General features: G+C 67.1%; 44 protein-coding genes and 1 riboswitch. Of the genes, 23 read left to right on the top strand and 21 right to left on the bottom strand.

Going from position 1 to position 48,007, the window contains the following annotated elements:
- The 3 genes from VFP86_15735 to VFP86_15725 all read left to right on the top strand — a co-directional run.
- Positions 1-1,112: amidohydrolase (locus VFP86_15735; protein HET9001091.1), on the top strand; the 1,112-nt coding region annotated here is incomplete at its 5' end.
- A gap of 61 nt (positions 1,113-1,173) precedes the next feature.
- Positions 1,174-2,571 (top strand): DUF1800 domain-containing protein, encoded by a 1,398-nt coding sequence (locus VFP86_15730; GenBank protein ID HET9001090.1) that lies wholly within the window; start codon positions 1,174-1,176, stop codon positions 2,569-2,571.
- Positions 2,572-2,584: 13 nt separating this feature from the next.
- Complete coding sequence (locus VFP86_15725; GenBank protein ID HET9001089.1) at positions 2,585-3,874, top strand: DUF1501 domain-containing protein; 1,290 nt, start codon at positions 2,585-2,587, stop codon at positions 3,872-3,874.
- A gap of 82 nt (positions 3,875-3,956) precedes the next feature.
- Here the strand turns inward: VFP86_15725 and VFP86_15720 are convergent, their stop codons facing one another.
- Positions 3,957-4,460, bottom strand: a complete 504-nt coding sequence (locus tag VFP86_15720; protein ID HET9001088.1) for a hypothetical protein — start codon at positions 4,458-4,460, stop codon at positions 3,957-3,959.
- Between the two features lie 235 nt (positions 4,461-4,695).
- On the opposite strand from VFP86_15720, the gene VFP86_15715 reads away from it, so the two are divergent.
- Positions 4,696-5,274: a hypothetical protein gene (locus VFP86_15715; protein ID HET9001087.1), complete on the top strand. Its 579-nt coding sequence runs from the start codon at positions 4,696-4,698 to the stop codon at positions 5,272-5,274.
- A gap of 204 nt (positions 5,275-5,478) precedes the next feature.
- Positions 5,479-6,579 (top strand): M20/M25/M40 family metallo-hydrolase, encoded by a 1,101-nt coding sequence (locus tag VFP86_15710; GenBank protein ID HET9001086.1) that lies wholly within the window; start codon positions 5,479-5,481, stop codon positions 6,577-6,579.
- Here VFP86_15710 and paaD read toward each other — a convergent pair.
- The 5 genes from paaD to VFP86_15685 form a co-directional block, all read right to left on the bottom strand.
- Positions 6,576-7,070, bottom strand: coding sequence for a 1,2-phenylacetyl-CoA epoxidase subunit PaaD (gene paaD / locus VFP86_15705; protein ID HET9001085.1), 495 nt, complete (start codon positions 7,068-7,070; stop codon positions 6,576-6,578). The two genes, VFP86_15710 and paaD, sit on opposite strands and share 4 nt — an antisense overlap.
- Positions 7,064-7,840 carry a 1,2-phenylacetyl-CoA epoxidase subunit PaaC gene (gene paaC, locus VFP86_15700; GenBank protein HET9001084.1) on the bottom strand — a complete coding sequence of 259 codons (777 nt, stop codon included), beginning with the start codon at positions 7,838-7,840 and terminating at the stop codon, positions 7,064-7,066. The genes paaD and paaC overlap by 7 nt, the downstream gene beginning before the upstream one ends.
- Complete coding sequence (locus VFP86_15695; GenBank protein HET9001083.1) at positions 7,841-8,185, bottom strand: 1,2-phenylacetyl-CoA epoxidase subunit B; 345 nt, start codon at positions 8,183-8,185, stop codon at positions 7,841-7,843.
- Complete coding sequence (gene paaA, locus VFP86_15690) at positions 8,182-9,120, bottom strand: 1,2-phenylacetyl-CoA epoxidase subunit PaaA (protein ID HET9001082.1); 939 nt, start codon at positions 9,118-9,120, stop codon at positions 8,182-8,184. Before paaA ends, VFP86_15695 begins: the two co-directional genes overlap by 4 nt.
- A 120-nt stretch (positions 9,121-9,240) precedes the next feature.
- Positions 9,241-9,801, bottom strand: coding sequence for a thioredoxin family protein (locus tag VFP86_15685; GenBank protein HET9001081.1), 561 nt, complete (start codon positions 9,799-9,801; stop codon positions 9,241-9,243).
- A gap of 37 nt (positions 9,802-9,838) precedes the next feature.
- Here VFP86_15685 and VFP86_15680 point away from each other — a divergent pair, with 37 nt between their 5' ends.
- On the top strand, positions 9,839-11,050 hold the full coding sequence (locus tag VFP86_15680) for a mandelate racemase/muconate lactonizing enzyme family protein (GenBank protein HET9001080.1): 1,212 nt from the start codon (positions 9,839-9,841) through the stop codon (positions 11,048-11,050).
- On the opposite strand, the gene VFP86_15675 is transcribed toward VFP86_15680, so the two are convergent.
- Positions 11,051-11,404, bottom strand: coding sequence for a DUF971 domain-containing protein (locus VFP86_15675; GenBank protein HET9001079.1), 354 nt, complete (start codon positions 11,402-11,404; stop codon positions 11,051-11,053).
- 9 nt (positions 11,405-11,413) lie between these two features.
- Positions 11,414-11,626 (bottom strand): CDGSH iron-sulfur domain-containing protein, encoded by a 213-nt coding sequence (locus tag VFP86_15670; protein HET9001078.1) that lies wholly within the window; start codon positions 11,624-11,626, stop codon positions 11,414-11,416.
- A 160-nt stretch (positions 11,627-11,786) separates the two neighbouring features.
- On the opposite strand from VFP86_15670, the gene VFP86_15665 reads away from it, so the two are divergent.
- The gene (locus VFP86_15665; protein HET9001077.1) at positions 11,787-12,266 is read left to right on the top strand and encodes a (2Fe-2S)-binding protein; all 480 of its coding nucleotides are present in this window, start codon (positions 11,787-11,789) and stop codon (positions 12,264-12,266) included.
- A 3-nt stretch (positions 12,267-12,269) separates the two neighbouring features.
- Positions 12,270-14,573, top strand: coding sequence for a xanthine dehydrogenase family protein molybdopterin-binding subunit (locus VFP86_15660; protein ID HET9001076.1), 2,304 nt, complete (start codon positions 12,270-12,272; stop codon positions 14,571-14,573).
- A gap of 4 nt (positions 14,574-14,577) precedes the next feature.
- Here the strand turns inward: VFP86_15660 and VFP86_15655 are convergent, their stop codons facing one another.
- Positions 14,578-16,509 (bottom strand): O-antigen ligase family protein, encoded by a 1,932-nt coding sequence (locus VFP86_15655; GenBank protein ID HET9001075.1) that lies wholly within the window; start codon positions 16,507-16,509, stop codon positions 14,578-14,580.
- Positions 16,510-16,519: 10 nt separating this feature from the next.
- A complete protein-coding gene (locus VFP86_15650; GenBank protein HET9001074.1) occupies positions 16,520-17,284 on the bottom strand; it encodes a glucose 1-dehydrogenase in 765 nt (254 codons plus the stop codon).
- A 138-nt stretch (positions 17,285-17,422) separates the two neighbouring features.
- Here VFP86_15650 and VFP86_15645 point away from each other — a divergent pair, with 138 nt between their 5' ends.
- From VFP86_15645 to nagZ, 5 genes are all read left to right on the top strand, one after another.
- Entirely contained in the window at positions 17,423-18,682 is a 1,260-nt protein-coding gene (locus tag VFP86_15645; protein ID HET9001073.1) for a sugar ABC transporter substrate-binding protein, read from the top strand.
- Positions 18,664-19,575, top strand: coding sequence for a sugar ABC transporter permease (locus tag VFP86_15640; GenBank protein HET9001072.1), 912 nt, complete (start codon positions 18,664-18,666; stop codon positions 19,573-19,575). Before VFP86_15645 ends, VFP86_15640 begins: the two co-directional genes overlap by 19 nt.
- An 85-nt stretch (positions 19,576-19,660) precedes the next feature.
- Positions 19,661-20,446: a carbohydrate ABC transporter permease gene (locus VFP86_15635; GenBank protein ID HET9001071.1), complete on the top strand. Its 786-nt coding sequence runs from the start codon at positions 19,661-19,663 to the stop codon at positions 20,444-20,446.
- A 7-nt stretch (positions 20,447-20,453) separates the two neighbouring features.
- Positions 20,454-21,926 carry a DUF4127 family protein gene (locus VFP86_15630; protein HET9001070.1) on the top strand — a complete coding sequence of 491 codons (1,473 nt, stop codon included), beginning with the start codon at positions 20,454-20,456 and terminating at the stop codon, positions 21,924-21,926.
- Positions 21,927-21,978: 52 nt separating this feature from the next.
- Positions 21,979-23,511 (top strand): beta-N-acetylhexosaminidase, encoded by a 1,533-nt coding sequence (gene nagZ, locus VFP86_15625; protein HET9001069.1) that lies wholly within the window; start codon positions 21,979-21,981, stop codon positions 23,509-23,511.
- On the opposite strand, the gene gmd is transcribed toward nagZ, so the two are convergent.
- Positions 23,508-24,590, bottom strand: coding sequence for a GDP-mannose 4,6-dehydratase (gmd, locus tag VFP86_15620; GenBank protein HET9001068.1), 1,083 nt, complete (start codon positions 24,588-24,590; stop codon positions 23,508-23,510). The two genes, nagZ and gmd, sit on opposite strands and share 4 nt — an antisense overlap.
- A 284-nt stretch (positions 24,591-24,874) precedes the next feature.
- On the opposite strand from gmd, the gene VFP86_15615 reads away from it, so the two are divergent.
- From VFP86_15615 to VFP86_15580, 8 genes are all read left to right on the top strand, one after another.
- The gene (locus tag VFP86_15615; GenBank protein ID HET9001067.1) at positions 24,875-26,773 is read left to right on the top strand and encodes an ATPase, T2SS/T4P/T4SS family; all 1,899 of its coding nucleotides are present in this window, start codon (positions 24,875-24,877) and stop codon (positions 26,771-26,773) included.
- Complete coding sequence (locus tag VFP86_15610; GenBank protein HET9001066.1) at positions 26,773-27,951, top strand: type II secretion system F family protein; 1,179 nt, start codon at positions 26,773-26,775, stop codon at positions 27,949-27,951. Before VFP86_15615 ends, VFP86_15610 begins: the two co-directional genes overlap by 1 nt.
- A 45-nt stretch (positions 27,952-27,996) precedes the next feature.
- Positions 27,997-28,341: a prepilin-type N-terminal cleavage/methylation domain-containing protein gene (locus VFP86_15605; GenBank protein HET9001065.1), complete on the top strand. Its 345-nt coding sequence runs from the start codon at positions 27,997-27,999 to the stop codon at positions 28,339-28,341.
- A gap of 30 nt (positions 28,342-28,371) precedes the next feature.
- Positions 28,372-28,716 (top strand): prepilin-type N-terminal cleavage/methylation domain-containing protein, encoded by a 345-nt coding sequence (locus tag VFP86_15600; protein ID HET9001064.1) that lies wholly within the window; start codon positions 28,372-28,374, stop codon positions 28,714-28,716.
- An 86-nt stretch (positions 28,717-28,802) separates the two neighbouring features.
- A complete protein-coding gene (locus VFP86_15595; GenBank protein ID HET9001063.1) occupies positions 28,803-29,237 on the top strand; it encodes a GspH/FimT family protein in 435 nt (144 codons plus the stop codon).
- Positions 29,234-29,641 (top strand): prepilin-type N-terminal cleavage/methylation domain-containing protein, encoded by a 408-nt coding sequence (locus VFP86_15590; GenBank protein HET9001062.1) that lies wholly within the window; start codon positions 29,234-29,236, stop codon positions 29,639-29,641. The genes VFP86_15595 and VFP86_15590 overlap by 4 nt, the downstream gene beginning before the upstream one ends.
- The gene (locus VFP86_15585) at positions 29,616-31,118 is read left to right on the top strand and encodes a hypothetical protein (GenBank protein HET9001061.1); all 1,503 of its coding nucleotides are present in this window, start codon (positions 29,616-29,618) and stop codon (positions 31,116-31,118) included. Before VFP86_15590 ends, VFP86_15585 begins: the two co-directional genes overlap by 26 nt.
- Positions 31,115-31,609, top strand: a complete 495-nt coding sequence (locus VFP86_15580) for a hypothetical protein (GenBank protein HET9001060.1) — start codon at positions 31,115-31,117, stop codon at positions 31,607-31,609. The genes VFP86_15585 and VFP86_15580 overlap by 4 nt, the downstream gene beginning before the upstream one ends.
- Before the next feature lie 144 nt (positions 31,610-31,753).
- On the opposite strand, the gene VFP86_15575 is transcribed toward VFP86_15580, so the two are convergent.
- The 3 genes from VFP86_15575 to VFP86_15565 all read right to left on the bottom strand — a co-directional run bounded on the left by VFP86_15575 (position 31,754) and on the right by VFP86_15565 (position 36,228).
- Positions 31,754-32,311, bottom strand: a complete 558-nt coding sequence (locus VFP86_15575) for a lipid-binding SYLF domain-containing protein (protein HET9001059.1) — start codon at positions 32,309-32,311, stop codon at positions 31,754-31,756.
- Between the two features lie 490 nt (positions 32,312-32,801).
- Positions 32,802-33,986: a ribonuclease H-like domain-containing protein gene (locus VFP86_15570; protein HET9001058.1), complete on the bottom strand. Its 1,185-nt coding sequence runs from the start codon at positions 33,984-33,986 to the stop codon at positions 32,802-32,804.
- Positions 33,973-36,228, bottom strand: coding sequence for a DEAD/DEAH box helicase (locus VFP86_15565; GenBank protein HET9001057.1), 2,256 nt, complete (start codon positions 36,226-36,228; stop codon positions 33,973-33,975). The genes VFP86_15570 and VFP86_15565 overlap by 14 nt, the downstream gene beginning before the upstream one ends.
- A 163-nt stretch (positions 36,229-36,391) precedes the next feature.
- Positions 36,392-36,477: riboswitch (cyclic di-GMP riboswitch) on the top strand.
- A 21-nt stretch (positions 36,478-36,498) separates the two neighbouring features.
- Here VFP86_15565 and VFP86_15560 point away from each other — a divergent pair.
- The gene (locus VFP86_15560) at positions 36,499-36,732 is read left to right on the top strand and encodes a hypothetical protein (GenBank protein ID HET9001056.1); all 234 of its coding nucleotides are present in this window, start codon (positions 36,499-36,501) and stop codon (positions 36,730-36,732) included.
- A gap of 99 nt (positions 36,733-36,831) precedes the next feature.
- Here VFP86_15560 and VFP86_15555 read toward each other — a convergent pair whose 3' ends face one another.
- The 3 genes from VFP86_15555 to VFP86_15545 form a co-directional block, all read right to left on the bottom strand.
- The gene (locus VFP86_15555) at positions 36,832-37,959 is read right to left on the bottom strand and encodes an alanine racemase (GenBank protein ID HET9001055.1); all 1,128 of its coding nucleotides are present in this window, start codon (positions 37,957-37,959) and stop codon (positions 36,832-36,834) included.
- Positions 37,960-37,962: 3 nt separating this feature from the next.
- Complete coding sequence (locus tag VFP86_15550; protein HET9001054.1) at positions 37,963-40,281, bottom strand: xanthine dehydrogenase family protein molybdopterin-binding subunit; 2,319 nt, start codon at positions 40,279-40,281, stop codon at positions 37,963-37,965.
- Positions 40,282-40,390: 109 nt separating this feature from the next.
- Positions 40,391-41,488 (bottom strand): ATP-binding protein, encoded by a 1,098-nt coding sequence (locus VFP86_15545; protein ID HET9001053.1) that lies wholly within the window; start codon positions 41,486-41,488, stop codon positions 40,391-40,393.
- Between the two features lie 416 nt (positions 41,489-41,904).
- Between VFP86_15545 and VFP86_15540 the strand changes: the two genes are divergently transcribed.
- Complete coding sequence (locus tag VFP86_15540; GenBank protein ID HET9001052.1) at positions 41,905-43,260, top strand: GGDEF domain-containing protein; 1,356 nt, start codon at positions 41,905-41,907, stop codon at positions 43,258-43,260.
- A gap of 3 nt (positions 43,261-43,263) precedes the next feature.
- On the opposite strand, the gene VFP86_15535 is transcribed toward VFP86_15540, so the two are convergent.
- From VFP86_15535 to VFP86_15520, 4 genes are all read right to left on the bottom strand, one after another.
- A complete protein-coding gene (locus VFP86_15535; GenBank protein HET9001051.1) occupies positions 43,264-44,055 on the bottom strand; it encodes an ABC transporter permease in 792 nt (263 codons plus the stop codon).
- Positions 44,056-44,155: 100 nt separating this feature from the next.
- Positions 44,156-45,103, bottom strand: coding sequence for an ABC transporter permease (locus tag VFP86_15530; GenBank protein HET9001050.1), 948 nt, complete (start codon positions 45,101-45,103; stop codon positions 44,156-44,158).
- Between the two features lie 37 nt (positions 45,104-45,140).
- Positions 45,141-46,754 carry an ABC transporter substrate-binding protein gene (locus VFP86_15525; GenBank protein HET9001049.1) on the bottom strand — a complete coding sequence of 538 codons (1,614 nt, stop codon included), beginning with the start codon at positions 46,752-46,754 and terminating at the stop codon, positions 45,141-45,143.
- Positions 46,755-46,783: 29 nt separating this feature from the next.
- Positions 46,784-48,007, bottom strand: a 1,224-nt coding sequence (locus tag VFP86_15520; GenBank protein ID HET9001048.1) for an ABC transporter substrate-binding protein, incomplete at its 5' end; no start/stop codon positions are given.

Below are 48,007 nucleotides of genomic sequence, written 5' to 3'. Positions count from 1 at the left end.
TGCGGATCCACGCGAACCCTGAGATCGGGTTCCAGGAGCGCCAGGCTCTGGAGTGGGTCAGCGCGGCGCTCCGGCGGCACGGCTACGACGTCGAAGCCGGGGTTGCAGACCTGCCGACGGCCATGGCCGCGAGAGCTCGGGGCGGATCTCCAGGGCCGACCGTCGGGCTGATCGCCGAGTACGACGCGCTCGCCGGCCTCGGGCATGCGTGTGGCCACAACCTGATGGCCGCGGGAATGATGGCGGCCGCCGCGGCGCTGCGGACCGTCTTGCCCGAGCTGGCCGGGGGCATCACCTACTACGGGACGCCGGCCGAAGAGGGCGGCGGTGGCAAGATCCTGATGCTCGAGCGCGATGCCTTCGCCGGTCTCGACGTGGCGCTGCAGTACCACGCCGGCGACCATTGTTCGTATGCGACGGGATGTCTCGCCGTCCAGTCGATTGAGTTCGCCTTTACCGGACGGCCGGCGCACGCCGCCGCGGCCCCGTGGAAAGGCCTGAACGCTTTGGACGCGGTGATCCTGACCTTTAACGGGGTCAGCGCGCTTCGCCAGCAGATCCATCCCGATGCTCGGATCCACGGGATCGTCACCGACGGGGGGCAGGCCGTCAACATCATCCCCGAGCGCGCGGCGATGGAGCTTGGGCTGCGATCGCCGGACGGGCGGTACGTCGAGGAGCTGATGAGCCGCGTGGAAGCCTGCGCGCAGGGTGCGGCGGCGGCCACGGGGACGACGCTGGAGGTCACGCGGGGGCAGTTCCACGACGGCATCAAGTTCAACCCGGCGCTCGCGGAGGTCGTGAAGGAGAACGCCCGCGCCCTCGGCTTCGAGATGACCGCTCGGTTCGTGGGGGCTTCCACGGACCTGGGGAACCTCGCGCAGGCGGTACCGACGCTCAGCTATGGGCTCCCGACCTGCCCTCCGGGGGTCGGCATGCACACCCGTGAGGCACTCGCGGCCGGGGCCGCGGAGATCGGGCTCACCGGGATGATGAACGATGCTCGGGTGATGGCGATGACGGCGATCGACCTGCTGGCCGTCCCGGAGCTCGTCGATCGGGTGCGGCGGGACTTTGAAGCGGGGAACTTTCCCGGAACTTCGAGCGCTTAGGGAGCGACCCCGCGTGGGGTCGGGATCGTCCTAGACACTCACGCAACGAAGGAGGTCGTTCATGCCGTCTGGCCTCGAGCCATTTTCCCCTTCCGCTCAGGATCGCTGGGACGTGGGAAAGACGGGGCACCTGCTGCGCCGCGCTGGGTTTGGACCGCTTCCCTCTGAGATCGCGCAGGCGGTGCAGGTCGGTCCCGACAGGGCGGTCGACGCCCTGTTCGCATTTCCGAGCGACGCCCCGTCTCCGCCTTCGTTTGGCGAGATCCGCCAGTCGGAGGCGCGGGTCGACGAGATGATCGCCGAGTTCATCCGGACCAAGACCAAACCGAACGATAACCCCCAACTCCGCGCCGCTTACGAAGAGGCCAATCGGGCGCACGGACGTGCACTCGTCGCGCTCACCTCTTGGTGGTTCGACCGCATGGCGAAGACGCGGGCTCCCCTTCAGGAGAAACTCACGCTGTTCTGGCATGGCCACTTCACCACATCGGCCGGCGATGTTCATGATGCCATCGCGATCTACAACCAGAACCAGCTCTTCCGGCAGTTCGCGGCAGGGAACTTCGCCCGCCTGCTGGACGGCGTTGCCCGGGATTCCGCGATGCTGCGGTACCTGAACAACGACGCGAACCGCAAGGGGCACCCGAACGAGAACTGGGCTCGCGAGCTCATGGAGCTCTTTACGATGGGGATCGGGCACTACACGGAGGCAGATATCCTCGAGTCTGCCCGGGCGTGGACCGGATGGACGCTGCGGGAGTATCGGACGTTCGAGGACCGCAGGAACTTCGCGTTGAAACCGGCGCTGCACGACGACGGTCCGAAGACGTTCCTCGGTCAGAGCGGCAACCTCGATGGCACCGACGTGATGCGGATCATCCTCGCCAACCCCGCGACTCCGCGCTGGATCGCCGGGAAACTGGCCAAGTTCTTCGTCTCCCCCACCCCGGACCCGGACCTGGTGGAGGCGATGGCCCGACAGCTCACGGCCAGCGGATACGAGATCGCGCCGGTCCTCCGCGCGATGTTCCGGTCGCAGGCGTTCTACCGGCCGGAGGTCGTCCATGCCAACATCAAGAGCCCGGTGGAGTTCGTGGTCGGTGCGGTGCGCCATCTCGGGATCGCCGATCCGGACTGGCCGCGCCTCGGGTTCCTCGCAGGCGACGCGGGCCAGCGGCTCTTCTATCCGCCGACGGTGAAGGGGTGGGACGGCGGGCAGGCCTGGATCAACGCAGCAACTGTGTTCAGCCGCGCGAACCTTGCCGGCGCGCTCCTCTCAGGGAAGTTCGGGACCCCGGACATCACGGCGCTGTCCTCCATCGAGACTATGGCCGCACAGCTCCTGCAGCGGCCGATCGCGTCCTCCCGCAAGACGGTCGTCGCGCGGGCGATCAAGAACATCGGACGAGAGGCGGGGATCCATCTCATGATGAGCCTGCCCGAGTACCAGGTCAGCTGAGGAGGCCACGACGATGCAGAACATGATGACCCGCCGCGAGTTCCTCACCAAAGGATTGACGATCGTGGCCGCCGGGGCGACCGCACCGATGTTCCTCACACGCACGGCCCTGGCGATCAACAACCCATGGGATCAAGCGCTCACCGCGCCTACAACCGGACGGCTCGACGGCCCCATCCTGGTCGTTGTCCAGATGGGTGGAGGCAACGACGGCCTCAACACCGTGGTGCCGTTCGCTCACGACGAGTACTATCGCGCGAGGCCGCACTTGGCGGTGCCCCAGCAAAGCGTCCTGCGCGTCACCGACGAGTTGGGGTTCCACCCCGGACTCAAGCCGCTCAAGGCGCTCTTCGACGACGGGCGGCTCGCCGTCGTCCAGGGGGTCGGGTACCCGAATCCGAACCGGAGTCACTTCCGGTCGATGGAGATCTGGCACACGGCCGACCCGGCCGGGACCGGGCCGCGTACGGGCTGGTTGGGGCGGTTGTTCGACAGCGAGTGTCCCAACTGCGGACCGACCGCGGGGCTCGCCATGCTCGGGGCCGAGATGCCGCTGGCGATGCAGGGAGGATCCGGGCGGGCGGTCGTGCTGGAGAGCCCGCAGGCGTTTGCGTTTCATCCGCTCGCCGGCGGCGGGGCCCAAGAGGTCGAAGCGTATCGACAGGTGATGCAGCCGGTACCGGGCGAGGAGCCCACGGTGGATTTCTTGACCCACACCGCGATGGACGCGATTCTGGCTTCCGATGACATCCGCAGGGTCGCGGGACGGTTGTCGGACACCGGGGGGCCCTATCCGCGCGACCCGTTCAGCCTCAAACTCCGGTTGGTGTCCGAGCTCATCTCGGCGGGCTCGCCGACGCGCGTCTACTACGTCGGGCTGGGCGGGTTCGATACCCATGCCGCGCAGGCCGGCCGTCACGATCGGTTGATGGAGCAGCTCGGCGCCGGCCTCGACGCGTTCGTCAAAGACCTCACGCAGAAGGGCTTGTCCGACCGCGTCCTGGTGATGACCTTCTCGGAATTCGGCCGGCGCGTCGCGGAGAACGCTTCGGCCGGGACCGACCACGGGGCGGCGGCGCCGATGTTCTTGATCGGGGCGAACGTCGCTCCGGGCGTCCATGGTCCGCATCCCAGCCTGACGGATCTTGATCAGGGCGACCTGAAGTTCCAGATGGACTTCCGCAGCGTCTATGCGACCGTTCTCGAACATTGGATGGGGATCGGCAGTCAGCAGATCTTGAGCGGCCGGTTCCCTACCCTCGAGATTCTGCGGCCGCGGGTTGGCGTGCCCCGATCGGGATAGTCTGCGTGCCGGTCACTCCCCCCCGTGACAGGTATCCCACAACCGGCCGGTTCCGTACGCGAAGGGATCGGCCGGTTGGTGTTTATCCCGGGGCGGCGTTTGCGGCGGAGACCAAGAGGTTCTGGACCGACGTGGTGAGGTCCTCGATCCCGACCGCGAGCAGCACCGCCTTCGTGCCCGCGAGGTCATGTCCGGGTGGCTCGACCAGGTACGGGGGGGAGTGCGGCGGCAGCGCCGGCACCGGTTGGAACGCTTCCTGCGCCAGTGTCGAGGTCAATCGGCGCAAGGCGTCGGCGCGCTTCACGATCTCCGGGGGGCGTTCGTCGGCGGCGATCCCAAGCGGAGGACCCGACGGGACGACGCTGGGCAGGGCCGATCGGATGCGCTCGAGCCTCTGCTCGATCCCGGTGAGGACGTCGCGCACCTCGTCGGCATGGGACCGCCCCAGGCCGGCGCGCGGATAGCCGGGCCGCGGCTGGGCCAGCGGCTCCTGTTGGGAGAGGTGGCGAAGCCGCCCGGCGTCGGCACGAAGGGCGGCGACGTCCTGCCACACCACGGTCCAGGGATCGCGCTGCTGCTCAGGCATGTGAGGCCAGATATTCCGCGCACTCTGGACGCGCGCCTCCTGCGCCCGGCCGGTCGAAGCTTTCGACCGATTTCATGTCATCTCTCCTCCGTCGCGTGAGAGATCTCACCGAGGATTGCTCGTTCGATCAGATGCCGGCATCCCCTCCGAACGGATAAATCTCTTTGGCCGTGAACGCGACCGTCTTGCGGCGCCGCGGGGCTATGCTATACTCCGCAATACCATGAAGGCGCCGATGCGGCTACGACTCGCGAGCTCCCTCTGTGGCGTGCTGCTCCTCGCCGCCTCGGTCCCGGCCTCGGCTGAGCCTACGCTGCGGAGCGTGACCGATCCGAACGGACGCTATTCCATCAGTTTTCCCACCTCGTGGGAAATCGTGTCGATGAACGCCACGCCCCTGGCCGGGGAGATCGTGTCGCAGATGGGCAAGAACCTGTTCTCGATGCTCATGGCGATCGACCCCGGCGCGTCGCGCGACGCCCCGACGGTTTTGATGGTGATGGGGATGCCGCTCGAACGGGCGCTCTCGCCCCGGACGTTTGGCATGATCACCGGCGAATCCATGGGCGAGAAGCTGGAAGGGTACGCGCTGGTCAAGGAAGGGACGGCGACGATTGCGAAACGCCCGGCGTTTTACCGGTACTTTACGATGGCCAAGCAGCAGCATGAGCTCTACAGCGTCATGGTCTACTTTACCGTGGACAAGACCGGATACATGATCTTCGGGGCCACCCCCAATCAGCCGGAGACCGTCCGCAAGTCCTTCGGGGACATCTCCCAGATTCTGGAGAGCTTCCGTCCCACCGGTAAATAGGTCTCTCGTCCTACCCCACGCAACCGGCGCCCGCAAGAATATCGCGGGCGCCGCGCGTTGTCTCAACCGTGCCTGCGCGACCCGGCTGAGAGGGATCGTCTCAGTCCCAATCGAAACGTGACGCGGTGCAAACCACTCGATAGTCCCGGCGGGATCCTCGATCCCCGTGGAACCTGTGCGAAGAGGTGATGTGGCGTGTCCGAAATGGCGGCGTATCTCGAGCGGACCCTCTGCGATCTTGTCAGCATTCGAAGCGTGACCCGCGAAGAGGCGCCGCTCGCCGCGTACATCTACGATCACCTGAAGACCGCCGGGGTGGCCGTGGAACGCGATGAGGAGGGGAACATCACCGCGGAGGTCGGCCAAGGCGACCGCCTGCTCGTCGTGAACGGACACATGGACACGGTGCCTCCGGTAGACGGCTGGAAGACCGATCCGTTCGCGGCTCGGGTGGAGGCCGGCCGGGTGTATGGACTCGGCGCGTCCGACATGAAGGCGGGCCTCGCCTGCATGATGTGGCTCGCCCAACACGTGCGTCCGCGAACCCGCACGTGGTTTGCGTTCACGAACCATGAGGAGGGGGGCTCGATCATTCCCCGGAATGGCGTGCGCCGGCTGATTGGCCGGGCGCGACCGGACTACGCGATCACCACGGAACCTTCATACGATGACGCCTCAGGCCGTCTGTCGATCGGGATCGGGTGCCAGGGGCGGGCGATCGCGGCGCTCACCGTGGTCGGGCGGAGCGGCCACTCGTCGGACTGGCGCCGAGCCGACAACGCGATCTACCGGGGGGTCGCCGTGATCGAGCGGATCGCAGCGATCGCCGAGCGCCTCAAGCCCATCGAGGTGGTGCGGGGCGTGCAGAGCGTTCCATCGCTCTCGGTCGTTGCCGCTCACGCTGGGGTGGCGGACAATATCATTCCCGACCGGCTCAGGCTGACGGTGGACCGGCGGCTCTCCGTGGGGGAGGACTACGCCACATTCGAGGCGGAGCTCCGGGAGGCCGCCCAGGGCGTCAATCACGAGCTGGAGATCAGCAAGCTGTGCCTGCCCACGCTCGCCGACCGGAACGGGCACACGCTCGCGACTGCGGTAGAGGCCCTCCAAAAGACGCAGGGGAGCGCCCCAATCCAGTTTTCCCAGGGCCGCCAGGACCTCTCGATCTTTGCCGAGCGGACCCACGACTTCTGCAACCTGGGGCCGGGATCGATCGGGCAACCGCACAAAGCGAACGAATCGGCCTCGGTGGCCGGAATGGTCGCGGCCGCCCGGGCGCTGCACGGTCTAATCGAGGCGATCTAGCGTCCGAGGTCTTCGGGATCGGCGGGCGGCTTGAATCGCTCGAAGGGATTGCGGCAGGCGCGGCAGATGTAGGTGGCCCGGCACAGGGTCGGCCCGAACAGGCTGTCCAGCGCGACTTCGCGTGATCCGCAGGTGGGGCACACCGCCGGCTCGCTGAAGCGGCACCGGGGCACCGCGAGGCCGTGCGCCTCGAGGCGTCGGCGTCCGCGCGGGGTGACTCGGTCTATCGTCCACGGTTCGTCGTAGGTGTACTCGACCGCGGCGTCCGTGACGCCCGGAAGGGCCTGAAGCGCCTCCCGCACGCGCGCCCTGATGACGTCGAGCGCTGGACACCCCGTCCAGGTCGGGACGAGACGGACCGAGATCCGGTCGCCGGCGACCTGCACATCGCGGACCAGTCCGAGGTCGGTGATGGCAATCGGGAGTTCCGGGTCCTCGACCGTCCGGAGGACATCCCAGACCGCTTCGGTGAGCGCCGCGGGGGTCACCATCGCGCCTCAGGGTCGGACCGCCGGACCTCTGTCATCTGCGCAAGGAGCCGGTCGAACTCGGGGGTGTGGGTTCCCCGACGGCCGCCCTCGCGCGCGATTGCGGATGGCACGGTGAGGCCGCAAGACTCGAGCAGGGGCCGCACGGCGGCTTCCCAGGATCCCCGATGGTCCGAGGCTGGGAGCATCCCGGCGGCCATGAGCCGCTCGTCCGCGTCGGTGCGCTCGAACAAGCCGAGCGCATCGGGCCACGCGGCGTCGATCGCGGCCTGGACTCGCGTGCGCCCCTCGGGGCTTCCTTCGGACATCCTCGCCAGCCACGTGTCGGCGAACAAGGTGTGGTACCGTTCTTCCCGGAGCAGCGCCCGCGCCAGACCCGCAACGGGCTCCTGGTTGGACGCGGCGAGCGCCCTGAGGCGCAGCGTGTCATAGCGTTCGTAGAGGGCGAGGCGCGCGATGCTCCACTCCCACCCTCCGTTTTCTCGTTCCAGGAAGATCCCGTGGCGGTACTCGGAGGCGGGGCGTGAGAAGGCGAGATGGTCGGTGTCGCGGTCCGCATCGGCGACGATCTGCGCGTACATCGCGCGGGCATGCCCGATCTCGTCCTGGGCGATGCTGCTCAATGCGACATCGCTCTCGATGTCGGGTCCGAACCCCGTCCACTCCGAATGGCGGTGGCCGATGACAAGCTCGTCGTCGGCGGCTCGAAGGAGCCACTCCCGGAAAGCCGTATGCACATCGGCGTCCGCGATCACCCCCGGCGGGCCGATCATCTACTGATCCTCATCCCGGTGCGACAGCCGCCAGGCGCTCCGGTAGACTTGTTGTTGTTTGCGGTACGAGCCGCCGAAGCGGTAGCTCTTGTCGAGCGCGGGGTCAAACATCTCGGCGGCATCGGCCGTCGTCGCGTGGATCTCGTCGGCGCGGACGACCCACAGGCTCACGCAGGGATCGCGGCGGGCGTAGTTCTCCTTGGCCAAGACCAGCGCCATCTCCGCGTCGGGCGCGTGCACGTCGCCGACGTGGATGTGCGGATCGCGTGTCCGCGATTGGAGGAACACGGCCCAGACATCACGGGGCGCGTCGAGGCGCTGTTCCCACGATCCGGCGGCCTTCACGCAGCCGCCCCGTGCGCGACCGCGTCTCGCACCCACGCGTGCTGGCGGTAGAACGCCTGCCTGAGCGCGAGCCGCTCGGCGCTCTTCGGCCCGTTGTTGCGGCCGACCCGCTTGAGCTCCTCCCAATCCGGCTCGGTGTAGACATATCGCTGTTCGGGTTCCACCATCCGGAGGGCGGGATCGGGGACGTCGAGGCCGTACTCGAGGATGATCGGGACAAACCGGCGCAGGAACTGCTGGCGCAGCTCCTCGTTTGACTTGACCTTGATCCGCCACGCGAGCATCTTCTCGCTGTGCGGCGAGATCCGGTCGGGCATGCCAAAGAAGTGAATGATCGGAGTCCACCAGCGGTTGAGGGCGTCTTGAAGCATCGCCCGCTGGCGCGGCGTGCCTTCCGCGAGGGCCCGCCAGACGTCCAGCCCCAACTGGATGTGGAAGTCCTCTTCATAACAGATCCGCTTGAGGACGCGGGCGTAGGGCGCGTAGGAGCAAGAGCGCAGCGCCCCCTGGGTCTGCATCGCGGCGCCGTCGACGAACACCTGGATGATCGCCACATCCGCCCACGTCTCCGCCGGATAGTGGAACACGTTGTGGAACCGGGAGCGTCCCTCTACCAACTCGGCGAACATCTCCTCGCGCGACCGGCCGAGGGTTTCTGCCACACGATACAGGAGCATGGCGTGGCCGACCTCATCCTGCACTTTGGCGGTCAGGGCCATCTTCCGGGCGAGCGTGGGCGCACGGGGGATCCACTCCCGCTCGGGGAGGGCGCCCATGATTTCCGAGTTCGCGTGCATCTGAATCAGGCGGAGCGCCTCGAACCGGTACTCCGCAGGCATCCATTCTCCGGCCTCGATCTGCTCTCCGGATGCCACGCGTGTGTTGAACCGCGCAAGGAGTTCGGGATCGTCATGGGGCCCTACATTTTCCGCCATGGCCCGTCCTCTTAACAATGTGACATTTTTTCGCACAACGAGAGTTTATCGTCACATATGGTAACACACAAGGCGCCCACCCCGCAAACCAGTGCACACTCGAGCGCGGCTCTTCGGGAGTCAGTCTCCGTACTTCTCCCGGAGCCGCTTGGAGAGGCGGAGCATCAACTGAATTCGCTCGAACTGGGCGACCCATTCCGCAGTGACCGCGGAGAGGAGGGCGGGACCAGGGGGCACGATCCCGGTCGGGCACGCGGGGCCCAGCCTGTCGGCGGCCATTTGCCGGTACGTCGCGACCGTTCGGTCTCCGTACCGGCCGCACTCGTAATCGTCTTCGCTCAAGAAGATGACGGCCGGAACCCTCCTCCCGGCGTTCATGACCAGCGCGTCTTGCGCGGCCGGCTGGGCGTCCCGATCGACGAACCGCACCACGACCCGCGGGGTCTGCTCGGCGATCCGCTCGAGGATCGGGCATTGATTCACGCAGTCGCCGCACCAGGCTCCCGCAACGCACAGGACGTGCATCTCGCGGACAAACCCGGTCAGCAATTCTCGCTGGTCGCCCGTGAGGGCCACGGCGTCGTACACGCCCTGCCAGCGCTTCTGCTGGTCTGGGGTCCCATGCTTAGTCAGGAAGTCCTGGTAACTGAGTGCGTCGGCAAAGACCCTGCCCCACTCCATCCCTCGCCTCCTTTTTTTCTGGTCACGGTCTGATGAGGTGAACGCCCCGGCGGTCCCGGGGTATTTCATGCGCACCGCCGAGGAGAGGGGTCCGCGGGTCCCGAATACCGGGTCCGTGAAGATTGCCTCGATCACCGCGACGCCGCTTGCGGCCGCGCCGCCCCGGCCGGTGGAGTTTTCGATCGGCACCTTCGCCACATTTTACGCGACGCTCGTGACCGTGCGGACCGACGACGGACTGACGGGGATCGGCGAGTGCATCGTTCGTCGCGCCCCGGAGGTCGTGACCACCATCGTCGACCGCCTGCTCGCGCCCGCCCTGATCGGCCGCGACCCCTGGGATGTCGAAGGTCTCTGGGATGAGATGCTCACGTTGCTCAGGCGGTGGGGCCATTCCCGCGGGTTCGTCGTCGAAGCGATGAGCGGGATCGATATTGCCCTGTGGGATCTCCTCGCCCGCTCGGTCGGCAAACCGCTGTACAAGTTCCTGGGCGGCGCGGGGCGCGACCGTGTCCGCTATTATGTCTCGAAGGTCTACTTCGATGAGATCCCACGGATGGCGGAGGAAGCGCGGGTGCTCGTCGCGCACGGGCACGCCGCGATCAAGGTACAGGTGGGCTGGCCGGCCGCCCGCGGCGGCCACCACGCCGACGTGCGGACGGTGCGCGCGATTCGCGACGCGGTCGGCCCGGAGGTGGAGATCATGCTCGACGCCAACGGAGCGTACGACGTGGGAACGGCGATCCGCGTGGGCCGGCAACTCGAGGAGCTCAACGTCGCGTGGCTCGAGGAGCCGGTTCCGGCGGACGATGTGGACGGGTACGCGCATCTGCGCCGGTCGGTCCGGGTGCCGTTGGCCGCGGGCGAAACCGAGTTCGGGCTGTTTGGGTTTCGGGATCTCATCTCCCGTGGCTGTGTGGATGTGCTCCAACCCGAGGTCGCCCGGATCGGCGGCATCACCGCGGCGCGCCGGTTGTGGGCGATGGCCCACGCGCACAACCTGCTCTACGCGCCCCATACGGGCTTCAGCGGTGGGATCGCCCACCTGGCGTCCCTGCACCTCGCCGCCGCCGCGCCGAACTTCTACACGTACGAGTACATGGGGACCGCGTACATTCAGAACCCGCTTCGGGACATCTTCACGGCGCCGTTCCCGTCGCCCACCGAAGGGCAGATCCCCCTCCCCCAGGGCGCGGGCCTCGGGCTCGATCTGGATCCGGAGGCCGTCCGGCGGTACGCGCTGCGCTGATCAGGACCGCGACCGGCCCGAGGCGCCCCCTGCCCGGGTCCGCGCGCAGATCTCGCACTCGCAGATCTCGCGCAGGAACTTATAGGTGTAGATCCCGGTCAAGTGGCCATCCGACCACGTAAACCTGAGCGCGTACGCCCCGACCCGCCCGACCTCTTTCGGGTGAATCTCGTCGGAGACCGTCGATGGATCGAGCCGGCCTTCGCCCGTCCACTCGTCCACGCACAGCGCGCACGGACACCGCTCCCGCAGCGTCCGAAAGGCGTGACGGCTGCGATGCCCGTCATCCCACACCATCACCAGGTGCCCGGGAAGCTCCTGCGTGATCTCAACCGGCGTGGGCGTCCGTGCCATCGACCGGAGCTATCCGCCCTTGACGGCCCGATTCGCGGCCGCGAACCCGATCTTGCTGTGGGTCCCGTCGCAGAACGGCTTCGACACCGATCCTCCGCACCGGCACAGCGCGACGGTTTCCTTCTTTACTTCATACGTCGTCCCATCCGTGTCGATGATCTTCACGGGACCCTTCACGAGATATGGTCCGTTGTCGAGCGGGGTGATCGTCACATCGGCCATCGCAGCCTCCTTTTTTCTGATCTCCGGAATCACCAACCAGGCTTGAGCCGTTCCCCTGGCGTAACGTCTCGTAGGGAACGCCGATTCCGCTCCGGAGGACCCGCGGGACGAGGAGCCGAATCCTGAACGTCGTCCCCACACACTTGGTTCGGAGGATGCCGTGAACTCACCGCACCGGATTCAGTGCGTCATCAATGGTCGGGCGCACGAGCTCGCCTCCCCGCCCCGCCGCACGTTGTTGCAAGTGCTCCGCGACGATCTCCACCTGACCGGCACCAAGGAAGGATGCAGCATTGGCACATGCGGCGCCTGCACCGTGCTGGTCGACGGACGCGCCGTGCTGTCGTGTCTCTTCCTGGGAGTCCAGGCCGACGGGCGGACCGTCGAGACTATCGAGGCGGCGGCCCAGGATTCGGATCCGCTTCTCGCCGCGTTCATCGAGCACGACGCATTTCAGTGTGGGTTCTGCACCCCGGGACAGATCATGGCGCTCCGCGGTCTCTTCCGCCGGCATCCGCAGGCCTCCGCGGAGGAGATCCGGCGGGCCGTGGACGGGAACGTCTGCCGGTGCGGCGCGCAACTCCGCATTCAGGCCGCGGCCCTGGCCGCGCGCGAGACCGGCCGCCGGAAGGATGGATGACCGATGCCGCGGATCGTCAAGCAAAAGATCGAGTTTGAGGGCCGCATCGAGGAGCGCGACGTCGTCATCGAAGGGGACGATCTCCCCGTTTGGCCGGCCGACGAGCGCTTCACCGTCGTGGGAACGCCGGTGCTCCGGGTGGACGGCCGTGATCGGGTGGGGGGCCGGGCTTCCTTCACCACCGATCTCCAGCCCGCGGGCATGCTCCACGGCGTGATGCTGCGCAGTCCGCACGCGCACGCGCGCATCACCCGGATCGAGACGCGTCAGGCCGAGCGCGCACCCGGCGTGCGCGCCGTGCTGTGCCACACGAACGCGCCCAAGATCAAGTGGTGGAACGGCATGAGCTGGATATTCGACCCGGAGCTCCGGTACGTCGGGGACGAGGTGGCGGTGGTCGTCGCCGACGATGCCGATGCCGCGCGCGACGCGGTCGACCTCCTCGAGGTGGAGTACGAGGTCCTTCCCCACGTCGTGGACGCGGAAGCCGCTCTCCGGCCGGGGGCGGTCCAGGTCCATCCCGGCGGGAACATCCTCGGGGGGGCGCCCGAGCGGTACGAGCGCGGAGACGTGGATCAGGGACTGGCGCAGGCGGAGGTGACGGTGGAGCTCACCGCGCGCACCCCCGACCAGCTCCACCACAGTATGGAGACCCATGGGTCGGTGGTCGACTGGTCAGCCGACCGCTTGACCGTGTGGGACTCCACCCAGCACATCTTCGGGGTGCGCCGCCAGGTCGCCGCAGCGCTTGGGGTGGCGATGGATAGAGTCCGGGTGCTGAGCCCATTTATGGGCGGCGGGTTTGGCAGCAAGAACAACGCCGGGAAGTACACGGTGATCGCCGCGCTCGCGTCCCGCGCGCTCGGCCGGCCCGTGCGGATCGTCTTCACGCGCATCGAGGAGAGCCAGGCGGCGGGCAAGCGGCCGAGCAGCGTCCAGCGGATTCGCTTGGGCGCGCGGCGGGACGGTACGTTGACGGCGATCGACTACTGGGGGCTGTCGAATGTGGGCGCCTACCGCGCCATCTCCACGCCCCTCTCGGGCCCTCCGAAAGAGCTGTATGCCTGCCCGAACGTGCGGACGGACACGGCCTCGGTCTACACGCATACCGGCCCGGCCGCGGCGTTCCGCGCCCCCGGATATGTCGAGGCCACGGTCGGGCTGGAGTGCGCGATGGAAGCGCTGGCCGACCGGCTCGGGATGGATCCGATGGACCTCCGGCTGCGGAACTTCGCGGAAGAGGACCAGGTGCAGCAGCGGCCGTACTCGAGCAAGTTCCTCCGCGAAGCCTACCAGCTCGGCGCGCGCTCGATCGGGTGGACGCGGCGCGCTCCCACCCCTGCGCACCCGGTGCGCGACGGACGGACGCATCGCGGGATCGGGATGGCCAGCCAGTTATGGGGCGGGGCGGGCTCGCCTCCGGCCTACGCCGAGGTGCGGCTGAACGTGGACGGGACCGCCGAGGTGCGGATCGGCACGCAGGATATCGGGACCGGTGCCAAGACGGCGCTCACCCAGATCGCCGCCGAGGTGTTGAGCCTGCCGGTCGACCGCATCACGGTGGCCCTCGGCGACACCGACTTTCCGTACAGCCCCCTCTCCGCGGGCAGCCAGACGATCTCCTCGTGCGGGCCGGCGGTCCGCATGGCCGTGGAGGAGGCGCGCCGGCACCTCATCGATGCCGCCGCCTCGGTGCTCGAAGCCGCGCCGACCGACGTCAGGCTCGCCGCCGGCCACCTCCACGTGGCCGGCGTTCCCGACCGGAAGATCTCCATCGCCGAACTCACCGCGCGGATGGGGAACTTCACCATCACCGGGCGCGGATTCCGCGGCGCGAACCCGAGCGACGTCACGATTCGCACGTGGGGCGCGCAGTTCGCTGAAGTCGAGGTCGATACCGAGACCGGCGGGGTGACCGTCCTCAAGATCGCGGCGTGCCACGACGTTGGCCGGGTGATCAACCCGCTCCAGTACACCAGCCAGATCCACGGCGGCGTGATCCAGGGACTGGGATTCGGGCTCAGCGAGGACCACGCCACCGATCCTGAGACAGGGAATGTCCTCGATTTGGGCTTCGACGCGTACGCGGTGCCGCGGCTGTCCATGCTGCCGGAGATCGATGCGCTCGCGGTCAACATCCCCGATCCGATAGCCAATAACCTCGGGGTGAAGGGCGTGGGCGAGCCACCGATCATTCCGACCGCGGCGGCGATCGCCAACGCGGTCGCGAACGCGATCGGTGTGCGCATCACCGAACTGCCGATCACGCCGTTGAGGGTGCTCCGGGCGCTCGGTCGCGTAGAATGACCCGCTAGGGAGCCATCGCGCCGACCCGGCTCAGGAGCCGGTGGGCCTGGGCTAGGTCGGTTTGGTCTTGCCTATACCACGCGCTGTGGCCTTCGTGGCGCTCGATGACGAGCATCTCGATCGGGTAGAGCCGCACGGCCTCCCGAAGTTGCTCCGCGGCCCAGCGTCTGTCTCCCATCTCCGCAAACGTCTCTCCGAGCCAGAGACGGTACCGGGGGGAGTACGGATCGAGGGCGATCGCGTCTTGGAACGCCGCGACCGCATCCGCATACCACCCTTCCGCTCGGCGGAGCCTCCCCAGTGCGGCGCGTGGATAGCCGTCCCATGGGCTCACCCGCTCGGCCTGCTCGTACAGCGCCGCCGCTTCCGCTCTGGCCGCCTGCCAGGGTCCCAGGCTGGTGTCGATTCGGCGCAGGTAGAGGTCGGCCATGAGATCCCCGAAGTACGGCAGGAGGTCGCCGTTGAGCGGATCGGCCGCGGCGGCCCGGCGGAACGCTTCCACGGCATCGGCGTATCGGCCCGCCCTGACGTCGCGGCCCGCTTCCTCGCGATAGGCCGAACTCTGCATCAGTGGTGAGAGCAGCGGAGGGATCGCTATCAGCGCGGCGGCGAGCGGCAGCGACAAGAGGCGTTTGTCGAATCGGAGCGGAGGATGTTCCAGGGTTACGTGGGCGGCAACGGCCGCGGTCAATGCCGCCACCATGACGGCGCTCGGGATGACGGTGATCGTGGAGTTGGCGAGGCTCACGACCCCCACGCCCCCGATCGACGCGGCCCACGTGCCGAGCCAGATTCGATCGCCATCACCGCCGGCCCGATACCGGCGGGCTGCCCGCCACACTCCCCAGGCCATCGCGAAGACAATGAGGCCCGCGCCGGCTAGGCCGGTTTCGGCGATCACCTGCAGGTAGTCGTTGTGGGCCGAGCCGGGGATCCTGAGCGCCGCGTAGGTGGTCATCACTCCCAGCGGTCGGAAGGGGGGATATGCGGCGTTGAACGACCCGAGCCCCGTGCCCCAGAGGCGGTGGGTCTCCCACATCCGGATCGCCGTTCGCCAGATGAACAGGCGGCTCTGGGCGGTGTCGCCTTCGTCGAGCGTGACGCTTCCGGCCCGCAGGCCCACCGACGGGAGCGCGAGCGCGGCCGCGGCGGCGATCACGGCGATGGTGAGCCAGACGGGCCACGCACGCCGGCGGACGGGCCAGAGGAGCGCCGCACCCAGGATCGCAAACGCGGCGAGGCCCGCGTACCCTCCGCGTGAGTACGTGAGCGCAAGGGCGGCGATCTCTACGCACAGCGCCGCGAGGAGAAAGAGCCGTCTCCTCCCCGCGAGATCCACTGCGAGAAGCGCGGTCGCGCCGATGCCAATGAGCAGGAAACCGGCGAGCACATTCGGATTGGTGAGGGTTCCGTGGATGCGGGTACGGATCGCTCCGGCGAAGGCGCGGCTGAGCCAGTAGACGGGCGTGGCCACACCGCCCGCGTACTGGGCCAGCCCGATGATCGATTCGCCGAGGCTCACCAGCAGGAGCCCGACGAGGAAGACCCGTGTCTTTACGCCGTCCGTCGCCGCGATCATGACGGTGAGCGCCACCACGACCACGGATGCGAGGAAGAGCACCGCGTCCCGCGTCCCGTAGAGGTCGGTCGAGGTCGCAAGCGCCAGCACTCCGAGCGCCGTGACTGCGGAGAGGCCCCACAACAGCGCACCCGGCAGGACCCGCCCGCCGAGGACCAGCCACCGCACGAGCGCGCCCGCACCAACGAGCGCCGTCATCCGTTCAAAGGCGGCCAGCGGTACCCGGCTCGGGAACCCGGTCTCCGGCAGAAAGACGAGTCCCTGGAACGCCGTATTGGCGATGAGTCCCAGGACCCCCAGCAGCACCAGCCAGTCCAGCACGTGGCCGGCGGCCGCCCTGAGACGCCGAACGGTCATTGCCCGGAGGTTATCGTGCGAGCCATCCGCCGTCGACGGCCAGGAGGTGTCCATGAACGTAGTCGGAGGCCGCCGAGGCTAGGAACACGGCTGCCCCTCCGAGGTCCTCGGGCCGCCCCCACCGCCCGGCGGGAATCCGCGTCAGGATCGCCGGATTGCGGGTCCCGTCCTCCTGCAGCGGTCGCGTCAGGTCGGTGGCGATATAGCCGGGCGCGATGGCGTTGACGTTGATGCCTCGGGGAGCCCATTCGTTGGCGAGCGCCTTAGTCAGCTGCCCCACAGCCCCCTTGCTTGCGGTGTACGGGACCACCAGGATCCCCCCTTCGAAGCTCATCAACGACGCGATATTGATGATCTTGCCCCGCTTCCGCAAGAGCATGTCTTTGGCCGCCGCCTGGCACAACCGGAACACGGCGTGGAGATTGACCTGGAGCACGCGGTGCCAGGCATCGAGGGAGACCTCGAGCGCGGGTCCCCGGGCGATCATCCCGGCGTTGTTGACGAGGATGTCCACGCGCGATGCTGCGGCCACCGCACGGGGGATGACGGTCTCGACCTGCTCTGGGTTCTCCAGATCGGCCGTCACCAGATGGCACGCTCTTCCGAGACGCGTCACGTCGGAGGCGAGGGTCTCGGCGGGGCGCCGGCTCACCGCAACGATGTCTGCGCCCGCGCCGGCGAGCGCCGCGGCCACGCCGCGGCCGATCCCGCGGCCGGCCCCGGTGACCACTGCGACGAGCCCGTCAAGGCTGAACAGGTCGCTCGAATCGCCCATCGATCGCTCCACCCCTCGGATCCGGCTCGCATCAGCGCCGGCAGTGGAGTCACTGTTTCGCATCGGCGCGCCCGGGATCCCCCCGAGGGGCTGGACCGCAGGAACGCGCCCGCCGCGCAGCGAACCCGCTAGGCAGTGTTGCAGAACAACCCCACCATACGACGCAGCCTCGCCGCCCTTTGCCTTGCGCTCCTCTCGACCTCCGGCGTTGCCGCCGCGGCCCCGCAGGCGCGCATCGAGTTCTGGACGATCTCGCTCCAGCCGTTTTTCACCAGTTACATTCAGAGCCTCATCGCGCAGTACGAGCGCGCCCATCCCGCGGTGACGATCCGGTGGATCGACGTCCCCGCCCAGGCGATCGACCAGAAACTCCTCGCGGCGGTCGCAGGCGGTGTCGCCCCGGATGTCGTCAATCTCAACACCGAGGGCACCGTGCGGATGGCCCAGGCGCATGCGCTGGTCGATATGGATGCGGCCGTGCCCGCGACCGCTCGCGCCCGGTACTTTCCCAATATCTGGAGCTCGGCGCGGTATCTCGGGAGCGTCTACGGGATCCCCTGGTACGTCGTCCCCAACATCCTCGCGTATAACCAGACCGTGTTCCGCCGCGCCGGCCTCGATCCCGCGCATCCCCCGGCGTCCGACGACGCGTTCATCCAGGCGGCGACGGCGATCAAGGAACGCACGAGGATCTACGGCTTTATGCCCAACGTAGACGGGATCCGGTTTCTGCGGGTATTCCAAGAGGATGGGCTCCCGATCCTCAGTCCGGACCGCCGGCGCGCGGTGTTCAACGGGCCAGATCACGTCCGCCTGCTGGCCCGATACGTCGCCCTGTTCAAGCGGGACGCGTTTCCCGCAGACACGCTGCAGCGCGGGTATCTCGGGGCCACCGAGCGGTACGCGGCGGGGCAGCTGGCGATGCTGACCACCGGGCCGCAGTTCCTCCTCCGCGTCCGCTCGGACAGCCCCGACGTGTACAAGGACACTCGTGTGGCCGCGTATCCGCTGGGGCGCGCTCGCGTGCTCGATCTGCCCACGATGGCGTTGGCCGTGCCGCTGCAAAGCCGGCACCGGGCGGAGGCGGTGGAGTTCGCTTTGTTCGTGACGAACGACACGAACCAGCTCGCCTTCTGCCACCTCGTGGTCATCTTCCCGTCGACCCTGGCGGCCGCGCGGGACTCGTACTTTACCCGAGGGGGGGCCACGCCCGAGGAGCAGGCACGGGCGATCGCGGCGGGCGAGCTGGGGATCGCCCGGGATCTCACGGTGGTCGTCCCCCACAGCGACGAGCTGTTCCGGGTGTTTCGCGAGACGATCGAGAGCGCGTTCTTCGGCCGGATGACCCCGCAGCAGGCGCTGGACTGGGCGGTCAAGGAGTGGAACGCCAAACTCTAGCGCGCTCTCTGCCGGCTGCGCGGACCGGCCGCCGCATCCTCACGGCGTATCTGTTCCTCCTGCCCGCGCTCCTGCTGCTCGGCGTGTTCACGTTTTATCCGGTCACGTTCGGGACCGCCTTGAGCCTGTTTGAGTATGATGTGATCACGCCCCCTCGCTTTGTCGGGCTCGCGAACTTTCGCGCGCTGTGGACCGACCGGTACTTCTGGATCGCGCTCGAGAACAGCATCAAGTACCTGGCCGTCGTCCCCGTGCTGCAGGGGTGCGCCATTGTCCTCGCGATCTGGGTGCATCGCTCGACCCGCGGTCTCGGGTGGCTGCGCGCGGCGTACTATTTGCCGGTCGTCACCTCGATCGTGGTTGTCGGGATTCTGTGGCGGTGGCTGTACGACGATGCCGGGCTGGTCAACTTCATTCTCCTGCGGCTCGGGGTGGTCGGTGCCCCCGTCCATTGGCTCGCCAGCCCCGGGATCGCCCTGTACGCGGTGATGTTTGTCACGCTCTGGAAGGGCCTGGGATATTACATGGTCATCTATCTCGCGGGGTTGGAGGCCATCCCACCCGGGTATGCCGAGGCCGCCGCGATCGACGGCGCGACCGCGGTCCAGCAGTTGCGCCACGTGACCCTGCCCCTGCTCCGCCCCAGCATCCTGCTCGCGACGACGCTGTCGGCGATCTCGGCGCTCCGGGTGTTCGAAGAGGTCTACGTCATGACGAGCGGCGGACCGGTGTATTCCACGTACACGATGTTCTACTACATGTTTGATCAGGCCTTCGGCGCGCTTCATCTGGGCTACGCCGCCGCCCTGGGGGTGGTCCTGGCCGCGGTCACCATCGGTCTGTCGGTCGCCGGTTTCCGGCTGCTCCGGGAGGGAGGGCTCTCCTATTATTGAGGCACCCCGCACTCCGCACACGGCCGAGTCGGGGGCCGCCCGGGTCCGGCGGACAAGGCGGCGGGTTGCGGCCGCGGCCCAATCCGTGGTCCTCGTGCTCATCGCGGTCGTGACGGCGTTCCCATTTGTCTGGCTCCTCGCCACCTCGCTGCGGGGGAGCGGGACCGTGTTCTCGTTTCCGCCGGTGATCATCCCGCGTCCACCGACCCTCGCCAACTACGTCGGGGTGTGGCAGACGATGCCGATCGGGCGGTTTTTCCTCAACACCGCATACATCACCGGGATGGGTATCGCGATGACCGTGGTGGTCAGCGCGCTCGCCGGATACCCGCTGGCCCGCATGCGCTTCCCCGGGCGCGATCTGATCTTCTACGCGATCGTGGGAAGCTTGATGCTGCCGCAGCACGTGGGGTTGATCCTCAACTTCGTGACCATGATGCGGCTGCATCTGATCGACACGTACGCCGCGGTCTACCTCCCGAGCGCGGCGAGCGTGTTTGGGATCTTTCTCCTCCGACAGGCGTTTCTGACCATCCCCAACGAGATCGAGGACGCCGCCCGGATCGACGGCGCGAGCGAACTCCGAGTGTGGGCGCAGATCATGCTCCCCCTCGTGTCCCCCGCCCTTGCCACCCTCGCGATCATCGAGTTCTCCGCGTACTGGAACTCGTTTCTGTGGCCGCTCATCGTGCTCAAGTCGCCCGACAAATATCCGCTCGCCGTCGGCCTCCTCTACTTGTCCGGATTGTTCGCGCACAACACCCGGTATGTGGCGGCCGGCGCGGTGGTGATGACCCTGCCGATGATCGTCGTGTTCCTCCTGCTGCAGCGGTATTTCCTGAGGGGGATCACCATCGGAGCCGTGAAGTGAGGGCCGCATGAAGGTGGCGTTCCTCCCACTCGACGACCGTCCGGTGACGCGCGGAGCGTTCCTCGCGCTCGCGGGGGCGGCCGGGATCGAGGTCGCCACTCCTCCGCGCGCGATGCTGGGTGTTCGCCGCCACCCCGCGGACGTCGAGGCGCTCTGGGGCTGGGTTGAGGGCGAGGGCGCGGACGCGGATGTGCTGATCGCCTCGGCCGAGCTCCTGATCTACGGGGGGTTGGTGCCCTCGCGCATCGGTCATGAATCCCTTGATCGATGTCTCCGGCTGGCCGCCCGGTTCGCCGACGCGAGGCGGCGGGCGCCGCACCGGCAGATCCTGGTGTCGGCCAGCAATTTGCGTCTGCCCTGCACCGCCGACGCCAGTGAGGAGCCGGAGTACTGGTCCGAGCACGGGCCGGAGATCTTCGCGTACTCGTACCACACAGATCGGTTCGCGGAGACCGGGGCCGCGGCATCGCAGGAACAGGCCGCCTCCGCGCGGGCCGCGCTCCCGCGTACGGTCCTGGCGGACGTCCTGGCCCGCCGCACAAGAAATCTCACGGTCCTCCTCGCTCTCGTCGCCCACGCCTCACGGGGAGAAGTAGACGGTCTCTTGATCGGGCAGGACGATGCCGCGGAATACGGCCTCACCCGGCGCGACCTTCGGGCGGTCGAGGCGGCGATCGTCGACCGGGGTGTTGCGCTGCGCGCGTGGGTGTCCTACGGCACCGACGAACTGGCGGTCCGGTTGCTCGCGCGGGCGCAACTGGCCGCACAGGGGCAGACCCCCCCAGTCCGGGTGGTGTACGCCTACCCGGATCACCGGGACGCGATTCCCAGATATGAGGGCCAGAGCCTCGACCGCACGCTCACTTCGCACATCCTGACGGTGGGGGCCCGACGCGTCGAACGCGGAGAGACGTTGACGCTGTTCGTTCACAACTTTCCCGGGACTCAACAGGAGGCGCCGTTTCAGGAGCCGTACGACCCGCAGGTGCTGGTCCCGTTTCTGAGCGCGATGGCCGCGGCGGCGGCCTGCGACCATCCGTTTGCGGTGGCGGACGTCCGCTACAGCAACGGAGCCGACCGGACGTTCGTCGAGCAGCTCCTTAAGGTCCCCCGAGCGGCCGCGATGCGAGCGTACGGCGGTTGGAACACGGCGAGCAACACGATCGGGATGGCGCTCGCCCAGGCGCTGCTGCCGTCTGGCCCGGACAGCCAGGTGTTCACCCTCATCCGTTTCCTCGATGACTGGGCGTATCAGGCGGACGTGCGGCAGCGGCTCGCCGCAGACGTCGTGCCGCGATATCCTGGAGCCACCCCGGCGCATCTCGGCGCTGCCCTGGACGCGTGCACCGCGGCCGCCCGCCGCTGGTTCGAGGGAGAGTTCGTCCCCGCGCTGGTGGCGTGCTTTGGGCGGCGGATCGCCGTCACGACTATCGGATTTCCGTGGGAGCGGTTGTTCGAGATCGAGGTGGCCGTGGCATGAGCCCCAGCATCGCCCCGGTCCGGCGTACTGCGGCTTCGGGTATGATCCTGGTATGAATCCGGACGCGCTGGTCGGCCAGCTGTTTACGGTTGACTTCTCCGGCCCCGAGCCGTCGGATGAGATCGAGCGCCTCATCGTGGACGGTGGAGTAGGCGGCGTGATCCTGTTCGACAAGAACGTCGAAGGACCCGGCCAGATCGCCCGCCTGACCAACGCGCTTCAACGCCTCGCCTCCGAGGCCGGCCATCCTCCCCTGCTCGTGTCGGTGGACCAGGAGGGGGGCCCGGTCGTCCGCCTGCGGGGGACCTGGTTCCCCAGCGCGATGGCGTTCGGGGCCGCAGCCGATGAGACCCTCGCCGCCCGCGCCGCCGAGGCCACGGCCCGCGAACTGCGCGCCGCGGGCATCCATCTCAACTTCGCCCCGGTCCTCGATGTCAACAGCAATCCCGCGAATCCCGTGATCGGGGTGCGCTCGTACGGAGAAGACCCTGCGCGTGTCGCTAGGCTCGGCGTCGCCGCCATCGCGGGGACGCAGTCCGCCGGGGTGCTGGCCACCGCGAAACACTTTCCCGGGCACGGAGACACCCTGCTCGACTCGCACCTGGCCCTACCGATCGTCTCCCACCGGCGGGATCGGTTGGATGCGGTCGAACTCCTGCCGTTCCGGGAGGCCGTCCACGCCGGCGTGGCCGCCGTGATGACCGCGCACGTGGTGTATCCGGCGCTCGATCCCGATCATCCCGCGACGCTCTCGGCCCGGATCATCGCGCTCCTCAGGAAGGAGTGGGGATTCGGCGGGCTCGTCGTCAGCGATTCCATGCGGATGCAGGCGATCGCCGGCCGGCACGCGCCCGGAGACGCCGCGGTGCAGGCCGTGCGCGCGGGCGTCGATGTTGTGCTCGCGCTGGGCGCAGTGGAGGCGCAGTGGGAAGCCCTCGACGCGGTGCGCGCGGCGGCCCGCGATGGCCGCATTCCCGCCGGGCGCATACGAGAGGCGGCGGAGCGCATCGGCGCCGCCAAACGCCGCCTGGGGCTCTTCGACCGCGCCCGCGTCTCCGAGGCGGATGCCGAGCGGCTGGCGGGGTGCCCGTCGCATCTCGCCCTCGCCGACCAGGTCGCCGCCGCGGCCGCGACGCTCGTTGTGACTCGGGATGGGATCATTCCGCTGCCGCCGGGGCCGGTGTACGTGGCCGCCGGCCTCGCCTCCCGAGAGACCACGGACCGCTTGGCGGGGGCCTTGCACGCTGCAGGGCGCCCGGCCACGACGGTGGCGCTCGACGGTGATGGCCGGTGGGAGGCTCGGGGCTCGGGGCGGGGCGCCATCGTCGTGCCTATCGGCGGAGCCATCGGAGAGGATCCCTCGCGCCGGGATCGGGTTCGCCAGGTGACACAGGCCGCCGCACGACAGGGGCCCACGGTCGCGGTGGCGGTCGATGTCCCCTATCCCCTGACGGCCGTCGACCCGACGTGTGCCTGCCTGGCCGTCTACGGAGCCGATCCCGCCTCACTCAAGGCGGCTGCGGATGTGCTTGCGGGGACGGTGCCCGCCCAGGGCAGGCTGCCGGTGACGGTGCGGTTCCCCTAACCCAAATCCTTCGGCGCCGACCGCTTCGCGGCGAGAATGCCAGTGTCCCACCGATCCCACCCAAAGTCGTTTTGCTCCAGGACCTTCCGGCCTGCCCCGGGGGGCTCTAGTCCGATCGCCGCAACGTCGTAGTCCACCATCACCCGCACCAATTCTTTGAAGCTGATTCTCGGCTGCCACCCGAGGACCTTTTTGGCTTTCGTGCTGTCCGCCACCAGCATCGGGACCTCGAGCGGCCGCATGTACTGCGGATCCGTCGCCACATAGTCCCGCCAGGCGAGCCCGACGTACCCGAACGCCTCCTCCAGGAAATCTCGGACGGTGTGGGTCTCGCCGGTCCCGATCACATAGTCCTGGGGTCGCTCCTGCTGGAGCATCAGCCACATCGCCTCCACGTAGTCGGGCGCATAGCCCCAGTCCCGGCTGGCGTCGAGATTCCCCAACGAGAGGCGGTGGCTTCTCCCGGCGAGGATCGATGCCAGCGCACGGGTGATCTTGCGGGTGACGAACGTCTCGCCTCGACGAGGACTCTCATGGTTGAATAGGATGCCGCTCGTGGCAAAGAGCCCATAGCTCTCTCGGTACGTCACGAGCATCCAGTGCGCGTAGACCTTGGCCGCGGCGTAAGGGCTGCGCGGCCGGAACGGTGTGTCCTCGTTTTGCGGCGCGGGGGAATTCCCAAACATCTCGCTGGTCGAGGCTTGGTAGAACCGTGTCTTGATACCGCTCCGTCGAATCGCCTCGAGCATCCTCGTCGTTCCGAGCCCCGTGATATCGCCCGTGTACTCGGGCATCTCGAAGCTGACCTTCACGTGGCTCTGCGCGGCGAGATGGTACACTTCGTCGGGTTGGACGACCCCGAGCAGATTGGCCAGCTCGCCCGGATTCCCGAGATCTCCGTTGTGGAGCACAAAATGGGCGCTCCTATTCGGATCCTGCGAGATGTGCTCGATGCGGTGGGTGTTCGACGTCGAGGCGTGGCGGATGAGGCCGTGCACCTCGTAGCCTTTGGACAGCAGGAGTTCCGCGAGATACGACCCATCCTGTCCTGTGATCCCGGTAATCAGAGCGCGCTTCATGATCACCTCGTCCAGAATGTCGATGTCGGAGTTCGCATCGTAGGTGGTTCTCATTGAGCATTTTGCCCTCCTGCGCCGTGCGCCAGCCGTCCCCCTCCCCGTCCGGACGATCGACTGTCAATCCTGCGGGGCGGGCCGTGTCCCGTGGGGAGGTCTGAAAGTCTCCCAAAATGTGCATATTTCCTATATGCACCTTCCGGATCGTGCATCGGCTGGGCCGTCTTTGGCTGGCCCTGCCTGGCCATGTCTGAGAGGAAGCGTCGTACATATCGCGGAGCGTGCGAATGGTCCTCACACCTGATCAGCCGCTTCAGCGCCGCCTGCTCGCGCTCCTTGATGACAACCTCAAGGAGGACGAGGTCACTGCGACCGGCCTGGCTACGTTGCTGTCGGCCCCGGTCTCCGAGGTCGAGGCCGAGCTGCGGGCGCTGGCCCGATTCGGAAACCTGACGCGCCGGACCAGTATGCACGGCGAGGCGCGGTACAGTGCTGCACCCCGGCGAAAGCTGCTCGGCGACATGCTCGTCGAGGCCGGCCACATGACCAACGCGCAGCTGCAGGAAGCGCTTGCCGAGCAGGCCCGCACCGCCGAACGGCTGGGCGCGATCTTGCTCGACCGGGGCTACGTCTCCAAGCAGGTCCTGGGCAAGATGCTGGAGCTGCAGCGCGGCGTTCCCTACGTCAACCTCAGCACGCGCGCGATCGACGAGCATCTGGTGCGCAGCCTCCCCGAGCGCGTGATCATGGAGCACAAAGTCGTGCCCATCGCCCGGATGGACGGCGAGATCCATTTGGCGATGCTCGACCCGAGCGATATCATGGCGATCGACACGGTGGGCAAGTATCTGGGTGGGCGGGTGCGGCCGTTTCTGATCACCGAAGGTGACTTCGGGTGGGCCGTCACCAAGTTCTTCGATGTGACCCGCAAGGTCGGCGAGAGCCTGCTGGAAGTCGCCGTCGAGCAAGCAGAGAGCGACCCGGTGGAAAACGCCGCGGTGGCGGTCGCCGACACCTACGACGCCTCCCCGGTCGTCCGCGTCGTCAACACGATCATCCGCGATGCGGTGCGCATCGGGGCCACCGATATCCACATCGAGCCCGAGGCGGACCAGACCCGTGTGCGCGTCCGGATCGATGGCTTGCTGTTGGACAAGGCCACACTCCCCCGAGCGGTCGCCGAGGGGGTGACCTCCCGCCTCAAGGTGCTGGCCGGCATGGACATCGCCGAGCGGGTCCGTCCGCAGGACGGTCGGATCCTCGTCGACATCGAAAGCCGCGAATACGATCTCCGGATCGCCACGGTCGGCACGGCCTATGGCGAGCGGGTGGCGCTGCGTTTGTTGAGCAACCGGCAGGTGCTGGTGGGTCTGGAGCGGCTGGGGCTGTTTCCCGAGCAGCAGGAGCCCCTGCAATCGCTGCTGAGCCGTCAGCATGGCATGATCTTGGTCACGGGGCCCACCGGCAGCGGGAAGACCACGACCCTATATGCGTCGATCAGTCACATCAACGATCGCGTGCGCAACATCATGACGATCGAGGATCCGATCGAGTACCGGCTGCCCGGGATCACGCAGATCCCGGTCCGGGAGAAATCCGGGATCACGTTTGGGATCGGCCTGCGCGCCCTGCTGCGGCAGGACCCTGATGTGGTGATGGTCGGGGAGATCCGCGATCCCGAAACGGCATCGATCGCCGTCCACGCAGCGCTGACCGGCCACCTGGTGCTCACCACCCTCCACACCAACAACGCGGCGGGTGCGCTGGTACGGCTCCTGGACATGGGCGTGGAGCCCTATCTCTTGACATCATCGGTGCTCGCCGTCGTGGGGCAGCGGCTGATCAGGATCCTCTGCACGGCATGCAAGGGCCAGTACCAGGCGCGAGACGCCGACCTCAGGATCCTCGGTCTCCCCATCGACACCCCCCTGAGGCTGTCCGCGGGGTCCGGGTGTGCGGAGTGCGCCAACCTGTGTTACAAGGGACGGACCGGAGCGTTTGAGCTCATGGTGATGACGGACACCGTCCGGGAACTGGTCCTCGCGCGAAAACCCGCGGGCGCGATTACGGAGGCGGCCGTTTCGGAAGGGATGCAGACGCTGCGGGGGGCCATCATCCGAAAGGTCCTGGACGGGGTGACCAGTATCGAGGAGTTGCAGCGTCTCATGATCGTGGAGGCGAGTTAGTGGCCGGGATCGATAACGCCGGGCGAATGCAGCGAAGCGTGCTTCCGCTTCGCCCCCGAGGGCGGCCGGCGGTCTCGCGGCCCGGGACGGCGATGGCTTCGACGATGCCGGGCGCCGGAGCGGCGAGGCTCGGACGGCGCAGGATCGGCCCCGCAGATGTGGCGATGCTGACGTACGACCTCTCCATGCTGCTGAACGCCGGTCTGCCGCTCATGCAGGCGCTTGAGGTGCTCGGCGATCAGGCGACCGAGCTGCAGATGCGGGACGTCCTGCACGAGCTGTCGCAAGAAATTCAGGAAGGCCGCCGGTTCTCGGAGGCGTTGGGGCGGTATCCGGAGCTCTTCTCCCCCCTCTACCGCGGCATTGTGACCAACGGCGAGGCCAGCGGGCGGCTCGACCTGGCGTTGGAGCGCCTGGCCACGTTCCTCGAGCGCGATCTCGAGTTCCGCAAGAAGATCCGGGACGTCCTCATCTACCCGGCCATGGTCCTCTCGATGGCCGCCTTCGTGTTGTGCATCTTCCTCATCTACATCATCCCGGCGTTCGAGCGCGTCTACCATCGGGCCGGGGCGTCCCTCCCCTTCCTGACGCGAGTCCTGCTGGCGTGGAGCCGGACGGCCCGTGTGGGGCTCCCCGTGACGATCTCGGCCGGTGCCCTGCTGTTCCTCCCGCAGGCGCGCCGGTGGCTCCGGCAGACGGGCGGAGCGACGGTGCAGCGAATCGTGCTCCGGCTGCCACACGCCGGGGTCCTGGCGCAGACCGCGCTCCTCGGCCGGTTCGCCCACTCGATGTCGATGATGCTCGGGAGCGGGGTTCCCCTGCTCTCCGCCCTCGAGGTCGCGGGAGCGATCGGCGGACCCCCGGAGTTCGCGTCGATGGTGGAGGGCTTGAGCCGGTCGGTGATCCAGGGGCGGCGGCTCTCGGAGGCGATGCGCGTCTCCGGATGGTTCACGCCGATGTTCCTTCGGATGGTCAGCGTCGGAGAGGAGACGGGACGGCTGGACCTCATGGTGGCGCGCGCGGCGGCGATCCTGGACCGGGAATTCGACGTGCGCATGCGCCGTTTCCTGACCCTGCTCGAACCGATTCTGATCCTGTTGGTCGGCGCCTTCGTCGGAGTGATTCTGATGGCGTTGTATCTGCCTATGTTTGGGCTGGCGCGGGGGCTGGCCCACTGACAGCCCGAGGGTGTGCGAATCCGGACAGACATGGAGGAGATCACGATGCGGAGAACATCGGGGGAGGCAGGCTTCACATTCATCGAGGTGCTGGTCGTCGTGCTGCTGCTCGGGGTGCTGGCCCTGGTCGCGTTGCCGAACTACTTTGGCACGCAGAGCGACGCGCAGACCGCGGTCCGCGCATCGAACGTGGCCGCGATCAATACGGCGGTGTCGCTCTATCAGTACCGGAACAACGGATCATGCCCGGGTCAGGCCGGACAAGAGACCTTCACGGCGTTCATGGCCGACACCGCGTATTTCCCGGACGGCGCGCCTATGGATCCGTATACGAAAGACGACTCGACGTTCATCACCAACTACAGCCCCACGACCTGTCGCACGAAATGAGCGTGCGGGGCCGCGGGAAGGAGGACGGTCATGATTCGTAGGGTATCCAGTGAGTCTGGCTTCACGTTCTTGGAGGTCCTGGCGGTCGTGCTGCTGCTGGGGATCCTGGCCCTTGTGGCGCTGCCGAACTACTTCGGGACGCAGAGCGACGCGCAGACCGCGGTCCGCTCGTCGAACGTCGCCGCGATCAACACGGCGCTGTCGCTCTACCAGTACCGAAACGGGGTCTGCCCGCCGAGCGGTCCGGACGCGTCGATCACCGCGTTCCTGGCCGACACGACCTACTTCCCAGACGGCTCGCCGGTCGATCCGTTTACAAAGGACAACTCGACCTTCATCAGCAACTACAGCTCCACCCTCTGCCGCACGAAGTAGCGGTCGGGTGGCTGCAGGATTGCGGGCCGCCTCAACGCCATCGGCCTCCGCGGGATAGCGGCCTCCGGCCGATCCAGGTGGCTGGGTTGGTCTCTCGGGGAGCGTCACTGGCCGAAGTGCTGGTCGCGGTGGGTGTACTGGCCGTGTTGTCGCTGATCGCGGTGCCGCAATTGATGGTGCCCGCGCAGGTCCCGGCCGGTCAGGCGGCGCGCGGCGTGGCCGCCGATCTGGCGCTTGCCCGCCAGCTGGCGATCGCAGGGCGGACGAGCTATGTGGTCACCTTCTCCCCCGGGGCCGGACCGTTTACCTCGTACACGGTGACGCCGCAAGGCGGAACTTCCGCACCTGATTTCCCCAAGGTCTTCCCTGTCGGGCTCACCGTGATCGGGACCCCGCAGATCACCTTCGATCCCAGCGGCGCGGCGTCGTCCGATGCCACCGTGATCCTCACGGCAGGCTCGGCCACCGCCCAGGTCCGGGTGGTTGGGGCGACCGGCTACGTGCAGGAGACCGGGCCATGAGGAGGGAGGACGGGTTCAGCCTGATCGAAGTCATCGTCGCCGCCATGATCATCGGCGTGGCACTGGTGCCGTTGATGCAGATGATGCCCGGGCTCATCGCGGACGATCAGGCGGATGAAGTGACCCTGCAGTTGGGCACGGTCGCCGTGCGAAAGATGGAAGCCCTCACCAATAGCCTTCGCACCAACACGAGCGGCGTGCCAGGAGGCGCGGCGGCATGCTCGGACCTCCCCCGGTGCCTCCTCATTTGGAGCGTGACGACAGAGACGTCGACCACCACCCGGGGCGTGGGCGCGCTCGTCGACGTCTCGGTGACCGCCTGCGTCGACCACACCGGGCACGGGGCCTGCGATGCCGGGGGCCCTCAGATCCGATACGATGCCAAAGTCACCTCGCGCCCATAGCGGCCGGTTTCCACGCAGCCGGCAGGAGGGCCTCGCGCTCGTCGAGGTGCTCGTGACCGTCCTCCTCATGGCCATGGTCGTGGGCGCCCTCCTCCCTTTGCTGACCAGCGGGCAGCAGGGGTCAGACTATGCCCGCCGGCGCCAGGTCATGATCCGCAATGGCCGCGTCGCGCTCGACCGATTGATTCGCGAGATGCGCGCGGCAGAATCGTTTCGAACCCTGGCCCCGGGACAAATCGGGTTCACGCTGTCGTGGGGCGATGGGACCGGCGCCGAGCCATCCGTCCAGTACTCGCTCAACACCGTGACCCACAACATCGAGTATCGTTGGAGCGCCAATTACGATTACCGGAGGCGGATCACCATACAGGCCCAGACCGCGCTGCCCGCGGGCTACGCCGTGGCGGTCACCCTGAACCACGCCGCCCTGGTCGCGGCCGGAAAGAGCCTGGCCGGGGGCGACGATATCCGGGTGCGGTACTGGAATGGCAGCGCCATGGTCGAGCTCGACCGGGTTCTCGATCCGATTTCGGCCTGGAACGCCGCGGCCACGACGATCTGGTTTCCCCTGCAGACGGCGATCGGCGGGTTCGGCTCCGATCCCAACTACTACCTTGACTACGGCAACCTGGCCGATGCCAACCCACCGGCGTACGGATCCAACGTGTTCCTCGATTATCAGGACGGCACCGCCCTCGACGGTTGGGCCCGCCGCGACAGCCTGCCGGGGACGGATACGACATCCGCGACCGATGGGTTCGTCTTCCAGGCGTCTCTGGGCGCCGGCCGGCGGGAGCTGACCAAGACCCTCCCCCACTCCGATGTGGAGGTGTTCTGGGGGTTCTGGGGCAACGCGACCGACAATGGGAACGGCAACCAATCCGGGGTAAGCGCCCGTCTCAGCGATTCCGGTGCGGGATACCGGCTGCTCCCCGCGGACAACAACAACAGTGCGTTTGGTCTGTATTATGGAAGCGGGTGGGGCACGACCGGGACCCTCCTCGCGAGCGTGCCGGGGTCGGTGATCCCCGGGGCAAGCTACTACGCCCGGTTCTACCTGGTCGGCTCCTCGCTTCAGGCCAAGTACTGGCCCGCCGGGACACCGGAGCCACCCACGTGGCAGCTCGCCGTCACCGACGCGCAGGCGTCGAGCGGGAACCAGTACGGCCAGGTGGACGGCTCGGCTCCTACGATGGACCATCGGCACCGAACGATGATCGTCAGGCCGCGGGTGGCCCTCGAGCCGGTCACCAGCCTGGGCAGCGAATCCTCCGGGAGCCGCTCCGACCCGCTTTCGGCGCTGGCCGGGCCGTTCAGTTCGTTGAACGTGACCTGCTTCGACGCCACGAACGCGTCCATCCCATGCTCCCCGACGGCCCCGGTGCGCGCCGTGCAGGTGGCCCTGGTCGTCATCGATCCCGACGGGGTCGTGCCGGACATCACCCTGACCGACGAAGCGTTCCGGCGCAGCCCATGAAATGGATCGAGGCGCTCCGCGACGAACGCGGGCTCGCGCTCCCAATGGCGATGTTGGTGGTGACGATTCTCTCGGCCATCACGCTGGAACTGGCGCTGACCTCGACCGCGGAATTCGGCGCGGCGCTCCCGGCCTATCGGGACGTTCGGGCCAACTACCTGGCGCAGGCGGGCATCGAGCATCAGATCTATCTACTCAAGGCCAACAAGGATGGGGGCGGGATCGGGCTGACCAACTACCCGGCGACGCCTGGACAGGAGTATTGGTACAGCACCACCCTGCAGTGCCTGCTCAACTGCGGCGTGAACTTCGAGAGCCGGCGCTGGCAGATCGTGTCGACCGGGGAGATCCATCAAGCCGGCTCGTCGACCGTGGTTCAGAACCGCAGCATCCGGGCCCTCCTCGAGATCCACTATGGGGGAAGCGGCGGGTCGTTGTTCCGGCTCCCGACCAACGTGCTCGTGCTCCGGTGGGAAGAGGTCTATCCGTAGCCTCCTGCCGCTCACTGAGTCCGGGCGCGCGCGTCCACCGGCCCGGCCTTCCGTCGTGGACACGAGCGCCTTGGCCGCTATGGTCCGGTTATCGAATACAGACGGCCACGCATCCGCCCTCGGGGGCCGGCGGGTCGGTCAGGCTTACCGCTGCAGCTCCGCGATCTTCGTTCCCTGCAGACTCAGGTTAAAGAACAACCCGGACTGGTCGTAGACAAAGCCCTCGATCGGCTGGTTTATCGTCGCGCTGTTCACGTCGCCCTGGCTTCCCACGTCCACGAGCGCGACTGCCCCATCGATGCCCCACTGCCATGATTGATCCGCCCGGGCCTTGGCTTGGAACTGCTTCAGCGCCTGGTCGTCCGTGAATGCGAGGAGGACGGACTTCGTTTCCGCGCCAAACGTGATCCCAATCGAGCCGCCGGAGATGCTGTAGTAGCCGGCGCTCCGCCCCCCGATGCGCAGCACGCCCTCGCCGTACTGGCCTCCGATCCCGATGCCCGCTTGCGTGACTCGTGGAAATATGAGATAGGCCTTCGCGTCACGGAGGAGCTCGTCGGCGCCTTTGACCGTCGACTTGAACATCGCGAGGGACTGATTCGCAGCCTCGTCGATCGCCTGCGCCGTGGCCGCGCCGGCGACCCCCGGAAGGACAAGGCTGGCCATCAAGCTGAGACCCACTGCCCAAACAGCACTCTGCATGACTCCTCCTGGTTTTTTCATCTGCGCTCCTCCAAGTTTGATTTGTATGCAAAGCCTCATGCCTGCCACAGTGTGCCAGAATCCGGGTGGTGCCCACATCGTCCGAACGGACGGTGAAGCTGCAGCCCTTTCGGACAATGCCATCGGCCACTGTGCAGAGCAATTGGACAATGGGGCGTACGGCCAGACGGACGATGCCGGCGGTGCGTCGTTGCGCCACAATGCTGGTGGAGTCCAGATCGACACGAAGGAGGAACGCGTCATGCGGTACTTAGTAACAGCCCTGCTCGTTCTGGGACTTACCATCACGGCAATGCCTCCCGTGACGTTCGCCCAAGTTAACGTTCCACTAAATAGCCCGTCCACCAATCAATACGGAACCCTGATCGTACCAACGGTGTGCCCGGTGATCGGCCCCTGCTACGAGCCACGATAACTCACACGTTCGATGGCGGCGGCCAAGACGGACACCGAAGCGCAATCGTCACGGTCAAGAAGGCGCGGCGGATCGTCGATCGAGCCGCTCGACCCGGCGCCTGAGGCGGTCTACAAACAGCGAGGAGTGGTGGGTCGCGATGCGGAGCGCCTCCTCGGCCGCCGCGCGCGCGCCTGCCGGATCCCCCGCCCGCTCTCGAGCCTTCGCGACCTCCACGAGGATGAGTGGGCGATAGTGACCGGCGTCGGAACAGGTCCGGGCCGCGTCTTCCCACAAGGCACGCGGTCGCCCGACCTCGCCGAGGACGCGGTACTGACGGACACACCGGCGCATCACCCGCCATCGATCTCGCTCCTCCACGGGACCGGCGAGGGCCCGCTCGAAGCACATCGCCGCCTGCCGGGGGTTGCCTCTGCGGGCCAGGAGCACTCCGGCGCCCTCCCAGTCGATCGGCCCTCCTGCCTCGTCGGGATCGCGCAAGACGCGCGCCACGTGGGCGTGCAGGCCGAGGAGCGCGAGCAGATCCGACCGGTTGTGTGAGAGGATCGGCTCGAGCGCCATGCGGTCGGCCGAGCGCAGGTACTGGACGTACGTCTGAGGGATCATCCATCCTGGGATGTCGTCCGGACGGGGGGCGCCTAGGATCTCCGCCTCGAGCATGCTCAGGCGGTGGGTTCCCAGGACTCGATGCCACAACCGTCGCGCTGGATGGATGAGGTCGGTGTGGAGGTCGATCGAGATGGGCCGGAGCCGTGTGAGGATGAACCGAGCCTCGAGCAGCGGGAGATCGAACCGCTGACCGTTGAAGGTCACGACGTGGCGGGCCCGGGCCAGGCTCTCTTGAATCAGCAAGAGGAACCGTCCCTCCGCGCTCAACCGCCGGAGGAGAAACTGCTCGATCGTGAATGTCGTGCCGTTGAACGACCCGAGCCCGACGAGAAACACATGCGTGCCGGTCCCACCGGCGAGACCCGTGGTCTCCGTATCCAGCCACAGGGTATCGGACAGATGGACCTGTTCCCCACGCTCCGCCAGGAGGCGGGCGCACTCCCCAAGCGCGGTGCGGCCGTGGCGATGTGTGAGGGCGAAGCGCGCCCGGATCACCTCGACCCCATCCCCCACGGACGGGGTCGAGGGACGCTGCGCGGCCGGAAGCGGCTCGCGGCGGCGAGAGGCTCCCCCCGCCAGGCGCCTGAGCCGCTCGCGAAGCGCGCCCGCGGCGGAGTCAGGCTGGGACACAGGCGCCCCGCAGAAGGTCGAGGGTGTGCTGCTTGCCCTGCGGCCCGACCTCGAGGACGGGTCCTACACAAGAGGGGCATCCTTCCGCGCACCCGCAGGTCAGTACGAGCGACTGGGCGGCGGTAAAGAGGTCGGCGCCAAGCGCGTATAGGCGCTCCGCCTGTCCGACGCCACCGGGGACTCGCTCGTACAGCGTGATCGTCGGTTCGCCGGTGTGGGGAGATTTGATCTCGGCGACCGCGCCCAGATCTCGCGGATCGGACATGAGGTACAGCGGCGCGACGTTCTCGAGCGCGTGGGCGACGCCCAACAGCGCCCCCTGGAGTTCGTCAGGTCGGATCGCGGGCGTCCGTGCCTGGGGGAACCGCCACCAGGCCGCCGTCGTGTGGAGGGTCGTCTCGGGGAGGTGGATCGGTCCATAGCCGACGTTTTCGTGCGTGGCCAAGGTGAGCTTCTTGAAGATCGTCGGCCGAAACGTTACCGCGACCTCGCCGTGAGCCGCTTCGCCCGCCCTCGCGAACTCCTCCAGCACGCGCACGTCGACCGCGATCTGCGCATCGGTGTAGTAGTCGACGTTGACCCGCCGCACGTAGGCTTTGCGCTCTTCCCAGTCGAGGCGGTCAACGTGATGTTGCTGGCCGAGGTGCAGGTAGATCGCATCGTCGTGGACGAACGCGGGGGCGGACGCCAGGTCCACCTCACCGATCACCCGGGGCCGGGGATCGGTCGTATCGATGATGACGACGTTCTCCGTGCTGGCGCTCCGCAGGCTGATCTCCTCCGCGGGGTAGGCCTCGGCGACGTAATGCCACGCATCGTCCTCGTGGTGAAGCACCCCTTCCTCCTCGAGATACGCCAGGATCTCCGGCAGCGTGTTGGGCCCAAACGTCTCGCCATCGCGGAGGGGGAGCTCGAACGCCGCGCACTTCACGTGGCTGGCGAGCACGAGCAGGTTGTCGGGATTCGTGCGGGCCTCCTCCATGGGATGATGCAAGAGATATTCCGGGTGGGTCACGATGAACTGATCCAGCGGCGCGCTGGTTCCCACGAGAATAGCGAGCGACAGATCCCCCCGCCGGCCGGCCCGTCCGATCTGCTGCCACGTGCTGGCGATCGTCCCGGGATACCCGACCAGGACGGCGGCGGAGAGTTGCCCGATGTCGATCCCAAGCTCCAGCGCGTTCGTGGCGGCCACGGCCCGGATCGCTCCGCTCCGCAGCCCCGACTCGATCCGCCGCCGTTCGCTGGGGAGATACCCGGCGCGATACCCGCAGATCGCATCGGAGGGCTGCCCTCTTCGCCGGGCGTCGGTCTGGAGATACGTCGTGAGGAGCTCGGCGCTGAGGCGTGTGCGGGCGAAGAAGATCGTTTGCACCCGCCCGGCGAGCAACTCGCCGGCCAGCGCCACCGCCTCCCGGACGGCATCGCGGCGGATGCCGAGTGCCTGGTTCACGACCGGTGGATTGTACAGCCCTACCATGCGGGGTCCCCGCGGCGCCCCGGTCCGATCGATCACCGTGACCGGGCGACCGATGAGGCGCTCCGCGTGCTCTCGGGGGTTGCCGATCGTGGCCGAGCAGCAGATGAATTGGGGCGTGCTCCCGTAAAATCGACAGATCCTCTCAAGCCGCCGAAGGACGTTGGCGAGATGCGAGCCAAACACCCCGCGATAGGTATGGAGCTCGTCGAGGACCACGTAGCGAAGATGTTCGAACAGGCGGAGCCATTTGGTGTGATGCGGGAGGATCCCGGCGTGCAGCATGTCCGGATTGGAGACCACGATGTGGCCCGCCGCGCGGATGGTGCGCCGTGCCTCGGCCGGCGTATCGCCGTCGTAGGTCGACGTTCGCAGGTCGACGCCGAGGGCGTGAACGAGGCCGTGCAGCTCGTCCACCTGATCGCTGGAGAGGGCCTTGGTCGGAAAGAGATACAGCGCGCGGGCATCGCTGTGTTTGAGAATCGCATCGATCACCGGGAGGTTGTAGCACAGGGTCTTTCCCGAGGCGGTCGGGGTGACGACGACGATGTCATCTCCGTGCGCAACCGCCCGAAACGCCTCCGCCTGGTGCGTGTAGAGCTGCCGGATCCCTCGCCCCTCGAGCGCGAGCCGAAGACGCGGATCGAGGGCCGAGGGAAAGGCCTCGTACTTGGCGGGGATCTCGGGCATCATCTGCCAGGTGGTGAACTGCGGCGCGAAGCGGGCGCGCGTGCGGAGCGCGTCCACGATCTGTTCGAGCGTCATCTTGTCCCACCACCTGTGGACACAGCGACAATCTTGCGTTTCGAACACCTGTTCGCCATGCGGATCTGAACTCCTTCGCGCCTGGGGAGAGGTTCAGCGGAACGTCCCGGGGTCTCCGTTGGGAGTTTTCGGGGCAACACAAGGGGTGCCATAAACAAACACCGCTCGTAAGTGGCAAACCCAGGGAGACCTGGGGACGCAAAGCCTCGGGACAGGCCAGGTACCTGGCAAGTCAGCCGGGCTGCCGGGCGGCGAACGGGAGGCAGTGCAATGGGTCGGGTCTGCTTCGCCAGGATTGCGGGCGTCATGGTGATGGTGGCGCTCCCCGCGTTTGGGTTCTCGTACGCGACCTTCACGTTCAGCGGGACGGGGATCCAGGGCGTCAGTGCGGACGATCACAACGGGGACGTTCAGAGCAACTGTCACACGGGGTCAAAGGGACGAGGCGCCGGAGGGAACGACAAGAGCAGCACCGCCTTCGACTGCGCCACGATGACCGAATAGAAGGATTGAAAGGTCTGCGGGCCGGACACCGCAGGCGAACACGGAGGGCCGCGCTCTGGGGTGGGTGCGGCCCCCCGGCTTTCTAGTGATCGATGTCGCTTACTGCACGCGCGCCCGCGCCGCCACCGTCCACGTACTGACGACCTGCCCTCCCTGCACGCACACCAACCGCTCGGCCAGGTTCACGGTGGGGCAGACGTGCGCGGGAATCACCTCGACAAGATCGCCGACCCGGAGCTGCCGCGCGTCCTCGGTCAACTGAACGCGGCCGTGCTCCTCCCACAGGCGATCGATCTGGCAGTCCGGGTATCCGCGGATGACCCCGTGGCTGTCCCCCCGGCTGCTGAACGGGCCGCGCTCCGCCGTCAGCACCTTGCTTCCTCCGTCGAGAACGGCCACGTCCCGCGAGGGGCGGCTGATCACCCTGGTCAGGATCGTGAGCGCACACTCCTCCGGCGTCGCGGATCCCCACCGAACCTGCATCGCATCGTTGAAGACGTAGGTGCCCGGACGGATCTCGGTCACGCCCGCCACGCGCCCTGCGCTCCGGCCGGTGGGGGTTGAGCCGACGCTGATCTCCTCGATCTCGATCCCGATCTTGCGGAGGCGGTCCGCCTCCCGGACCATGATCTCTCCCTCCTCGCGGCCGGCCGCATCCAGATCCGGCCGGTAGCCGCGGTAGGTGAAGAGCCCGGCGATCCTGAGGCCTCGGAGACGTGCCACCTGCTGCGCCAGCGCCATCAAGGCGTCGCCCGGTTGCACCCCGCACCGCCCGAGCCCGGTGTCCACCTCGAGGAGCACGTCGATCACGAGCCCCGCATCCCGGGCGGCGCGCGCGATGGGCTCCGCGCCCTCGACGCTGTCCACCCCCACGCAGATTCGCGCAGTGCGGGCCAGGGCCACGAGTCTGGGGAGTTTTGGACCTCCGATGACTTCGTAGGCGAGGAAGATATCCCGGACGCCTGCAGCGGCCATGACCTCGGCCTCGCCGATCTTGGCGAGGGTGAGCCCGACGGCCCCGGCATCCAGCTGCTTGCGCGCGATCTCGATGCATTTGTGCGTTTTGCCGTGCGGCCGCAACCGCACGCCGGCCTCCCGGGCGAACGCGGCCCAGCGGGCGATGTTCGCCTCCAAACGATCGAGGTCGACGATCAGGGCCGGGGTGTCGATCGCCTCAAGACTGCCCGGCAATGAGACGGTGCGTTCGGGTTCGAGCATCCGCGACATCGGTCACGCTCCCTTCGCGTTCGGTCCGGCCTGGCGGAGCGCGCCGGCGATGCGCTCGGGCAGAAGCGGCATATCCAAGTGGCGGATCCCGATGTGGCTGAGCGCGTCCACGACCGCGTTGACGATCGCAGGTGTCGAGCCGATCGTCGCGGCTTCGCCGATCCCTTTGGCGCCGAGCGGGTTGCGCGGGGTCGGGGTCACCGAGATCCCGCGTTCCAAATGCGGAAGCCAGTGGGCGTGGGGGATCCCGTAATCCGAGAGCGTCCCGGTCAGCAATTGCCCTTGCCCATCGTACACCACCGCCTCGAGCAGCGCTTGGCTCACGCCTTGGGCGATCCCCCCGTGAACCTGGCCATCGACCAGGAGGGGATTGATGACACGCCCGCAGTCGTCGACGGCGACATACCGGACGATCTGCACGCCTCCCGTTTCGGGATCGATCTGCACCACGCAGAGGTGGCTGCCGAAGGGGAACGTCGTCCCCTCCGACTTGAACCGGCTGGTCGCCTCGAGCCCTGGGGACTGTCCCTTCGGCAGGTGGGCGCCGTTGTAGGCGGCCTCGGCCACGTCTGCGATCGACACTTCCCGCCCCGGCGCGCCCCGGACGGACGCCCGACCGCTTGCGAGCGTCAGATCAGCGGCCGCGGCCTCGAGGAGGTTCGCAGCGATCCCCAAGATCTGCGTCCGCACCTCCTGGGCCGCGAGATACACCGCGGACCCCCCAAGCGACATGCTGCGGCTCCCGCTGGTTCCGCCGCCGTATTGGACCAAGAGGGTGTCGCCGGACACCACCGAGATCTGGTCGATCGGAATCGTGAGGATGTCGGCGACGATCTGGGCGAACCCGGTGGCGTCCCCCTGCCCATGGGGAGAGGTGCCGGTGATGACCGTGGCGGTGGCGTCTTTGTTGACGCGCACGGTGCCGAGCTCCCAGGGACCGAACCCGCAGATCTCGACATAACTGCTCAGCCCGATGCCCACGACCGCGCCGTCGCGCTGCTGCTTGGCCTGCTCGGCGCGGGCGGCCTGGTAGCCGCCCAGGCGGAGAACCTCGTCGAGCGCCTTCACGTAATCGCCGGAATCATACGTGGCCCCGCTCGCCGCCTTGAATGGGAACCTGGATGGAGGGATAAAGTTGCGGCGGCGGACCTCAGCCGGGTCCACCCCGGTCTCATCCGCGACCAGGTCCATGACCCGTTCGAGGTAGTAGGTGGCTTCCGGGCGACCGGCCCCTCGGTAGGCGCCGGTCGGGCAGGTGTTGGTGTACAGCGCGACCAGTTCGCAGTTGAGGGCGGGGATCTCGTACGGGCCCTGGATCATGAGCGGGGTCAGCGTCGGGACGATCGCCGTCGTGTACACCAGGTAGGCGCCGAGGTCGGCGAGCACCCGGCACCGCATCCCCCGGATGCGGCCGTCCCGTTCGGCGGCGACTTCCACATCGATGACCTGGCCTCGTCCGTGCGTCGTCGTGAGCAGATTTTCCTGCCGGGTCTCCATCCATTTCACCGGGCGTCGAAGCCGCCGCGCGAGTTGCGCGATCACCGCGTCCTCGGGATAGGTGTTCAGCTTCGCGCCGAAGCCTCCGCCCACATCGGGGGTGATCACTCGGATCCGGCTGGCCGGGAGCTCGAGCACCTGGCTCAGGCCATCCCGGATCGAGTGCGCCTCTTGGGTCGAGGTCCAGACGGTCAACAGCCCCTGCCCCTGGCTCCCGTCGTACATCGCCATCGTACCTCTCGGTTCTAGGGGGACCGGGGCCACCCGCTGGTTGACCATGCGTTGATGCACGACCACCGGAGCGTTCTGGAACGCCGCGGCCAGATCTCCCCGCGCGGTCGTGGTAGTAAAGGCCACGTTGGTGTCCCATCCCGCGTGCGTGAATGGGGTCCCTCGCGCCGCCTGTTCGAGATCCACCACCGCCGGCAGGGGATCGTAGTTGATCTCGACGAGGCCGGCGGCGTCGCGCGCGGCATACAGATCCTCCGCGACGACGACCGCGATCGGTTCTCCCGCGTACCGCACCTCACCAGAGGCGAGCGGGAGGTGATCCGCGGCCCGCATCCCCTCGACGGGGATGGTTGGAAGCGGGCGCTGGATCTCGCGGAGGTCGCCGGCGTCCAGGACGGCCGCGACGCCAGGGTGCGCCCGCGCGCGATGGACATCGATCTTCTTGATTCGCGCGTGTCCGTACGGGCTCCGAACAAAGACCGCGTGCAGCATGCCGGTCATGCGGAGGTCGTCGAGGTACACTCCCTCGCCCCGGATCAACTTGGGGTCTTCGATCCGCTTGACTCGGGCGCCCACGTAGTGCGAAACCGCCATGGGTTCACACCATCCTGTGCGTGAAGTGGATGCCCACGTGTTCGACCGGAGGCGGGACCCCCCCTGCCGTGATGCGGGGACGAGGGGCCGGGAGCATTACGGTGCGCGGTTAGGCGGGGTCCTCGCGGTGGCCCTGATGCGGGGGGAGCCAGGTCTCGACGATGGTGCCGCCGTCCTGCGGTGAGCGGACGTCGAACCGCCCGCCGAGTTCGTTCACGCGTGAGCGCAGAAGCCGAAGCCCCATCTTGGTGCCGTCCCCCGCCTCCGGCTCGACCGAGGCCCGGAATCCGCATCCGTCGTCGCGGAGCGTCAGCAGCATGCCGCCGTTCTGTGGATGACAGCTCACCGAGAGTTGTGTCGCCTTGCCGTGTTTCCAGGCATTGACGATGCTCTCGCTCACGACGTGTTCGGCGACCTCGAGCGTCTCCTTGGAGAACGCCCGCACCTCGTCCGGAGCGTTTTCCGGGAAGCTGAAGTGCACGCGCATGCCGGTCAACTCACCCCAGCGACCTGCCGCCCGCCGGAGATGCGTCTTGAGGGACGGGGACTCCGCGGCCGTCATCCGCTCGTGCAGCAGCGAGCGCATCGACGCGATGACCTGTCCCGTGAGCTCGATGGCTTCGTCCAATCCCTGCGCCGCCAGACCGTCTTCGGCAAACTGCCGGCGTGATTGGAGCCGGATCTTCGTGGCCGTGGCGATCTGCAGAGGTCCATCGTGCAGGTCCTGGGCGAGCCGGCGCCGCTCGTAGGCATTCGCTTCCTCGCGGAGCCACCGCAGGCACAGCCGGGAAGAGACCTTGGGGATAAAGGTCGTCAGGACGCGCAAGATCTGCGCGAGCCCGCGCTTCTTGCGCGTGGTGACGACGATCTGTGCGGCCGACGATCCGCCTAGGAGGAGATTGACCCTGACCTCGCTCCTGGATCCCTCGTGCCGGACCTTGATCCAGGACACCGGGACGAAGTCGGGCTCGTCGGCGCTCGCCTCACCATCTGGGACGGGCCCGAGCCACTGGCCGACGATCCGCCGCCAGCCCGGCGCCAGTTTGATGACGCACCGTTCTGCCTTGCTGGCGTCGAGAAACGATGATCGGAGGTCCGCGAAGAAATCGTCGAGGTCGCCGTGGACCGCTGACCTCGATGCAACCGCGCCGGCAGGGGACTTCGTTTGCCGGAGCGCGCGTACGTCGATCCCGTGCACCTTGCCCATCTCGATCAGCGACCTTCTTCGCGCGTCGATTGAGGACCAGCGACGGCGGCGTCCATACGAACCAATACGGTCGTTCTTTGGCAGTAGTTCATCCGACGGTCCAAACAGCCCGCCGAATGAGTGTACGGGTAGTGAAGAGTGTACGGGCTATGAGACCGATTGTCAACAACGTGCGCCCTGCCCACGCGTGTCCTCCGGCCCGGTCAAGGATCTATGAAAGGTTCCTCTTCAAAAGATACCCCGAACCACAGGCCGCAAGACCCGAGTGGGGCATGCGTGTTCGATGCACACATCCATTCATTCGAGGGGTGGCGCGGGATTGGTCAAAGCCCGATGATACGTGTAGAGATCGCGATCCTCTGTGCAAGGACAGCGGCAGATCGCGCCGAAAGTGCCGGTGAGCAGAATCGCCTTCGATGAGAGAATCCCCCCGGACGGTCGCGGACTTGATGACGCCGGCCCCAACCCCGGTTGCCGGATCGGCATCCGTGGGCGCCGCCATTGACCTCATCCGCGAGGGCGGGCACGCTGGGGTGCCGGTTGTCGACGGCGATCGATTGGTGGGGTTCGTCACGCCATTGCAACTGCTCCGTCAGCCGCTCTACCGGACGGTCGCCGAGGTCATGACCACCGACGTTGCGGCGGCGACTCCCGATCTTCCCCTCGGACAGGCGTACGAGCTGCTCACCCGGCAGCGCGCGGCCGCTCTCCCCGTCGTCGATCAGGGGCATCTCGTCGGTCTGATCACCCTGACCGCGGTGCTCGAGGCCAGGAGCCAGGAACGCGATCCGATGACCGGCCTGCCGTGGGCGACCGCCCTTCGAAATTGGGCCGCGGCCGCGCTCGAACGCGGCCAGGAAGTGGCGATTCTCTTCATCGATATGAACAACTTCAGGATCGTCAACAAGGCGCTCGGGCACGTGGTGGGCGACGACATCATCCGCTCCGTGGGGTATTTACTCGAGAGCCAAATCGATCCGGAGACCGATCTGCTGTGCCGGTACGCCGGCGACGAGTTTGCGATCGCGACGACACGGCGGAGCGAGGACGCGCGCGCGCTGGCTCAGCGGCTTCGGGATACGGTGAACTTGCCGGTCGAGATCCGGGGTGTAGAAGAGCGGGTCACGGCGGCGATCGGGTTCGCCGGAGGGCGTAGAATTGAGCGGCGCACTGCCTCGCATATCGCGTCGACGGTGGAGGATCTCCTGACGCTGGCGAGCCGGGGCTCCACGCTGGCAAAGGAGTCCGGGCAGGGCATTGTTCACCACAGCCGGCGGGATGAGGACCACGCCCACCCCGGGGGCGAGCCGGTCCCGCGCACGGAGGAAATACGCCTGCGTCTCGCGCTGGCGCGCGTGGACCGGGACACGCACGGGAGTACCGCGGTGGTGGAGCTGGACCTCGGTGGCCGCCCGCTGCGAGGATCTGCGTCGGCGCGAATCCACGGGCACGGCACGCCGTTTCTGGTTGCCGACGCCACCCTTCGGGCCATCGCCCAGGCGATTGGCGAGGAGCCGGGGTTTCTCCTCGACGATCTGTCGGTCACGCCGGCCGAGAAAGAGACCGTGGCGGTCGCGGTGCTGGTCGGCGCCGCCGACACCGCGGAGCGACTGGTCGGCAGCGCGAGCGCCCCCGATCCGCACGTCGCCGTCTCGCGTGCGATCTTGTCGGCGCTCAACCGTCGCTTGGGGAAGACGCTGGCCAGGATGCTCGCCCCCCGCCCGCCGGAAGACGTTCAGCCGGAATCCGACGTGCAAGTCCGGCAGAGCTAGTTCCTACATCGTCCGGATCCGCGGATCGAGCAGGTCGCGCAGGCCATCTCCCAGGAGGTTGAAGCCGAGCACGGTCAGGGCGATCGCCGCTCCCGGCAGGACGGCGATCCATGGGTCGATCAGCATGTACTGCCGTGCCGAACTCAACATCAGCCCCCAGGATGCCGTTGGGGGCTGGGTGCCCAGGCCGAGGAAGCTCAGCGCCGCCTCCGTGAGGATCGCTGTCGAGAGGGACACAGTCGTCTGGACGATCAGCGGAGCCGACACGTTCGGTAGGACATGTCGCAGCATGATCTTCCCGTTCGGGATGCCGACGGCCCGGGCCGCTTCGATGTAGGCGAGGTTGACGACTGCGAGCGTAGGTCCCCGAGCGATCCGCGCGAAGGTCGGCGCATAGACGATCCCTATGGCGATCATCGCGTTGGTGAGGCTCGGTTTGAGGATGCTGGTGATCGCGATCGCGAGCACGATCGCCGGGAGCGAGAACAGGATGTCCATCGTCCGCATCAAGATGTTGTCTACCCACCCGCCGTAGAACCCCGCAATGATCCCGGAGGTTGCCCCCAACGCCAGCGCGATGGAGACCGCGAGCACGCCGACGTAGAGCGAGACGCGCGCGCCGTAGATGAGGCGGCTGAATTCGTCGCGTCCGAGTTCGTCGGTCCCGGCCAGATGGTCGTGCCCCGGTCGAAGGAGCGGCTGCGCGGTCTGGGAGACGGGACTCTGCGGCGCGATGATCTGCGCGCCGAGCGCGAGGAGCACAACCATGACGACCAGCGCCCCGCCGATGATCACGACGGGGCTCCGCCGGAGGAGGCGTCCGAGACCGATGGATCGTCGCGCCCGCGCAGGCGCGAACGATCGGGCGGGCGACTCCTGAAGCTCGGCCTCCACCCTACTCATAACGGATGCGGGGGTCGAGGGTGGTGTAGAGCAGGTCCACGATCAGGTTGGTGACCACGAACGTGATCGCAAATAACATTACGGCGCCTTGCACGACCGGATAGTCCCGTTGGTACACGCCGTTGAGTAGCGTCCATCCCAACCCGGGCAGTCCGAAGATCTGTTCGGTGATGACCACCCCCCCGAGGAGGAACCCCATCTGAAGGCCGAGCACGGTCACGATGGGGATGAGCGCGTTGCGAAGGGCGTGCCGCAGGAGGACGGCGCGACTTCCGAGGCCCTTGGCTCGTGCCACTTTGACGTACTCCTGGCCCAGCACCTCGAGCATCGACGACCGAGTCATGCGCACGACGACGGCCGCCAGCCCGAGCGCGAGGGACAGGATCGGCAGGAACATCTGCTGCAGGTTGATCCACGGGTCCTGCCAGGGGGGGACGAAGATCAGCGCCGGAAGCCAGTGGAATGCAAACGAGGCCACGATGATCAGGACGATAGCGATCCAGAAGTTTGGGATGGAGAGTCCCAGCAGGCCCACGATCTGGACGGCGACCTTGAGCCGGGCGCTTCGGGTGATGCTGGCGAGGATGCCGAGCGGAAGTCCCACGAGCGTGACGAGCGCGACGGTGAGCGCCGCGAGTTCGACCGTCGTGGGCAGCCTCGAGACGAGCAGCCCGGCCACGGGTTGGCTCGTCCTGAACGACCAGCCGAAGTTCCCGTGGAGCATACTCCATACCCACAGCGCGTACTGCACCGGCCACGGGCGGTCCAGGCCGAAACTGTGCAGGATCTCGAGGCGCTGCGAGCGGCTCAACTGGCCTTCTGTGCCGGCGATGATGTCGATGATGTTGCCCGGAAGCAGCCGTACCAGGATAAAGATCAGCGCCGACACTCCGAGCAGGGCGGCGCCCATCCATAGCAGGCGTCGGACGAGGTAGCGCATCGACCGGAGCGCTAGGCCCCGAGAGGTCGAGCGGCGATCAGCTGCTGAGCCAGGCTTTCTTCAACAGGAAGCGGCGTCCGGTAAACGATTGCGCGTAGCCTTGGACTTTTTCCGACGTGGCCTCGATGTTGTAGGCCACGTACCACCACCAGTTGGGCGATTCCTCGAGCAGGGTTCGCTGGATCTCCACGTAGAGGCTGCGGCGTTGGTCGTGGTTGAAGATCGTCCGGGCCTGCCGCATCAGCGGTTCCAGCTTCGGGTTCGAGTACCCGCCGTAGTTCCGCTCTCCGCCCACGTGGAAATACGGGTAAATGTATCCGTCTGGGTCGGGGCGGAACGTGTTCCCCGAGGCGAAGATCTCTCCCCCTTCTTTTCCTCCGGTCCTGATCACCGTGTCGTTGTCTTTCACGAACGCTCCCCATTCCTGCTGCACGACCTGAGCATCGACGCCGAGTTTCTTCACCGCATCCTGGACCACCAGCGAGATCGCCACCAATTGCGGATACTGGGGTGAACATTTGAGCTCGATCTTGAAGCCGCCACCCGGGTACCCGGCTTCGGCCAGCAGCTTCTTGGCTCCCTCGATATCGGGCTTGGTGTAGGGCAGTGTTTTGGGGTCGAGATACCAGTCGCCGTAGCCGGTCGGGATCGGGCCCGAGGGCACTGCCGCTCCGAACTCCGCCTTTTGGATGATCTCGTTGGTGTCGACCGCCATCCGCAGGGCTTTGCGGACCCGCGAGTCGTTGAGCGGCTTCGCGGCGACGTTGATGTACTGGAGGGTCACCGTGGCGATGAGGCCTTTCAACACCTTGATCCCGGGGACGCGGGCGAGCTGCTCGGCTCCTTGGGCGTTAATGGAGGCGTACTGAACCTGCCCGGCCCGAAGCGCGCCCTCACGCGCGGTCATTTCGGGCAGGACTTTGAAGGTCATGCCGTCGAGGTACGGCAGCGGCTGGTCCCAGTAGTCGGGGTGGCGGGCGTATGTGATGTGGTCCTGGGGCACGAATTCAACCAGCTTGAACGGGCCCGTGCCGATGGCCTTGATCTTCAAGTTCTCCCGTTCCGCCAGGCCCTTCGGAACGATCCCTGAGGCCCGCATCCCGGCAAACGAGCCGAGGAGGCCGGGGTACGGGGCGCTGAGGTTCATCTGGACGGTCAACGGGTCGATGACTTTGATCTCCTCGATCGCGTTGAACCAGCTGCGCCAGGGCGAGGCGGTCTTGGGATCGAGCACGCGATCGATGCTGTACTTCACGTCCTCCGCGGTCATGGTCTGGCCGTTATGAAACTTCACGTTTGGACGCAGGTGGAAGATGTATGTCTTCCCCCCGTTGGAGAGCTCCCACTTCTGGGCCAGCATTGGCACGATTTGGTTTTTTTCATTGTAGCCGGTGAGGCTCTCGTACAGATGCTCGAACCCTTGCGCTGCGGAGAAGTTCGAGTTGGTGTGCGGGTCCAGGCTGACCGGATCCACCTCGGCGGCCGCGACAAGGGTCCCTCCTCGTTTGGGTTGGGCGGTAGTAGCCGCTTCCACCGTCTGTCCCCGCCAGGAGGGGATCAGTAGTTGCGCTGCCTCCGCCCCTCCGAGGCCGAGTCCTCCGCCGAGCGCCAGGCCGCGGGCCAAGAGCTTTCTTCGGCTTACACGGTTCATCTTCGGTCCCTCCCCTGTGTGGCTCGGCGTTACGCGAGCCAGGCCTTCTTGAGAAAGATGCGACGACCTGTAAACGACTGGGCGTATCCTTGCAATTTGCCGCTCATCGCCTCGATGTTCAACTTCGCGTACCACCACCAGTCGGGCGAATCGTCGAGGAGGGTGCGCTGGATCTCCCGGTACAGGCTCTTGCGCTGGTCGTGGTTGAAAATGGACCGCGCCTGCTGCATGAGCGGATCCAGCTTTTGGTTGTTGTACCCGCCGTCGTTGATCGTCCCTGCGGAGTGGAAATACGGGTAGATGTAACCGTCGGGGTCCGGCCGGAAGGTGTTGGCGGAGGCGAAGATTTCGCCGCCCTCCCGGCCCTTGGTCTGTGTCTCCGTATTGTGGTCCTTGACGAAGGTCCCCCACTCCTGCTGGACGACCTGGACATCGATGCCGAGCTTCTTGAGGGAGTCCTGTACAATGAGCGTCGTCGCCACGAACTCTGGATACTGCGGGGAGCACTTGATCTCGATCTTGAACCCGCCGTTCGGATACCCGGCCTCTGCAAGGAGCTTCTTCGCCCCTTCGATATCGGGCTTCTGATAGGGGAGCGTCTTCGGATCGAGGTACCAGTCTCCGTACCCCGTGGGCACCGGCCCGGAGGGCACGCCGGCGCCGAACACAGCCTTTTGGATGACCTCGTTCGTATCGACCGCCATCCGCATCGCTTTGCGGACGCGGGCGTCGTTGAGCGGTTTCTTGGACACGTTGATATAGTGGAGCGCGACCCAGGCGCTGGGCCCCTTCACCACCGTGATTCCCTGAGTGCCCTTGAGCTGTGTTTCCCCCTGTGCGGTTATGGCCGCGTATTGGACCTGGCCGGCCCGCAGCGCCGCCAGTCGTGCGTTGTCTTCTGTAAGGATCTTGAACGTCATGCCGTCGAGGTATGGCAGCGGTTTGTCCCAGTAGTCGGCGTTGCGCGCGTAGGTAATGTGGTCCTGGGGCACAAACTCGACCAACTTGAACGGCCCGGTTCCGATCGCCTTGATCTTGAGGTTCTCCCGCTCGGCAAAGCCCTTGGGGATGATCCCGGACGCACGCATGCCGGCAAAGGCTCCGAGGAGGCCCGGATACGGGTCCTTCAGGTTGATCTGGATGGTCATCGGGTCGACGATCTTGACCTCCTGGACCGAGTCGAACCAGCTGCGCCAGGGGGAGGCCGTTTTTGGATCGATCACGCGGTCGATGCTGTACTTGACGTCGTCCGC

It is taken from the genome of bacterium, from assembly GCA_035703895.1.
GTDB lineage: Bacteria > Sysuimicrobiota > Sysuimicrobiia > Sysuimicrobiales > Segetimicrobiaceae > Segetimicrobium.
The sequence above is the reverse complement of the archived record's forward strand: the minus strand, read 5'-3'. Positions and strand labels throughout refer to the sequence as shown.

What these genes read in the sequence shown, in the direction of transcription:
- VFP86_15575 (HET9001059.1), bottom strand. Translation starts at nt 32,311, where the DNA reads ATGCAGAGTGCTGTTTGGGCAGTGGGTCTCAGCTTGATGGCCAGCCTT.
- gmd (HET9001068.1), bottom strand. Translation starts at nt 24,590, where the DNA reads ATGAAGCGCGCTCTGATTACCGGGATCACAGGACAGGATGGGTCGTAT.
- nagZ (HET9001069.1), top strand. Translation starts at nt 21,979, where the DNA reads ATGAATCCGGACGCGCTGGTCGGCCAGCTGTTTACGGTTGACTTCTCC.
- VFP86_15725 (HET9001089.1), top strand. Translation starts at nt 2,585, where the DNA reads ATGCAGAACATGATGACCCGCCGCGAGTTCCTCACCAAAGGATTGACG.
- VFP86_15585 (HET9001061.1), top strand. Translation starts at nt 29,616, where the DNA reads ATGCCAAAGTCACCTCGCGCCCATAGCGGCCGGTTTCCACGCAGCCGG.
- VFP86_15715 (HET9001087.1), top strand. Translation starts at nt 4,696, where the DNA reads ATGCGGCTACGACTCGCGAGCTCCCTCTGTGGCGTGCTGCTCCTCGCC.
- VFP86_15660 (HET9001076.1), top strand. Translation starts at nt 12,270, where the DNA reads ATGCCGCGGATCGTCAAGCAAAAGATCGAGTTTGAGGGCCGCATCGAG.
- VFP86_15600 (HET9001064.1), top strand. Translation starts at nt 28,372, where the DNA reads ATGATTCGTAGGGTATCCAGTGAGTCTGGCTTCACGTTCTTGGAGGTC.
- VFP86_15580 (HET9001060.1), top strand. Translation starts at nt 31,115, where the DNA reads ATGAAATGGATCGAGGCGCTCCGCGACGAACGCGGGCTCGCGCTCCCA.
- VFP86_15670 (HET9001078.1), bottom strand. Translation starts at nt 11,626, where the DNA reads ATGGCCGATGTGACGATCACCCCGCTCGACAACGGACCATATCTCGTG.
- VFP86_15550 (HET9001054.1), bottom strand. Translation starts at nt 40,281, where the DNA reads ATGGCGGTTTCGCACTACGTGGGCGCCCGAGTCAAGCGGATCGAAGAC.
- paaC (HET9001084.1), bottom strand. Translation starts at nt 7,840, where the DNA reads ATGATCGGCCCGCCGGGGGTGATCGCGGACGCCGATGTGCATACGGCT.
- VFP86_15730 (HET9001090.1), top strand. Translation starts at nt 1,174, where the DNA reads ATGCCGTCTGGCCTCGAGCCATTTTCCCCTTCCGCTCAGGATCGCTGG.
- VFP86_15655 (HET9001075.1), bottom strand. Translation starts at nt 16,509, where the DNA reads ATGACCGTTCGGCGTCTCAGGGCGGCCGCCGGCCACGTGCTGGACTGG.
- paaD (HET9001085.1), bottom strand. Translation starts at nt 7,070, where the DNA reads ATGGTGACCCCCGCGGCGCTCACCGAAGCGGTCTGGGATGTCCTCCGG.
- VFP86_15630 (HET9001070.1), top strand. Translation starts at nt 20,454, where the DNA reads ATGAAGGTGGCGTTCCTCCCACTCGACGACCGTCCGGTGACGCGCGGA.
- VFP86_15540 (HET9001052.1), top strand. Translation starts at nt 41,905, where the DNA reads ATGAGAGAATCCCCCCGGACGGTCGCGGACTTGATGACGCCGGCCCCA.
- VFP86_15615 (HET9001067.1), top strand. Translation starts at nt 24,875, where the DNA reads ATGGTCCTCACACCTGATCAGCCGCTTCAGCGCCGCCTGCTCGCGCTC.
- VFP86_15650 (HET9001074.1), bottom strand. Translation starts at nt 17,284, where the DNA reads ATGGGCGATTCGAGCGACCTGTTCAGCCTTGACGGGCTCGTCGCAGTG.
- VFP86_15675 (HET9001079.1), bottom strand. Translation starts at nt 11,404, where the DNA reads ATGGCACGGACGCCCACGCCGGTTGAGATCACGCAGGAGCTTCCCGGG.
- VFP86_15530 (HET9001050.1), bottom strand. Translation starts at nt 45,103, where the DNA reads ATGCGCTACCTCGTCCGACGCCTGCTATGGATGGGCGCCGCCCTGCTC.
- VFP86_15685 (HET9001081.1), bottom strand. Translation starts at nt 9,801, where the DNA reads ATGGAGTGGGGCAGGGTCTTTGCCGACGCACTCAGTTACCAGGACTTC.
- VFP86_15720 (HET9001088.1), bottom strand. Translation starts at nt 4,460, where the DNA reads ATGCCTGAGCAGCAGCGCGATCCCTGGACCGTGGTGTGGCAGGACGTC.
- VFP86_15710 (HET9001086.1), top strand. Translation starts at nt 5,479, where the DNA reads ATGGCGGCGTATCTCGAGCGGACCCTCTGCGATCTTGTCAGCATTCGA.
- VFP86_15605 (HET9001065.1), top strand. Translation starts at nt 27,997, where the DNA reads ATGCGGAGAACATCGGGGGAGGCAGGCTTCACATTCATCGAGGTGCTG.
- VFP86_15545 (HET9001053.1), bottom strand. Translation starts at nt 41,488, where the DNA reads ATGGGCAAGGTGCACGGGATCGACGTACGCGCGCTCCGGCAAACGAAG.
- VFP86_15525 (HET9001049.1), bottom strand. Translation starts at nt 46,754, where the DNA reads ATGAACCGTGTAAGCCGAAGAAAGCTCTTGGCCCGCGGCCTGGCGCTC.
- VFP86_15590 (HET9001062.1), top strand. Translation starts at nt 29,234, where the DNA reads ATGAGGAGGGAGGACGGGTTCAGCCTGATCGAAGTCATCGTCGCCGCC.
- VFP86_15555 (HET9001055.1), bottom strand. Translation starts at nt 37,959, where the DNA reads ATGTCGCGGATGCTCGAACCCGAACGCACCGTCTCATTGCCGGGCAGT.
- paaA (HET9001082.1), bottom strand. Translation starts at nt 9,120, where the DNA reads ATGGCGGAAAATGTAGGGCCCCATGACGATCCCGAACTCCTTGCGCGG.
- VFP86_15560 (HET9001056.1), top strand. Translation starts at nt 36,499, where the DNA reads ATGGGTCGGGTCTGCTTCGCCAGGATTGCGGGCGTCATGGTGATGGTG.
- VFP86_15565 (HET9001057.1), bottom strand. Translation starts at nt 36,228, where the DNA reads ATGACGCTCGAACAGATCGTGGACGCGCTCCGCACGCGCGCCCGCTTC.